This is a genomic window from Streptomyces sp. 6N223, from assembly GCF_052246635.1.
GTDB lineage: Bacteria > Actinomycetota > Actinomycetes > Streptomycetales > Streptomycetaceae > Streptomyces.
On the sequence record NZ_JBQQCA010000018.1, the window covers coordinates 1 to 54284 of the forward strand.

At 72.9% G+C, this 54284-nt stretch carries 57 protein-coding genes (1 of these 57 running past the window's edge); 25 read left to right on the forward strand and 32 right to left on the reverse strand.

Going from position 1 to position 54284, the window contains the following annotated elements:
• Positions 1-67 precede the first annotated feature (67 nt).
• Entirely contained in the window at positions 68-2047 is a 1980-nt protein-coding gene (locus ACTWQH_RS13660) for a sensor histidine kinase (protein WP_443286760.1), read from the reverse strand.
• 168 nt (positions 2048-2215) lie between these two features.
• Here ACTWQH_RS13660 and ACTWQH_RS13665 point away from each other — a divergent pair, with 168 nt between their 5' ends.
• Positions 2216-3076: a TetR/AcrR family transcriptional regulator gene (locus ACTWQH_RS13665; protein WP_443286761.1), complete on the forward strand. Its 861-nt coding sequence runs from the start codon at positions 2216-2218 to the stop codon at positions 3074-3076.
• Between the two features lie 180 nt (positions 3077-3256).
• Complete coding sequence (locus tag ACTWQH_RS13670) at positions 3257-4279, forward strand: glycoside hydrolase family 5 protein (RefSeq protein ID WP_443286762.1); 1023 nt, start codon at positions 3257-3259, stop codon at positions 4277-4279.
• Between the two features lie 91 nt (positions 4280-4370).
• Here the strand turns inward: ACTWQH_RS13670 and ACTWQH_RS13675 are convergent, their stop codons facing one another.
• On the reverse strand, positions 4371-5924 hold the full coding sequence (locus ACTWQH_RS13675; protein ID WP_443286763.1) for a sulfatase family protein: 1554 nt from the start codon (positions 5922-5924) through the stop codon (positions 4371-4373).
• 38 nt (positions 5925-5962) lie between these two features.
• Positions 5963-7006 (reverse strand): sulfotransferase family protein, encoded by a 1044-nt coding sequence (locus ACTWQH_RS13680; RefSeq protein WP_443286764.1) that lies wholly within the window; start codon positions 7004-7006, stop codon positions 5963-5965.
• A 359-nt stretch (positions 7007-7365) separates the two neighbouring features.
• Between ACTWQH_RS13680 and ACTWQH_RS13685 the strand changes: the two genes are divergently transcribed.
• Positions 7366-8256 carry a sigma-70 family RNA polymerase sigma factor gene (locus ACTWQH_RS13685; protein ID WP_443286765.1) on the forward strand — a complete coding sequence of 297 codons (891 nt, stop codon included), beginning with the start codon at positions 7366-7368 and terminating at the stop codon, positions 8254-8256.
• Between the two features lie 210 nt (positions 8257-8466).
• On the opposite strand, the gene ACTWQH_RS13690 is transcribed toward ACTWQH_RS13685, so the two are convergent.
• Complete coding sequence (locus tag ACTWQH_RS13690; protein WP_443286766.1) at positions 8467-9657, reverse strand: site-2 protease family protein; 1191 nt, start codon at positions 9655-9657, stop codon at positions 8467-8469.
• Between the two features lie 76 nt (positions 9658-9733).
• On the opposite strand from ACTWQH_RS13690, the gene polX reads away from it, so the two are divergent.
• Positions 9734-11455 (forward strand): DNA polymerase/3'-5' exonuclease PolX, encoded by a 1722-nt coding sequence (gene polX / locus ACTWQH_RS13695; protein ID WP_443286767.1) that lies wholly within the window; start codon positions 9734-9736, stop codon positions 11453-11455.
• Positions 11456-11509: 54 nt separating this feature from the next.
• Here polX and ACTWQH_RS13700 read toward each other — a convergent pair whose 3' ends face one another.
• From ACTWQH_RS13700 to ACTWQH_RS13720, 5 genes are all read right to left on the reverse strand, one after another.
• Positions 11510-12784, reverse strand: a complete 1275-nt coding sequence (locus ACTWQH_RS13700; protein WP_443286859.1) for an alpha/beta family hydrolase — start codon at positions 12782-12784, stop codon at positions 11510-11512.
• A gap of 84 nt (positions 12785-12868) precedes the next feature.
• Positions 12869-13327: a type II 3-dehydroquinate dehydratase gene (gene aroQ / locus ACTWQH_RS13705; protein ID WP_443286768.1), complete on the reverse strand. Its 459-nt coding sequence runs from the start codon at positions 13325-13327 to the stop codon at positions 12869-12871.
• 20 nt (positions 13328-13347) lie between these two features.
• Positions 13348-14481: a sialidase family protein gene (locus ACTWQH_RS13710; protein ID WP_443286769.1), complete on the reverse strand. Its 1134-nt coding sequence runs from the start codon at positions 14479-14481 to the stop codon at positions 13348-13350.
• Positions 14482-14559: 78 nt separating this feature from the next.
• Positions 14560-15180 carry a hypothetical protein gene (locus ACTWQH_RS13715; RefSeq protein WP_443286770.1) on the reverse strand — a complete coding sequence of 207 codons (621 nt, stop codon included), beginning with the start codon at positions 15178-15180 and terminating at the stop codon, positions 14560-14562.
• Positions 15181-15313: 133 nt separating this feature from the next.
• Positions 15314-15661: a hypothetical protein gene (locus ACTWQH_RS13720; protein WP_443286864.1), complete on the reverse strand. Its 348-nt coding sequence runs from the start codon at positions 15659-15661 to the stop codon at positions 15314-15316.
• Here ACTWQH_RS13720 and ACTWQH_RS13725 point away from each other — a divergent pair.
• On the forward strand, positions 15555-15935 hold the full coding sequence (locus ACTWQH_RS13725; protein WP_443286771.1) for a class I SAM-dependent methyltransferase: 381 nt from the start codon (positions 15555-15557) through the stop codon (positions 15933-15935). The genes ACTWQH_RS13720 and ACTWQH_RS13725 overlap by 107 nt on opposite strands.
• Positions 15936-15989: 54 nt before the next feature.
• On the opposite strand, the gene ACTWQH_RS13730 is transcribed toward ACTWQH_RS13725, so the two are convergent.
• Positions 15990-16271 (reverse strand): winged helix-turn-helix transcriptional regulator, encoded by a 282-nt coding sequence (locus tag ACTWQH_RS13730; protein ID WP_443286860.1) that lies wholly within the window; start codon positions 16269-16271, stop codon positions 15990-15992.
• A 188-nt stretch (positions 16272-16459) separates the two neighbouring features.
• Between ACTWQH_RS13730 and ACTWQH_RS13735 the strand changes: the two genes are divergently transcribed.
• Positions 16460-17365: an NAD(P)-dependent oxidoreductase gene (locus tag ACTWQH_RS13735; protein WP_443286772.1), complete on the forward strand. Its 906-nt coding sequence runs from the start codon at positions 16460-16462 to the stop codon at positions 17363-17365.
• Here ACTWQH_RS13735 and ACTWQH_RS13740 read toward each other — a convergent pair.
• The 3 genes from ACTWQH_RS13740 to ACTWQH_RS13750 form a co-directional block, all read right to left on the reverse strand.
• Complete coding sequence (locus ACTWQH_RS13740; protein WP_443286773.1) at positions 17362-18390, reverse strand: hypothetical protein; 1029 nt, start codon at positions 18388-18390, stop codon at positions 17362-17364. The genes ACTWQH_RS13735 and ACTWQH_RS13740 overlap by 4 nt on opposite strands.
• Positions 18391-18414: 24 nt before the next feature.
• Positions 18415-18699: a hypothetical protein gene (locus tag ACTWQH_RS13745; RefSeq protein ID WP_443286774.1), complete on the reverse strand. Its 285-nt coding sequence runs from the start codon at positions 18697-18699 to the stop codon at positions 18415-18417.
• 709 nt (positions 18700-19408) lie between these two features.
• Positions 19409-20350: an endonuclease/exonuclease/phosphatase family protein gene (locus ACTWQH_RS13750; protein ID WP_443286775.1), complete on the reverse strand. Its 942-nt coding sequence runs from the start codon at positions 20348-20350 to the stop codon at positions 19409-19411.
• A gap of 215 nt (positions 20351-20565) precedes the next feature.
• Here ACTWQH_RS13750 and ACTWQH_RS13755 point away from each other — a divergent pair, with 215 nt between their 5' ends.
• The 3 genes from ACTWQH_RS13755 to ACTWQH_RS13765 are packed head-to-tail and all read left to right on the forward strand — an operon-like array spanning position 20566 to position 23209.
• Entirely contained in the window at positions 20566-21852 is a 1287-nt protein-coding gene (locus tag ACTWQH_RS13755) for a hypothetical protein (RefSeq protein ID WP_443286776.1), read from the forward strand.
• A 33-nt stretch (positions 21853-21885) separates the two neighbouring features.
• Positions 21886-22389 (forward strand): RNA polymerase sigma factor, encoded by a 504-nt coding sequence (locus ACTWQH_RS13760; protein WP_443286777.1) that lies wholly within the window; start codon positions 21886-21888, stop codon positions 22387-22389.
• Positions 22373-23209 (forward strand): DUF4232 domain-containing protein, encoded by an 837-nt coding sequence (locus tag ACTWQH_RS13765; RefSeq protein WP_443286778.1) that lies wholly within the window; start codon positions 22373-22375, stop codon positions 23207-23209. Before ACTWQH_RS13760 ends, ACTWQH_RS13765 begins: the two co-directional genes overlap by 17 nt.
• A gap of 37 nt (positions 23210-23246) precedes the next feature.
• Here the strand turns inward: ACTWQH_RS13765 and ACTWQH_RS13770 are convergent, their stop codons facing one another.
• Positions 23247-23885: a nucleoside/nucleotide kinase family protein gene (locus ACTWQH_RS13770; RefSeq protein WP_443286779.1), complete on the reverse strand. Its 639-nt coding sequence runs from the start codon at positions 23883-23885 to the stop codon at positions 23247-23249.
• A gap of 152 nt (positions 23886-24037) precedes the next feature.
• Here ACTWQH_RS13770 and ACTWQH_RS13775 point away from each other — a divergent pair, with 152 nt between their 5' ends.
• The 3 genes from ACTWQH_RS13775 (at position 24038) to ACTWQH_RS13785 (ending at position 26098) form a co-directional block, all read left to right on the forward strand.
• A complete protein-coding gene (locus tag ACTWQH_RS13775; RefSeq protein WP_443286780.1) occupies positions 24038-24457 on the forward strand; it encodes a TIGR03668 family PPOX class F420-dependent oxidoreductase in 420 nt (139 codons plus the stop codon).
• Between the two features lie 74 nt (positions 24458-24531).
• Entirely contained in the window at positions 24532-25167 is a 636-nt protein-coding gene (locus tag ACTWQH_RS13780) for a GNAT family N-acetyltransferase (RefSeq protein WP_443286781.1), read from the forward strand.
• 121 nt (positions 25168-25288) lie between these two features.
• Entirely contained in the window at positions 25289-26098 is an 810-nt protein-coding gene (locus ACTWQH_RS13785) for an FHA domain-containing protein (RefSeq protein ID WP_443286782.1), read from the forward strand.
• 42 nt (positions 26099-26140) lie between these two features.
• Here ACTWQH_RS13785 and arsM read toward each other — a convergent pair whose 3' ends face one another.
• Both arsM and ACTWQH_RS13795 read right to left on the reverse strand, forming a co-directional pair.
• On the reverse strand, positions 26141-26935 hold the full coding sequence (gene arsM, locus ACTWQH_RS13790) for an arsenite methyltransferase (RefSeq protein WP_443286783.1): 795 nt from the start codon (positions 26933-26935) through the stop codon (positions 26141-26143).
• 170 nt (positions 26936-27105) lie between these two features.
• A complete protein-coding gene (locus ACTWQH_RS13795; RefSeq protein ID WP_443286784.1) occupies positions 27106-27798 on the reverse strand; it encodes a UdgX family uracil-DNA binding protein in 693 nt (230 codons plus the stop codon).
• A gap of 207 nt (positions 27799-28005) precedes the next feature.
• Between ACTWQH_RS13795 and ACTWQH_RS13800 the strand changes: the two genes are divergently transcribed.
• Genes ACTWQH_RS13800 through rhaS form a run of 4 tightly spaced genes read left to right on the forward strand, consistent with a single transcriptional unit; the run spans position 28006 to position 33394 of the window.
• On the forward strand, positions 28006-29541 hold the full coding sequence (locus tag ACTWQH_RS13800) for a sugar ABC transporter ATP-binding protein (protein WP_443286785.1): 1536 nt from the start codon (positions 28006-28008) through the stop codon (positions 29539-29541).
• Between the two features lie 7 nt (positions 29542-29548).
• Positions 29549-31240, forward strand: a complete 1692-nt coding sequence (locus ACTWQH_RS13805) for an ABC transporter permease subunit (protein ID WP_443286786.1) — start codon at positions 29549-29551, stop codon at positions 31238-31240.
• Positions 31230-32315, forward strand: a complete 1086-nt coding sequence (locus tag ACTWQH_RS13810) for an ABC transporter permease (RefSeq protein WP_443286787.1) — start codon at positions 31230-31232, stop codon at positions 32313-32315. The genes ACTWQH_RS13805 and ACTWQH_RS13810 overlap by 11 nt, the downstream gene beginning before the upstream one ends.
• On the forward strand, positions 32312-33394 hold the full coding sequence (rhaS, locus tag ACTWQH_RS13815) for a rhamnose ABC transporter substrate-binding protein (protein ID WP_443286788.1): 1083 nt from the start codon (positions 32312-32314) through the stop codon (positions 33392-33394). Before ACTWQH_RS13810 ends, rhaS begins: the two co-directional genes overlap by 4 nt.
• Before the next feature lie 8 nt (positions 33395-33402).
• Here rhaS and ACTWQH_RS13820 read toward each other — a convergent pair whose 3' ends face one another.
• Together ACTWQH_RS13820 and ACTWQH_RS13825 are read right to left on the reverse strand one after the other, a co-directional pair.
• Positions 33403-34215 carry an SAM-dependent methyltransferase gene (locus ACTWQH_RS13820; RefSeq protein ID WP_443286789.1) on the reverse strand — a complete coding sequence of 271 codons (813 nt, stop codon included), beginning with the start codon at positions 34213-34215 and terminating at the stop codon, positions 33403-33405.
• A 254-nt stretch (positions 34216-34469) separates the two neighbouring features.
• Positions 34470-35258, reverse strand: coding sequence for an SDR family NAD(P)-dependent oxidoreductase (locus tag ACTWQH_RS13825; RefSeq protein ID WP_443286790.1), 789 nt, complete (start codon positions 35256-35258; stop codon positions 34470-34472).
• A 154-nt stretch (positions 35259-35412) separates the two neighbouring features.
• Here ACTWQH_RS13825 and ACTWQH_RS13830 point away from each other — a divergent pair, with 154 nt between their 5' ends.
• From ACTWQH_RS13830 to ACTWQH_RS13845, 4 genes are all read left to right on the forward strand, one after another.
• Positions 35413-35991: a TetR/AcrR family transcriptional regulator gene (locus tag ACTWQH_RS13830; protein WP_443286791.1), complete on the forward strand. Its 579-nt coding sequence runs from the start codon at positions 35413-35415 to the stop codon at positions 35989-35991.
• Between the two features lie 118 nt (positions 35992-36109).
• Positions 36110-37228 (forward strand): hypothetical protein, encoded by a 1119-nt coding sequence (locus tag ACTWQH_RS13835; RefSeq protein ID WP_443286792.1) that lies wholly within the window; start codon positions 36110-36112, stop codon positions 37226-37228.
• Positions 37229-37399: 171 nt separating this feature from the next.
• Positions 37400-38737 carry an ABC transporter substrate-binding protein gene (locus ACTWQH_RS13840; protein ID WP_443286793.1) on the forward strand — a complete coding sequence of 446 codons (1338 nt, stop codon included), beginning with the start codon at positions 37400-37402 and terminating at the stop codon, positions 38735-38737.
• 61 nt (positions 38738-38798) lie between these two features.
• A complete protein-coding gene (locus ACTWQH_RS13845) occupies positions 38799-39596 on the forward strand; it encodes a thioesterase II family protein (RefSeq protein WP_443286794.1) in 798 nt (265 codons plus the stop codon).
• A 52-nt stretch (positions 39597-39648) separates the two neighbouring features.
• Here ACTWQH_RS13845 and ACTWQH_RS13850 read toward each other — a convergent pair whose 3' ends face one another.
• From ACTWQH_RS13850 to ACTWQH_RS13870, 5 genes are all read right to left on the reverse strand, one after another.
• Entirely contained in the window at positions 39649-41526 is a 1878-nt protein-coding gene (locus ACTWQH_RS13850; RefSeq protein WP_443286795.1) for an exo-alpha-sialidase, read from the reverse strand.
• A 158-nt stretch (positions 41527-41684) separates the two neighbouring features.
• On the reverse strand, positions 41685-42944 hold the full coding sequence (locus ACTWQH_RS13855; protein ID WP_443286796.1) for an acetamidase/formamidase family protein: 1260 nt from the start codon (positions 42942-42944) through the stop codon (positions 41685-41687).
• Between the two features lie 253 nt (positions 42945-43197).
• Positions 43198-43533 (reverse strand): YnfA family protein, encoded by a 336-nt coding sequence (locus tag ACTWQH_RS13860; protein ID WP_443286797.1) that lies wholly within the window; start codon positions 43531-43533, stop codon positions 43198-43200.
• Between the two features lie 57 nt (positions 43534-43590).
• A complete protein-coding gene (locus ACTWQH_RS13865) occupies positions 43591-44262 on the reverse strand; it encodes a hypothetical protein (protein ID WP_443286798.1) in 672 nt (223 codons plus the stop codon).
• Positions 44259-44879, reverse strand: coding sequence for an RNA polymerase sigma factor (locus ACTWQH_RS13870; RefSeq protein WP_443286799.1), 621 nt, complete (start codon positions 44877-44879; stop codon positions 44259-44261). Before ACTWQH_RS13870 ends, ACTWQH_RS13865 begins: the two co-directional genes overlap by 4 nt.
• A 178-nt stretch (positions 44880-45057) precedes the next feature.
• Between ACTWQH_RS13870 and ACTWQH_RS13875 the strand changes: the two genes are divergently transcribed.
• Complete coding sequence (locus tag ACTWQH_RS13875) at positions 45058-45426, forward strand: hypothetical protein (RefSeq protein ID WP_443286800.1); 369 nt, start codon at positions 45058-45060, stop codon at positions 45424-45426.
• On the opposite strand, the gene ACTWQH_RS13880 is transcribed toward ACTWQH_RS13875, so the two are convergent.
• Positions 45344-45841, reverse strand: coding sequence for a hypothetical protein (locus tag ACTWQH_RS13880; RefSeq protein WP_443286801.1), 498 nt, complete (start codon positions 45839-45841; stop codon positions 45344-45346). The two genes, ACTWQH_RS13875 and ACTWQH_RS13880, sit on opposite strands and share 83 nt — an antisense overlap.
• On the reverse strand, positions 45838-45993 hold the full coding sequence (locus ACTWQH_RS13885) for a hypothetical protein (RefSeq protein WP_443286802.1): 156 nt from the start codon (positions 45991-45993) through the stop codon (positions 45838-45840). Before ACTWQH_RS13885 ends, ACTWQH_RS13880 begins: the two co-directional genes overlap by 4 nt.
• A 210-nt stretch (positions 45994-46203) precedes the next feature.
• On the opposite strand from ACTWQH_RS13885, the gene ACTWQH_RS13890 reads away from it, so the two are divergent.
• From ACTWQH_RS13890 to ACTWQH_RS13905, 4 genes are all read left to right on the forward strand, one after another.
• Entirely contained in the window at positions 46204-47094 is an 891-nt protein-coding gene (locus tag ACTWQH_RS13890; RefSeq protein WP_443286803.1) for a helix-turn-helix domain-containing protein, read from the forward strand.
• A 10-nt stretch (positions 47095-47104) separates the two neighbouring features.
• A complete protein-coding gene (locus tag ACTWQH_RS13895) occupies positions 47105-47305 on the forward strand; it encodes a DUF397 domain-containing protein (protein ID WP_443286804.1) in 201 nt (66 codons plus the stop codon).
• 57 nt (positions 47306-47362) lie between these two features.
• Complete coding sequence (locus tag ACTWQH_RS13900) at positions 47363-47554, forward strand: DUF397 domain-containing protein (RefSeq protein WP_443286805.1); 192 nt, start codon at positions 47363-47365, stop codon at positions 47552-47554.
• Between the two features lie 147 nt (positions 47555-47701).
• Positions 47702-48214, forward strand: coding sequence for a hypothetical protein (locus tag ACTWQH_RS13905; protein WP_443286806.1), 513 nt, complete (start codon positions 47702-47704; stop codon positions 48212-48214).
• Between the two features lie 37 nt (positions 48215-48251).
• Here ACTWQH_RS13905 and ACTWQH_RS13910 read toward each other — a convergent pair whose 3' ends face one another.
• The 7 genes in view from ACTWQH_RS13910 to ACTWQH_RS13940 are tightly spaced (at most 55 nt apart) and all read right to left on the reverse strand, a layout consistent with a single transcriptional unit that may run on beyond the window.
• The gene (locus ACTWQH_RS13910; RefSeq protein ID WP_443286807.1) at positions 48252-48437 is read right to left on the reverse strand and encodes a hypothetical protein; all 186 of its coding nucleotides are present in this window, start codon (positions 48435-48437) and stop codon (positions 48252-48254) included.
• On the reverse strand, positions 48434-48823 hold the full coding sequence (locus ACTWQH_RS13915; RefSeq protein ID WP_443286808.1) for a hypothetical protein: 390 nt from the start codon (positions 48821-48823) through the stop codon (positions 48434-48436). The genes ACTWQH_RS13910 and ACTWQH_RS13915 overlap by 4 nt, the downstream gene beginning before the upstream one ends.
• Entirely contained in the window at positions 48820-49281 is a 462-nt protein-coding gene (locus tag ACTWQH_RS13920; RefSeq protein WP_443286809.1) for a prevent-host-death family protein, read from the reverse strand. Before ACTWQH_RS13920 ends, ACTWQH_RS13915 begins: the two co-directional genes overlap by 4 nt.
• Positions 49282-49336: 55 nt before the next feature.
• On the reverse strand, positions 49337-50461 hold the full coding sequence (locus tag ACTWQH_RS13925) for an enolase C-terminal domain-like protein (protein ID WP_443286810.1): 1125 nt from the start codon (positions 50459-50461) through the stop codon (positions 49337-49339).
• A 10-nt stretch (positions 50462-50471) separates the two neighbouring features.
• The gene (locus ACTWQH_RS13930; RefSeq protein ID WP_443286811.1) at positions 50472-52529 is read right to left on the reverse strand and encodes a dipeptide ABC transporter ATP-binding protein; all 2058 of its coding nucleotides are present in this window, start codon (positions 52527-52529) and stop codon (positions 50472-50474) included.
• Between the two features lie 15 nt (positions 52530-52544).
• Positions 52545-53468 carry an ABC transporter permease gene (locus ACTWQH_RS13935; protein WP_443286812.1) on the reverse strand — a complete coding sequence of 308 codons (924 nt, stop codon included), beginning with the start codon at positions 53466-53468 and terminating at the stop codon, positions 52545-52547.
• Positions 53465-54284: the 3' portion of an ABC transporter permease gene (locus ACTWQH_RS13940; protein ID WP_443286813.1), read on the reverse strand. Its footprint extends 146 nt past the window's final position; 820 of the gene's 966 nt are visible here — the last part of the coding sequence; its start codon lies off the right edge, out of view — the gene reads right to left on this strand; the stop codon is at positions 53465-53467. The genes ACTWQH_RS13935 and ACTWQH_RS13940 overlap by 4 nt, the downstream gene beginning before the upstream one ends.

Genomic DNA, 54284 nt, shown 5'->3' on the forward strand with positions numbered 1-54284 from the left:
GGTGGGGGAGAGGCCATCGCTCACGTCACCGATCGTGTGCACAGAGCAACGCTCCGCGCACGCCCAGCTACGCCCCCGGAGTGACCGCCGAGGACGCCGAGTGCGCCGCCGGCGCCTGCGGCGCCTGCGGCGCCGGCTGCGCGGCGCTCAGCAGCCGCGGGGGCAGCGCCACATACGCCGACACCCCGGCCCCGCGCCCGCCCGGCGTCTCCGGCGGGCTCTGCGTGTGCCGCACCTCCACCTGCGCCCCCAGCCGCGCCGCGATCGTGCCCACGACGAAGTGGCCCAGGAAGCGCGTCGGCGCCACCAGGAAGCTGTCCTCGCCCGCCAGCCTGGCGTTGGCGCGTTCCAGCTCCTCCTCCGTCATGCCGCTGCCCCGGTCCACGACTGCCAGGCAGTACTCGGCGCCGTCCCGCCACCCGTACACCTCCACCGGCCGCCCCGGCGGCGAGGCGGTCAGGGCGTTCTCGATCAGCTCCGCCAGCAGGTGGGACAGCTCGTACACCGCCCACCCGTGGATGTGGCACTCGTCGGCCTCCACCAGCGTCACCCGCCGGTAGTCCTCCACCTCCGAGACCGCCGAGCGCACCACCTCCGCGATCTGCGCCGTCCCGCTCCACACCCTCGGCGGGAGCTGCTGCCCGGTGAGGATCAGCAGCGAGTCGGCGTTGCGCCGCATCCGCGTGGCCAGGTGATCCAGCTCGAACAGCTCGCCCAGCGCGTCCGGGTCGATCTCCTTGCTCTCCAGCGCCGTGATCAGCCGGAGCTGCCGGCGCACCAGCCGCTGGTGGCGGTGGCCGAGGTTGGCCAGCGACTCGGTGCCGTTGCGCCGCAGCACGGTCTGCTGGGCCGCGAGGCTGACGGCCGTCCGCTCCACGGCGCGCAGCGCGGCGGTGAGCCTGGCGACCTCCTCCGCCTCGCCGCGCCGCCGTGGATGCGGGCGTTCGGGCGGCACGAGGCGTTCGGCCTCCTCCGGCTCGGCGTCCTGGATCGCGGCGACGGTCTCCGGCAGCCGCTCCCCGGCCACCGCCTCGGCCTGCCTCGCCAGCCGGTCCAGCGGCCGGGCGATGGACCGGGAGGCCAGCACCGCCAGGCACGCGGCGACGCCCAGGACCAGTACGCCGAGGACGAGGAAGCCGACGAGCTGGGTGGTGGCCGCGGCGCGCAGCTCGGCGGCGCGGTCGGCGACGTCCTCGCCGACGGTCTGCTGCACGCCGTGCAACTCGTCGGTGAGGTGGGTGCTTGCCGTCCACCACTCCTCGGCCGTCACCTCCAGGGCGGAGCCGTCGGGGTGCTCGTCCGCGTGCCGCTCGTACTCCTCGACCCGCGTGGCCGCGGGCGTGGCGAACGCCGCGTCGAGCAGGGTCCGCTGCTCGTCGGTGGCGATCTGCTCGTAGGAGCGCCGCGCCGCGTCGCGGGCCGCGCGGGTGGAGACGAAGCCGGCGTACTGGCCCGGCTCGAAGCTCCCCTCGACGAAGACGCCGTTCATCAGGCCGCGCTCCTCGGCCAGGGCCTCGGTGGCGGCCGACAGCGACTGGAGCGCGTCGAGCCCGTCGCTGAGCGCCTGGTCGCCGTGGGCGGGGTCCTCGGCGAGCTGCGCGTTGTTGAGCCTGCCGATGACGTCGGTGTAGAAGCCCAGGCCCTCGGCGGGGCCGATCGTGGTCTCGTCGATGCGGTTGCGGATCGTGGTCAGCTCGCCGAGGGAGGCCAGCGCCTCCTCGTACGCCGGGAGCGAGCCGCCGTCCACCCGGCGCAGCAGCTCGCTGCGGATGGCGTCCACCCGGCGGCGGGCGTCGGCGAGCTCGGGGCGGTAGCGGCCCGCGCCGACCAGCAGGCCGCTGGTCAGGCCGTGCTCGCGCTGCAGCTCGCGGACCAGGTCCTGGACGTCGAGCGCGGTCTGGATCTCCTCGCCGCTGCGCCGGGCGGCCGACCAGTCGGCGGCGCGGTCGGCGACGCCCGCGCCGGCGAGTATGAGCAGCAGACACGTGGGCACGGCGAGGACGATCGCGACCCGGCCGCGGATGGTGCTCCAGGGTGTCTGCTTCATGTCCGCCCCCAGGATGGGCAAGGGTGGAAGGGTCCTCCAGCACAACGTGAGCTGGTTACTTTGTGCCCGGGGGGCCGTGGCCGTGGGGTGAACACGAGGCGTTAAACCAGGAGAGATTTGACGAGCGGCGCGGATCGGGCACGGCGGGAAACCGCTAGTCTTCGCGCCATGAACAACCGCCCCGCTGCGCCAGGTTCACGCGGTCCGAACGATCCGAGCGATGCGGGCCAGCCGGGCGACGATCCGGCCGATCCGGCCGATCCGGCCGATCCAGGCGATGGAGGCGGCGGCGACGGGGAACGCGCGGGCGCGGCGGGCCGGCGGGAGCCGGCGTATCGCAGGCTGAGCGTCGAGGTGCGCCGGGACCAGCTCATCGGCACCGCGCAGCGGCTGTTCGCCCGCCACTCCCCCGAGGACGTCTCCCTCGACGACGTGGCCCGGGCCGCCGGCGTCTCGCGTCCGCTGGTCTACCGCTACTTCCCCGGCGGCAAGCAGCAGCTGTACGAGGCGGCGCTGCGCGGCGCCGCCGAGGACCTGGAGCTGTGCTTCGCCGAGCCGGCCGAGGGCCCGTTGACGCAGCGGCTGGGCAACGCCCTCGACCGCTACCTCGCCTTCGTCGAGGGCCACGGCGAGGGCTTCACCGCGTTGCTCAAGGGCGGCAGCGTGGTGGAGACCTCGCGCACCACGGCGATCGTCGACCACGTGCGGCGGGCGGCGGCCGGGCAGCTCATGCGGCACATGGGGGTGGCCGCGCCCGGGCGGATGCTGCGGATGGCGGTCCGCACCTGGATCACCACCGCCGAGGCGGCCTCGCTGATCTGGCTGGACGAGGGGAAGCGGCCGCCCGCGGGCGAGTTGCGGGACTGGCTGGTGGAGCAGTTCGTGGCGCAGCTCGTGGTGACGGCGGGGCACGACCGGCAGGCGGCCGAGGCGTTGCGCGCGGCGGTGGCGCAGGAGCCGCCCGGCGGGCGCGCCGACGCGCTGATTCACCGGGCGTTGAACGTGCTGGCGACCGCGCCCGACGTTTAGTTGTTTAGTGCGACGCGTGTCTTGACGGTGGCAGTCGTGGCCTGATGGGGTGCTGGTGAATGGGAGCGCTCCCACATTCGTTCTCCTCCGAACGCTCCTCTCCGAACGCCCCCACCTGTGTCCTGACACCCCCACCCACGGGGAGTCCTACGGGACGGACCTCCTTGAGGAGAAGGCCACATGAGAAGGAAAACCCGCTTCGGCGCCGTGCTGGCCGCCGCCCTCGCCGCCGTCGTCGGCGTGCTGCTGTCCGTTTCGGCCGCGAACGGACAGCCCGGCACCGGCGCAGGCGCCGCTCAGGCGACGGGTCTGACCATCCAGGACGGGCGGCTGGTCGAGAGCAACGGCAACGACTTCCTGATCCGCGGCGTCAGCCACGCCCACACCTGGTACCCCGACGAGACGCAGTCCTTCGCCGACATCAAGGCCACGGGCGCCAACACCGTCCGCGTCGTCCTCGGCAGCGGCCAGCGCTGGGGCCCCAACACCCCAGAGGACGTGACCAACGTCGTCACCACCTGCAAGGAGAACCGGCTGATCTGCGTGCTGGAGGTGCACGACACCACCGGCTACGGCGAGGAGGGCGCCGCCGCCTCCCTCGACCAGGCGGCCGACTACTGGATCAGCCTCCAGGACGTGCTGGCCGGCCAGGAGGACTACGTCATCATCAACATCGGCAACGAGCCCTACGGCAACACCGGTGCCTCGGGCTGGACGGCCGACACCACCGCCGCCATCACCAAGCTCCGCGACGCCGGGTTCCAGCACACCCTGATGGTGGACGCCCCCAACTGGGGCCAGGACTGGGAAAACATCATGCGCGACACCGCGCAGCAGGTCTACGAGTCCGACCCCACCGGCAACACGATCCTCTCGGTCCACATGTACGGCGTGTACCAGGACGCGCAGCTGATCAAGGACTACCTCAACGCCTACGTCGACGCCGGACTGCCCATCGTTGTCGGCGAGTTCGGCATCAACCACTCCGACGGCAACCCGGACGAAGACGCCATCATGGCCACCACCACCGAGCTCGGGCTCGGCTACATCGGCTGGTCCTGGAGCGGCAACAGCAGCGAGGTCGCCTACCTGGACATGGTGACCGGCTTCAACCCCGACCAGCTCACCGAGTGGGGCGAGCGCTTCTTCAACGGCGCCAACGGCATCGCGAGGACCTCCCAGGAGGCGACGATCTACCAGTAACCCAGCACCCTGGCAGACGTCGCGGCACGGGCCGCCCGGGCCTTCCCCCTCCCGCCCGGGCGGCCCTCGTCGCGTCCAGGCCTTCAGGCGCTCACGCCCCCGCGACGCGCGGCATCGGGACCGGCTCCTTGGCCAGCTCGGCCCAGGCGTACCGCAGCAGCAGCTCGGACTTGAGCGCCGCCGCGTCCGGGTCGTCCCACAGGTTGCGCCTCTCGCCCGGGTCTGCCTCCAGGTCGAACAGCTCCCCGTACTCGTGGCCCTGATAGACCGTCAGCTTGTAGCGGCGGTCGACGTAGGTACGCAGGTTGACCGTGGTCGGCTGGTGGTGGAACTCGCAGATGACGTGCTCGCGCGCCGCCTCGGCCTCGCCGGTCCACACCGGTCGCTGGCTGATCCCGGTCATGGCGCGCGGGACCGGCAGACCGGCGAGGTCGAGGAAGCTGGGCGCCAGGTCGACCAGCGACTGCAACGCCTCGCTGCGGCGCCCCGCCGGGACCCGCCCCGGGTACCGGACGATGAACGGCACCCGCAGCAGGTCCTCGTAGTGGAAGGGCCCCTTGGCCTGGAGCCCGTGCTGCCCGAAGAAGTGGCCGTGGTCGGTGGAGAACACCACGATCGTGTCCCGCTCAAGACCCAGCGCCCGCAGCCGGTCCAGGATGGCGCCGACGTACTTGTCGAGCAGGCTGACCATCCCGTAGTAGGTGGCCACCAGGCGCCGCCGCTCCGCCTCGGGCAGCAGGTGGGAGTGGAAGCCGTGGACGCCGCGCCCGCCCTCCCGCCAGGCGGAGAAGTCCGGCTCCGGCTGCTGCGTGAGGCCGAAGTGCGGCGGATTCCGGTCGTGTTCTCCGGGGGTGCCCTCCGGCACGGTGAGCTCGCCGGGGTCGTACATCGTGTCCCACGGCGGCGGCGCGAGATACGGGGGGTGGGGGTCGAAGAAGCTGGCCCAGCAGAAGAAGGGCTGCCCGCGCCGCTCGCACTCCTCCAGCAGCGCGCCGGTGCGCTCGGCGATCCAGGCGTTGTAGTGCAGCTCCTCCGGGATGGGCCAGCTGTGCCTGACGTCCTCGCCCAGGGTCCCGGTCGGCGGGCTGAAGTACCGCCGCCAGTCCTCGCACCCCTTCTCCTCCATCCACAGCGCGTAGTGCTGGCCGACGTGCGCCTCGCTGGTGTGGTTGCGCGCCAGCTCGACGTGGTCGAAGCCGTAGTAGGGGCCGTGGAAGTCGCGCCAGAACGCCAGGTCCTGGAGGACCGGGTACGCCTCCAGCGAGGGGTACTCCTCGGTGCCGCGCAGCGGCTGGAAGTGCGCCTTGCCTATCAGCGCGGTGCGGTACCCGGCCTCGCCCAGGTGCTGCCCCAGCGTCGGCCGGTCCTCCGAGAGCCGGGTGCCGAGCGTCCAGGCGCCGTGCTGGCTCGGGTAGGTGCCGGTGATGATCGAGGCGCGGGTGGGGGTGCAGGTCGGGTTGGGGCAGTAGGCCCGGGTGAAGAGCGTCCCCTCCCCGGCCAGCCGGTCGAGGTGGGGGGTGCGGATCTCCGGGTTGAGGGTGCCGAGGGTGTTCCAGTGCTGCTGATCGCTGGTGATGAGAAGGATGTTGGGCCGGGTGCTCGCGTCGGCGGGGGTGCTCGCCTCGGATTCTGTGGGGGACGCCATGCCGTCATCGTCCCCCCGGCGCCGCGGTCGTAGCCGCCTCAGTCACCCTCTATGTCACCTACTTCGTCACCTACTTCGTCACCCACTTCGTCACTCTCTTCGTACCCCCACGCCTCCGCGAACGCCCGCAGCCGGGGCGAGAGCCGGTCCGCCCCCTCGGGCGGACCGGGAGGCACTATCTGCCCCGACCTGATCTTGGAGCTGCGGTCGCCGAGGTTGGGCACGAAGGGGCCGTGGTCGTGCTCGCCGTAGTCGAGCATCTCCGGCTCCCACTCCTGGCCCAGGTAGGCGCAGATGTCCCGGGTGACCCGTTCGGGGTCCGCCGTCAGCTCCTCATACCGCACGGTGAGGCCGCCGAGCGTCTGCCGGGCCTCCTCCAGCGGCTGGAGGTACTTGAGGACGTTCGACTCCAGCTGCCGCCAGCTCGCGGTGTTGGAGCGGCGGTTGGCGAGCGAGGCGACGATGCCCGCGGGGTGGCGCAGCAGGACGATGAAGCGGGCCTTGGGCCAGGCGTACTGCAGGCGCTCCCAGGTCCACACGTTGCCGGGGGTCTTGTCGACGATGACCTCCTTGCCGCTTCGCTCCAGCTCCAGGCTGAGCACGCGGTCCCACAGCACGTGTTCGAGCTCCGCCTGGTCGAGGTCGATCTCGCGCATGGAGCGGTCGGAGAAGCCCGGGGTGAGGTTCACGTCGATGGCGCGCAGGTGCAGCTCGTGCGGGGCGCGTATCCGCGAGTGGCTGTTGAGCAGCATCCGCAGCAGGGTGGAGCCGGAGCGGACCGGGGCGAGCACGAACGCCGGGGACTCGACGAGGCGGGTGGCGGTGGGCACGGTGTAGGTCACGACCGTGGTCTTCTTCTCCGGCCGCCGGTCCTGCTGTGCCGGCTCCGCCGGCTCTGCTTCGGGCTTGGCGGGCTTGGCCGACTTGGTGGCCTTGGTCGGCTTGGCTGGTTTTGCCTGCTGTGTGTTCGTGGCTTGCTGGCGCTGAGGCTGCTGACCGACGAGGGCGGCTGGTCTCGGAGGGCGCAGTGCCTGGCCGAGCAGCCGTGCCCGGCGCCTGATCCCGGTGTTCACAATTCCCATGCGCTACTACTGCTTCCCTGATTGTTTCCCCCCACGCCTCCTTGTGTTTACCGCGCCACAGGGTAGGTCACGGCGTGCGCGGCAACAATGGGGCGTTCGCAGAGTGAGAGCATTCGCGAATGTCATTGTCAGGAACAAAGCGGTTGCATCCACCACCAACCCCCGGTGGCAGCGGGGGCGTCGGGCCTGTTGCCGGCGAGGACGCGCAGGGTCGGCCCAGCACTGCGGCCAGGCGACCTGGATGGATCCGGTCATGGCATGTCCACCCCACCTGCCCCGTGGCCAGTGCTCGCTGATGTCACATCGACGGCTCGTGATTCGTCACGCCTGTGACGGATCGAGACCGGGAGCTGTGACGGATGAGCGAGAACGAACACCGGAGCGCCGAGTTCCTCGCCGAGCGGTTCGAGGCCCATCGCGGGCATCTGCGGGCCGTGGCGTACCGCATACTCGGCTCGCACGCCGAGGCCGACGACGCCGTGCAGGAGGCGTGGCTGCGGCTCAGCCGCTCCGACACCAGCGGCGTGGCGAACCTCGGCGGCTGGCTGACGACGGTGGTCGGCCGGGTGTGCCTGGACATGCTGCGCTCCCGCAGGTCGCGCGCCGAGGAGCCCCTGGACGCGGGGGCCCCGGCGGCGGAGACGAGCGGCGTAGGCGGCGCGGGCGGCGCGAGCGGTGATCCCGAACAGCTCGCGCTGCTCGCCGACTCCGTCGGCCTCGCCCTGCTCGTCGTCCTGGACACCCTCACCCCCGCCGAACGCCTCGCCTTCGTCCTGCACGACCTCTTCGCCGTGCCCTACGAGGAGATCGCCTCGATCGTGGGCCGTACGCCGGCCACGGCCCGGCAACTCGCCAGCCGCGCCCGGCGGCGGGTCCAGGGCGCCCAGCCCCCGGAGGGGAGCCGGCGCCGCCAGCGGGAGGTCGTCGACGCCTTCCTCGCCGCCGCCCGCGACGGCGACTTCGCCGCGCTGGTCGCGGTCCTCGACCCGGACGTGGTGGCACTCGCCGGCGGCGGGGTGACCACGGGCGCGGCGGCGGTCGCCGCGGGCGCGATGGGCTTCGCACGTCAGGGCGGGGGCGGGCTCCCCGCCCTGATCGGCGGCGCCGTGGGCCTGGCGGTCCTCGGCGAGGGCGAGGGGGTCGAGCGGGTCCTGACCTTCGCGTTCGTGCGCGACCGGATCGCCGTGATCGACGTCGTGGTGGATCCGGAGCACCTGGCCCGCCTCGACGTCACGCTGGTCGACACCTGAGCGAGCCCGAGCCCCGAGCCCCGAGCCCCGGGCGCCGCGCGCGGCGGCGCGACGTCCACGTTCCCGGCCCGTTCGTCCCGCGCGGTCCCCGGCGTCCGCCACCAGCTCGTCGGCGCGGGCGGTGGCGGCCGGCCCAGCCCGCGGCCTCCGGCAGGACCCTCCGCCACCCCGAAGGCCACCGGGCCGGCGCCGCCACTCCACCCATCCACGCTATGGCGCCGTCGGCCCGGTCCCCCCACCCCGGCCGCCGTCCCCCTGCTCCCCCTGCTCCCCCCTGTGGGCCGACAGCCACCGCACCGTGCGGCTGACGTCCGAGGGCGAGACGATCCCCACCAGCCGCTCGCCCTCCACCACCAGCACCCGCTGATCCGCCCCCGGCTCCAGCCTCGGCAGCAGCTCCGCCAGCGCGTCCCCGGGCCTGGCCGTCCGCGCCTCGGCCAGCGGCAGCATGATCTCCCCGAGCGTCGTACGCCGGTGCGCCGGCGCCGCCACCCGCTCCGCCCGCTGCCGCGTCACCAGTCCCAGCGCCTTCTCGCCCTCCCCGGTCACCGGGAACGCCGAGTGCCGGAACCGGTCGGTGTAGTCCGGGTCGGAGAGGAAGCGGTCCACCGTCAGCCCGGACGGCACCGTCACCGGGTCCGGCGTCATCGTCTCCCGCACCGGCACCCCGCTCAGCAGCTCACGCAGCCGCGCCTGCCGTTCCTCCTCCGTCGCCGCGACCACCAGGAACCATCCGATCAGCGACAGCCACAGCGCCCCGAACGACGCCGCCCACACAAACCCCCACAGCCCGAGCCCCACCAGCACCCACCCGAAGACCCGTCCGGCCTTCGAGGCCCCGGCCGTGGCCCGCAGCCGGTCCCCGGTCCGCCACCACAGGTACGCCCGCAGCAGCCGCCCGCCGTCCAGCGGCGCCGCCGGGATGGCGTTGAACACCGCCAGCAGGATGTTGATCGCCGCCAGCCACGCCACCGACTCCGCCACCAGGTCGCTGCCCGCCGTCGCGACCAGCACCAGTGTCAGCAGCGTGAACGCCGCGCCCAGCGCGAGGCTCACCAGCGGCCCGACGCCGGAGATCCGCAGCTCCGCGCCCGGGTTCGGCGCCTCGGCCCGCATCCGCGTCGCGCCGCCCAGCAGCCACAGCACGATGTCGTCGACCGGCACCCCGTTGCGGCGGGCGACCACCGCGTGCGCCAGCTCGTGCGCGAGCAGCGAGGCGAAGAAGACCACCGCCGTGATCAGCCCGGCCAGGGCGTACGCCACCCACGCGCGGTCCGGGTGCGCCTCGGGCAGCCGCCCGGCCGCCAGGCCGAAGGCGATCAGACCGAAGATCACCAGCACGCTCCAGTGGACGCCGATCCGCACCCCGGCGATGCGCCCCAGCGTGAACGTCGCCTTCACACGCCGCCGAGTACCCTGGGCCGCCCGCCCGATTCCTCCCCATGCGGGGGCCCTGCCCGCTTCCTAGACTGGCGGTATGGCCAAGGCCAACGAGGAGGTCGAGGCGCTGCTCAACGAGTATGCCGACCTCATCGAGATCACCGGCGGAGACGCGTTCAAGGCGCGCGCCTACGAGAAGGCGGCCCGCGCCATCGGCGGCTACGGCCCGGACGTCTCCCAGCTCGACGCCAAGCAGCTGCGGGAGATCCCGGGCGTCGGCAAGTCCATCGCCGAGAAGGTCACCGAGTACCTGCACACCGGCCAGGTCCCCGCCATCGAGGAGACGCGCGCCGCGATCCCGGCCGGCGTGCGCGAGCTGCTGACCATCCCCACCCTCGGCCCCCGCAAGGCGATGACGCTCTACGAGCGGCTCGGCGTGGCCTCCGTCGACCAGCTCCTGTCCGCCGTGGACGCCGGACGGCTGCGCGACCTGAAGGGCTTCGGCCCGAAGACCGAGGAGAACATCCGCCACGGCGTCGAGCTGATGCAGCAGGCCGGGGACCGCATCCTGCTCAGCGCCGCGACCGAGATGGCGGAGGAGGTGGTGGCCGCCCTCGCCGAGGCCACCGGCATCGAGCGCTGCGCCTACGCCGGATCCACGCGCCGGATGCGCGAGACCATCGGCGACATCGACCTGCTGGTCGCGGCCGAGGACTCCGGCCCCGTGATGGACGCCTTCACCAGGCTCCCGCAGACGGCGGAGACCGTCGTCCACGGCGCGAAGAAGACCTCGATCCGGAGCACCAAGGGCCTCCAGCTCGACCTGCGGGTGCTGCCGCTGGACGCCTGGGGCGCGGGCCTGCAGTACTTCACCGGCTCACAGGCCCACAACATCCGCACCCGCACCATCGCGGTGCGGGCCGGGCTGAAGCTGTCCGAATACGGCCTGTTCGACGCCGAGAGCGGCAAGCGGCTCGCCGCCCACAGCGAGGAGGACATCTACGACCGGCTCGGCCTGCCGTGGATCCCGCCGACGCTGCGCGAGGACCGGGGCGAGGTCGCGGCCGCTCAGCGCGGCGAGCTGCCCCGGCTCGTCACGGAGGAGGACGTGCGCGGCGACCTGCACACCCACACCGACCTCACCGACGGGCTCGCCCCGCTGGAGGAGATGGTGGACACGGCGGCGAGGCGCGGCTACGCCTACTACGCGGTCACCGACCACGCCCCGAACCTGTACATGCAGCGCATGACCGAGGAGAAGATCCTCGCCCAGCGCGAGCAGGTCCGCGCCCTCGACGGCAAGCGCAGGCGGATGAGGCTGCTGCACGGCGTCGAGCTGAACATCGACCCGGACGGGAACGTCGACTGGCCCGCCGACTTCCTCGACGGCTTCGACGTGTGCGTGGCCTCCATCCACTCCCACTTCGGCCTCGACCGCGCCGCCCAGACCCGCCGCCTGATCCGCGCCTGCGAGAACCCGCACGTCAACATCATCGGGCACCCCACGACGCGGAAGATCGGGAGGCGGCAGAGCGTCGACGCCGACTACGACGAGGTGTACGCCGCGTGCGCCCGCACCGGCACCGCGCTGGAGGTCAACTCCCACCCCGACCGGCTCGACCTGAACGACGAGCACATCCTGCGCGCCCGCGACTTCGGCGTGCGCTTCTCGATCGACAGCGACGCGCACGCACCCACGCACCTGGCCCACCTCCGCTACGGCGTGGGCACGGCCCAGCGCGGCTGGCTCACCCCGGACGAGGTCATCAACACCTGGCCCCTCACCCGCCTGCGCCGCTTCCTGCGCAAGCGCCGCTGACGATGGCGGCGGCTCACCCCAGGGGCTTCGCCCCCGGGGCTGTCACCGGGGCTGTCACCGCGCCGCAGGCGCGGCCGCCAGATGCGTCAGGAACCAGTCCCTCGCCAGCTGCGCCACCTCCGACAGCGCCCCCGGCTCCTCGAACAGGTGCGTCGCGCCCGGCACGACCTCCAGCCGGCTCGGCCCACCCAAGACGGCCTGCGCTCCCCGGTTGAGGTCGATCACCAGCTCATCCCGCCCCCCGACAATGAGCAGCGTCGGCGCCGTCACCTGCGCCAGCCGCTCCCCGGCCAGGTCCGGCCGCCCGCCCCGCGAGACCACCGCGGACACCGCCACCCCCGGCTCGGCCGCCGCCCACAGCGCCGCCGCCGCGCCCGTGCTCGCGCCGAAGAAGCCCAGCGGCAGGTCGGTGACCCTCCCGGCCGCCCAGCGCGTCGCCTCGCCGAGCCGCCGCGCCAGGAGCTGCACGTTGAAGACGTTCCCCCGGTCGCGCTCCTCGTCGGCCGTCAGCAGGTCGAACAGCAGCGTCCCCAGGTTGGCGGCGTTCAGCGCGTCGGCGACGAAGCGGTTGCGCGGGCTGTGACGGCTGCTGCCGCTGCCGTGCGCGAAGATCACCAGGCCCGTCGCCTCGGCGGGCACGGTCAGCTCCCCGCTCAGCATCACCGCGCCGCCCTCGGCCGGGATGCCGACCTCCCCGCCCCTGGCCCGGTCCAGGCAGGCCACCACCTCCGCGTCCGTCGTCGGCGCGAAGTCCTCGTAGAACTGCCCCACCGCCATGAAGTCCCGTGGCGTCTCCGGGCACACCAGCTCGTCGGCGTCGTCCCCCACGCGCCGCGCCCAGTCGCGCGGCGCCACCGGCACGGCCAGCACGATCCGGGCCGCGCCCCGCGCCCGCGCGGATCGGCACGCCGCCCGCGCCGTCGCCGCCGTGGCGATGCCGTCGTCCACGATCACCGCCGTCCGCCCCCGCACCTCCACGCGACCGCGCCGCCCCCGGTACGCCTCGGCGCGGCGCGCCATCTCGGCCCGCTCCGCCTCCTCCACCTCGGCGATCTCACTCTCCGTGATCCTGGAGGAGCGCACCACCTCGTCGTTGATGACGCGGGCGCCGTCCTCGCTGATCGCGCCCATGGCCAGCTCCGGGTGGTAGGGCACGCCCAGCTTGCGCACGAGGCCCACGTCGAGCGGCGCGTCCAGCGCCCGCGCGACCTGGGTCGCGACCGGCACGCCTCCCCGCGACAGCCCGATCACCACCACGTCCTGTCCGCGCAGCCCCAGCAGATCCTGGGCGAGCCGCTGCCCGGCCGCCCGCCGGTCGGCGTAGGAGATCGTCACGGCTCTCACCCTCCTCCCTACGTTCGCCTCGGGTCCGCTTCTCCTTCCATCGAACCTCGTAACCCGCCGGGAGGCACGTCAGCGGGCAGCCAGCAGCGCGCAGACGCGCTCGACGGCGAAGGCGTACCCCTGGATGCCGCAGCCCGCGATGACCGCGTCGGCGACCGCCGAGACGTACGAGTGGTGCCGGAACGCCTCACGCCGGTGGACGTTGGAGATGTGCACCTCGACGATGGGCAACGCCTCGCACGTCGCGAGCGCGTCCAGCAGCGCCACGGAGGTGTGCGTGTAGGCGGCCGGGTTGATGACGATCCCGGCGTGGTGCTCGCGGGCCTCCTGCACCCAGTCGACGAGCTGGCCCTCGTGGTTGCTCTGCCGCAGGTCGATGGCCGCGCCGTGCCGCGCGGCGGTCTCGGCGCACAGCTTCTCGACGTCGGCGAGGGTGTCGGTGCCGTAGACCTCGGGCTGGCGGCGCCCCAGCAGGTTGAGGTTCGGCCCGTTGAGAATCAGCAGCGTGGGCGATGGCGTGGCGGTCACGCCCCACAGACTATGCGCGTTCACAGCTCGTCGGTCGGGACCCTGGCGAAGGTGATGGTGTCGTACGCCGACTCCGGGCCCGTCTCGTACAGCAGGCCGAGTGCGCTCTCATCGAGCTGCGCCAGGTCGGAGTAGGCGGCCGGGTCGTCCGAGAGCCGGGGCCCCTCCCGCCAGCTCACCCCCTCGTCCTCGCTGACGCGCAGCGTCATCGAGGACCGCCCGCTCGACGAGGCGGGCCCGGAGTACACCAGCAGCGGCGCCGCACCCTCGACCAGCAGCGTGCTGCCCTGCACCACCGGCCCGACGATGCCCGGCTCGGGCTCGTACGGAGCGAGCAGCTCGGCGCCGCCCGGCGCGAGGTAGGCGTCGGCGCGGGTCGCGGGATCGGTGCCGTGGTGGTCGCGGACGTTGCTGTAGATCCGGCCGTCGGGCAGCTCGGCGAAGGTGTTCTCGTTCAGCTCCAGCTCCTCGCCGCCGGGCTGCGCGACGTAGCCGACGCGCCAGGTGTTTCCGCCGTCGTCGCTGAGGAGCGAGTGCGCGCCGTGGCGCTCTTCTCCGTCCTGGAGGTAGGTGTGGTTGGCGGGGATCAGCAGCCGCCCGGCGTGCGCGCCGTGCCGCAGCGCCAGGCCGTGGCCGGGCCCGGTGGCGTACCAGTCCCAGCCTTCCGGCTTCACCTGTGCGGTGATCTCGCGCGGCGCCGACCAGCCGCGCCCCTCGTCGTCGCTGTGCTGGACGTAGACGCGGCGCGGGCTCTGCGAATCGCCGGGGTTGCCGCACGTCAGCAGCGTGATCCGGCCGGTCGCCGGGTCGACGACGGGCGCCGGGTTCCCGATGGTGTCCGCCCCAGCGTCCGCCACCACCGTCATGGGCTCCCAGGTGCACCCGCCGTCCAGCGACCGCCGGGCCACGACGTCGATGTCGCCGTAGTCGTCCAGCGAGTCCCGCCGTCCCTCCGCGAAGGCGACGACCACGCCGCCCTCCGCACGGACGACGGCGGGGATGCGGAAGGCGTGGTAGCCCTCGGTCCCGGAGACGAACGGCACGGACGCGGCGCACTCGGCGGCCGGGGCCGGAGCGGCCGCCACACCGCCGAGGCAGCCCAACGCCAGTGCCATGGCGGCGGCGACGCGCCGGCAGGTCGAGATGTCGATCACGCCCGCCAGTCTCTTCAGCAGCCCCGAACCTCGGCCCGCCGACACGTCGCCCCGTCCTCCGAAAGCGTGGAAAGGGTGTCAGAGCCCGTCGCTGACCATCGCCTCGACGATCTCCACGTGCCGGTCGGCGTTCGTCTGCGAGAACTCGCTCTCGTAGTTCAGTCCGTAGGGCCAGAAGTGCGCGGCGTCGCAGCTGATGACCGCGTCCGGCCCGTCGTACTCCTTGACGAGCGCGGTGGTCTCGGCGCCGGTGAAGGTGCTGGGGCAGCCGAGGGAGCCCCAGTTGCCGCTGGTGCCGATGCCGATGGTGTGTCCGATCTCGTGCAGTGCCGTGCGTTCCGTCATGTAGGCGGTGCTGCCGAATCGGATCGTCCCGTTGATGTTGCCGTCCGCCGTGGGGACGCCCGGGTCGTAGTAGACGGTGATGGTCTTGCTGAGATCGCTGAGGTTGTTGTAGCGGGCGACGGCGGCGTCCATGGCGGGGGTGATGAGGTCATACGCCTGCTGCTGTTCGGGCGTGGGGTTGGACTCCGTCACCAGCGTCCAGGTGATGCTCCCTTGGCGCGTCTCGACCGACGCGGGCGCTGGCTGCGGCGCTGGCTGCGGCGCCGCCTGGGCCAGACCCGGAGCGGTGAAGGCGAGGGCGGCCACGGCGGCGGCGGTTCCCACCCCCAAGCGCCTGAAGCGGGACAACGACATGCGTCCTCCTCGTTCTCCGTGCGTCCTGTGCGCACCACCACCCCACCGGCCGACTCGCGCCACAGGCTTTACGCCGAGCCGGTGTTTGACTTTGTGCGCATGCGTGCGCGTGCGTGCGCGTGCGCGCACCAGATCATTGCCCGGCCGGGCCGCTTCTCACAACAGGGCCGCGCTCCCGCTTGCGGGCCCAGCCGACCATGCCGCGCTTGGTGACGGTCAGCGGCGTCTCCAGCCGCCGCGCGGCAGCGGCGGCACGCTCGGCCGTCAGCCCCCGGCCCCGGAGGTAGAGCGCGAGGGCGTCGCGGTCGGGGAGGTGCACCACCGGCCGGTCCCAGCGTTCGATCTCGACGACGTCGAAGACGGTGCCGAGCTGCGTGGGCCCGTTCTCGGCGTCGAAGCTCAGCGGCCTGCCCCACTCCGGGAGGACGGACGCCAGCTCGGGGTCGTTGTGGCTTATTCTCGCGATCGACCGTTCCGCCAAGGCGATCTCTCAAGCCAAGGCCGCCTCGGCACAGGAGATCGCCTCGGGCCGCATGAGCGTCCGGCACGTCGCGGCAGAGCACTTCGCCCTGGAACCCGGCGAGGCGCCCTTCGACATCGTCTTCGCGGTACGCGTCGGCGCACTCGACGGCCGCCATCCAGAAGCGGGGCGACGCGCGCTGGACCGCATCGCGGCCGCATTGGCACCCGGCGGCCGACTGTTCATCGACGGTGGTGAGCCATTGAGAGAAATCCCGATGCCAACCCGGCACTGACGACATCGGATGCCCAGGCCTGCCCGGCGGGCTTGAAATCTCGTCTCGGCGAGCTCAGGGGATGGCCTCGATGCGCTCCATGTGCTCCTCGCCCCACTCGCCGAGCGGCGCCAGCGCGGTGTTGAGGGAGTGGCCGAACTCGGTCAGTGAGTACTCCACCTTCGGGGGGACCTGGTGGTAGACCTCGCGGTGGACCAGGCCGCTGTTCTCCATCTCCCGGAGTTGAAGGATCAGCATCCGCTCGCTGATGCCGGGCACCGACCGCCGCAACTCCCCGAAGCGCAGCGGGCCGTCGCCGAGCGAGAACAGGATCAGGCCCTTCCACTTGCCTCCCATGACCGCGATGGCGGCGTCGAGTCCGCACGTGTAGGTCCGCTTCTTCCTGTTCTTCAACGCCCCTCCTCCTAACAAGAGTGTTGGTACCCAACAAAATTGTAGGTACTTGATGGAATGTATGCGAACGCCCAGCATGGAGCGAGCACGAGCACGACCACCGACCGGCAGACCGCGAACTGGAGCGAAACATGGCTGGGGACAACCGCACGCCCGTGACCGTCATCGGGCTGGGCTCGATGGGCCGGGCGCTGGCCGAGGCGTTCATCGACGCCGGACACCCGACGACGGTGTGGAACCGTACGCCGGGGAAGGCCGCGCCGCTGGTGGCCAGGGGCGCGGTGCACGCCGGGGCGGTGGAGGACGCGGTCGCGGCGAGCCCACTGGTCGTCACCTGCCTGACCACCTTCGAGGACACACGCCAGGCGCTGGAGCCAGCCGCCGGGGCAGCCGGGACGCTGCGAGGGCGGGCCCTGATCACCCTGAACAGCGGCTCCCCGGCAGGCGCCCGCGAGACCGCCGCCTGGGCCGCCGCCCACGGCGCCCGCTTCCTCGCCGGTGCGGTGAAGAACGTGCCGTCGGCCGTGGGAGCGCCGGACACGCTCCTCTACTACAGCGGCGACAGGGCCGTCTTCGATGAGCACGAGCCGACCCTGCGGGTGCTGGGCGGTGACACCGTCCACCTCGGGGACGAGAGCGACCTCGCCGCGCTGTACGAGATGGCCGTGGGCGCGATGCTGCTGCCCGCGCTCGTCGGCTTCTTCCAGGGTGCGGCCGCCGTCCAGGCATGTGGACGGTCGGCGGACACCATGGTGCGGTTCGCAGGCAAGTGGCTCGACATGATCAAGTCGCTGCTGCCGATCTACGCCCGCGAGATCGACAGCGGCGACTACACCGATGCCGCCTCCTCCGTGAACCTCTTCCTCGCGGCAACGGCCCACGACGAGGACCTGACGAAGGAGACGAACGTCGACACGACGTGGCTCGGCCCCCTGCACGACCTGGTGAGGCGGGCGGCCGAGGCAGGCCACGGCGAGCACAGCATCGCGGCCCTCACCGAGGTGCTCAGAAACAGGAAGCCGGCGGGCCAGCGCTAGCCGGCCTCGGTCGCCGCCTTCAGGGCCTGGTACGCCTGGCCGTCCACCGCGGGCGGGTCGTTGATCCAGTTCGTGCGCGCGTCGAAGAACTCCAGCTCGACCACGCCGAGCGCCGCCAGCTCGTCCAGGACGCCCTGCACGCCCTCGATGCACGCCGCCCGGTGCTCATCCGTGCCCCGCGCGTCGGGCGTGCCGCCGAGGTCGCAGCCGAACTCGGCGATCAGGAAGGGCTTGGAGGCGTAGTCCTGCTGGGCCGTGGAGTTGTCCACCAGCCACTGGGTGCGGCTGAGCATCTTCTCCGCGAGCCGCTCGGGCGCCTCGTCCCTGCGGACGTACGGGTCGTGGCCGATGACGTCCACCACGTCGTTGCCGGGCCACAGGCTGGCGTAGAGCGGCCGCCAGTCCTCGAAACCGCCCAGCACCCACACCAGCTCGACGTTGTCCGCGCCGACGCGCTCCCGCGAGTCGGCCACCCGCTGCCACAGGCCCCGGAAGTCGGCGGTGGTGAAGCCGGAGTCCGGGGACTCGACCACCGTGGCCTCCGGCTCGATCTCGATCGACAGCCAGCAGTCGGGGCCGCAGTGGTTCTTCAGGTCCGTCATGACCTGGTCGATGGTGTCGTCGTACGCCCCCGAGGCGGTGTACGCCCAGTCCTCGCCCGCGGGGCGCGGCTTCCAGGAGATGTGCAGGGGCTGGCCGCGCTCCGCCACGGCGATCTCCTGGTCGGTCATCGGGAGGGCGTCCTCAGGCGCGTGGTAGTTGCGCCAGTGGCCCTCGAAGTCGCCGTATGCCGCCTCCGCCGCCTCCATGCGCGACAGCCAGCCGTCATCCTCCACGTTGTCGCCGGGGTGGTGGTTGCGCCAGTGGCCGAGCACCGGCGTCGAGGAGGCACCGGACCCGGTGCCCGGGGCGGCGGACGCCGTGGCCCCGCCCCCGATCACCGGGAGCAGGACGGCCACCAGGGCCACGAGGGCGGCGACGGCCGCGCTCTTCGTCCGTGTACGGGTCCGTTTACGGGTCTGCATGTGCTGTGCTCACTGCCTTTCAGGTCAGCGCGTCGATTCGGGCATCGGCACGGGAATCGGTTCGGGCCGCGGCCGCGTCGTGCGGCCGCCCCGGCGGGTCGGCTGTATGACCGGGCGGGTCAGGCGGCGTACGTGCGGCGAGGCCAGGACGGCGGTGAGCAGCACGGCGAGGCACAGCAACGCCGCCTGCTCGGGCCAGGAGCCCACCCAGTCGAGGCCGTAGCCCGCGTGCGCCAGCGCCCGCAGGGCCAGCGGGTGCAGCAGGTAGATGTACAGGCCGCCGGCGCCGAGGTACGTCACGCGCGGCATGAGGCGTACGAAGCTGAGCAGCACGGCCGCCCCGGCCAGCAGAACGGCCGCGGCGGCCCCGCGGCTCCCCCCGGCCCGCAGCTCGCGGGCGAACAGCCCCTCGCGCAGCCGCCAGCCCAGCAGGAAGAAGCGGAGGAACGCCAGGGTGCGGGAGAGTTCGAGGGGCCGCCGATGTCGGCGGGCACGCGTTGCTGAAGTAGCCGGCGAGCAGGGCGAACGCCGGGACCCGCAGGCCCCAGGTCGCGATGAATAACCAGCGCACGCCGTCCAGCGGGGTCAGCGCGGTCGCCATGTGCACGAAGATCATCAGCGAGGCCGCGACGAACCGGATGTTGTCCCAGTGCGGGGTGCGCGCGGAGTCCTTCGGCTTCGGCTTCGGTCCTCCACCGAACTCTTCCTCGACCTCCCGGATGACTCTCCGGGCTTCCCGCCAGCTCACGTCACATCCCCTCCCTGTTCTGGTCATCGCTTCGACGAAGCTAGGGAGGAACAGCACTCAAGATCATCACACTACAGATGTGACTTGCGGCTCCGTCCACCGGGTGACGAGGGTCCCCCCACGGTGCTACGTGCCCTCGCCGCGTCCATTCAGGCGGTGAACGACCCCGCCCGAACGCGTCGCCGCGGCGCGCTCCCGGGAGCGGAGCGGCCGCGGGTCGGCGACCTCGCGCCAGGCCGTGATCTGGCATGCGAGACGGGTCGACGGGTCCTAGACCAGGCGCACCAGCACCTGCACCGGGATGTGGTCCGACGGGTAACGCCCGTCCACCCGGAAGGGGTTGATCGCCGCCTTCAGCACCTCCACGCCCGGCTTCGCCAGCACCCAGTCGATGCGGGTGCCGCCCTCCCCCGGGTCCTTGTAGTTGGGGAAGGTGCCCCACGCCGGGGTCAGGCGCTGGGCCGCCGCGTCCCAGGTGTCCTTGAGGCCGCCGTCGGTCACCAGGATCCGGTAGGACTCCGAGGTCCCCGCCGCCGTGTTGAAGTCGCCCGTCACCACCACCGGCAGCGCCGCGTCGAAGCCGCCGACCCGCTCGCGGACCAGGGCCGCGCTGCGCTGCCGCGCGTTCTCCGACTGGTGGTCGAAGTGGGTGTTGAGGTGCACGAACTCCCGCCCGGTGCGGCGGTCGAGGAAGCGCACCCACGTCACCATGCGCACGACCGTGTTGCCCCACGACGCCGAACCGATCACGTTCGGGGTGTCCGACAGCCAGAAGTGGTCGAAGTCGAGCGGCTCGACGCGGCGCGCGTCGTAGTAGACCGACATGAACTCGCCGCGCCCGCCGCCCTCGCGGCCCAGCCCGATCCAGTCGTAGTGCGGCGGCAGGTCGGCGGCCACCTGCTTCACCTGGTGGTAGAGGGCCTCCTGGATGCCCAGCACGGTCGGCTTCTCGGTTTCGAGGAACGCCGCGAGCACCGGCCGCCGGTCGGTCCAGGAGTCGGCGGACCCCGGCGCGGCCTTGGCGTCATAGCGGATGTTGAACGACACCACATGCAGCCGGTCGCCGCGCGCCTCGCCGATCAGGGCCCCCTCCTGTTCCTCTTCCTTCGCTTCGGCCGCGCTCGCGGCGCTCGCCGCGCCCGCCAGCCCCGTCACACCGGCAACGCCGGCCGCACCAGCCACCGTCAGCACCTCACGTCTCGACACACCCATGATTCTCCTCCTCCTCGGTTCCTCCACGCAGTCGCCCCGATCGTGGTCGATCACGCCAGATCACGGATGACTCCTCCCGGAACAGAAAACGAAATGCGCGTTCGCGGGCGTCTGCGGGCATCCGCGGGCGTTGTTGCGGAGCCGTGACAACCGACCGGCCCGCCGCGGGGTCGACGGGGTGCACCGTCCGAGCAGAGGCAGAGAGCGAGCCCACCGTGAGCAGCCCCGCACCACAGCACAGCGCCCCGAGCCGCCGCAGCCTGCTGACCCTCGGCGCCGCCACCCTCCTGGGCGCCTCCGCCTGCTCCACCTCCCGCGCCGCGGACAACTGGCGCCCGCCCGGCGGCCCGGCCGACCCCGGCGAGCCCTCCGCCGACCCTTCGCCCGGCGCCGAGGAGCCGCCTCCGCCCAGCCTGGAGCACCCGCGCCTCATCGGCGACGGCTCGACCGCCGACACCGGCCCGCAGCCCTACCAGCCCGAGCCGCGCCGACTGGAACGCGGCGAGCCGCCCCCGCAGTTCGTCGTCGCCTCCTGGGACGGCGCCGCCTCCCTCGGCGACGGCCTCTTCCAGCGCTTCCTCACCCTCGCCGACGAACTCGACGCCTCCATGACCTTCCTCCTCTCCGGCCTCTACCTCCTCCCCGAGGCGAAGAAGGACCAGTACCTGCCGCCGCGCAACGCCCCCGGCGCCTCCGACATCGGCTACCTCACCGACGCCCACATACGCGAGACCCTCGGCCACCTGCGGACCGCGTGGCTGTCCGGCCACGAGATCGGCACCCACTTCAACGGCCACTTCTGCGGCGGCCCCGGCTCGGTCGAGCACTGGACGCCCGAGGACTGGCGCAGCGAGATCGACCAGGCGGCGGCGTTCGTCACCCAGTGGCGCACCAACACCGGCTTCGCCGCCGCCGACGTCGCGCCGCTGCCCTTCGACTACGCCCGCGAGCTGGTCGGCGGACGCACCCCCTGCCTGCTCGGCCAGGCCAACCTGCTGCCCACCGCCGCCGACCTCGGCTGGCGCTACGACGCCTCGTCCCCCGGCGGGCTCCAGCAGTGGCCGGCCCGCACCGCCGAGGGCCTCTGGGACTTCCCGCTCCAGTCGGTGCCCTTCCCCGGCCACGACTTCGAGGTCCTCACCATGGACTACAGCATGCTGGCCAACCAGTCCGGCACCACCGACGGCGACCCCGCGCAGCACGCGCGCTGGCGCGACGAGGCGTGCGGGGCGTTCCTCGCGGGCTTCGAGCGGGCGTACCACACCAACCGCGCCCCCCTCTTCCTCGGCAACCACTTCGAGCAGTGGAACGGCGGCATCTACATGGACGCCGTCGAGGAAGCCCTGACCGAGATGGCGGCGTACGAGGACGTGCGCTTCGTCTCCTTCCGTCAGCTGTGCGACTGGATCGAGGCGCAGGACGAGCGCGTCGTCGAGGGCCTTCAGACCCTGGGAGTCGGCCAGAACCCGGTGGGAGGATGGAGGAGCGTGGTAACGGTATGAGGCGCGTGAGGCTCGTAAATCGGAGGGGACCGGGTGAGCGGGGGCCGCGACGGGCGGGACAGGGAGGCGGAGGAGCTCTTCGAGGGCTTCTACCCCCGGCTGGCGGGCTGGTGCCGGGGGCTGGTCGACAGCGACGCGACGGCCCACGACATCGCCGCCGAGGCGTTCACCCGGCTGTGGTCCCGCTGGGGGAGCGTGGAACGCCCCGAGGCCTACCTGTTCGGCGTCGCCGCCAACCTGGTGAAGGACCACTGGCGCGGCCTGGACCGGGAACGCCGCGCCACGCGCCGCCTGGGCGCGACGGACGGGCGGGAGCATGCGCCCGCCGCCGACCAGGGGTTCGACCTGCGCAACCTCGTCGAGTCGCTGCCGGAGCGGCTGCGGGTGCCGGTGCTGCTCTACTACTACGCGGGCCTGCCCGTGAACGAGATAGCCACCGCGCTGCACCGGCGCCCCGGCACGATCAAGAGCGACCTCCATCAGGCCCGGGAACGGCTGCGGATCGCGTTGAGGGGACTGCATGAGATCACCAACTGACCCGCGCGACCCGCGTGACGAACCCGGAGAGATCCTCGAGGCGTTCGGCACGCCGCAGGCGCGGCTCGACCCGCCGCCGGGGGCGTTCGCCTCGCTGCGCCGCCGTGCCGCCGCGCGGCGGCGGCGCCGCGCCTTCGCGGCGGCGACCGGCGTCGCCGCCTGCCTGGCCGGGGTCACGACGGCCATCGCGTTCGTCGCCCCCGGCGACGGCGACGGCGGGGGCATGGCCACGACCACGGCGCCCCCGGTGGCCACCGACACCTCGTCCCCGACCGATCGCTCCGGCGAGCCGTCCCGGACGCCCGACGCCTCCTCTTCCACCTCCTCCTCCTCCTCCTCGTCCACCTCGGCGAGCCCGGACCCCGGTGGCGGCCCCGGCGAGACGCCCACCTGCGCCACCTCCCAGCTCGAACTCACCGCGGGGAGAACGGACTCGGGCGCCGGATCGATGTACGTGCCGCTGGAGTTCACCAACGCCGGCGAGGAGACCTGCGCGATGCTCGGCTACCCCGGCGTCTCCCTGGTCGCCGAGTCCGACGGCACCGAGCAGGTCGGCGCCCCCGCGACGCGCGGCACGGAACGCGGCGACCCCGTGGTCGTGAACCTCGCCCCCGGCGCGACGGCGACGGCCGACCTGCGGATCACGCGCGCGGAGAACTATCCGACGGCCACCTGCGATCCAGAGCCGACGCGGGGTCTGCGCGTGTATCCCCCGAACCAGCGGGCGTCGATCTTCCTTCCGTACGAGAACGCGACGGGCTGCGCGAGCGAGGAGGTCGAGCTCCTGGAGGTGACGGTGGTGTACGCCGACGAGCCGTAGGCCCCGGCCCTTCCTCCGAGGGGCTGGGCGGGGACGGTCAACCTCCGCCGCTGACCACCCGGTCGCAGCGGGCGCGCGAGCCCTTGACCAGCTCGGCGTTGGGCGCGTCGTTGCTGTCCACCCAGGCGCGGGCGGCGGCCGGGGTGCGGAATCCGCCGGCCGTGTGGCGGGCCATGAGGCGGGCGTCGCGCACCGCGTCCGGGGCGTCCACGTACCAGACCTGGGCCATCAGGTCACGCGCCTCGCGCCACCCGGGGAGGTCACAGGCGAGGTAGTTGCCCTCGGTGACGATCAGCCGGACCCCGGGCGGCACCCGGTGGCGGGCGGCGACCGGCTCGTCGAGCACGCGGTCGAAGTCGGGCACGAACACCTCGCGCCCGGCGTTCTCCTCGCGGAGCCGGCGCAGCAGCGCCTCGTAGCCCCACACGTCGAACGACGGCTCCGAGCCCTTGCGGGACCGCAGGCCCAGCCGGTCGAGCTGGGCGTTGGAGAGGTGGAAGCCGTCCAGCGGCACGTACGCCGCCGGCTCGCCGAGCGCGTCGCTCAACGCCCGCGCCAGTGTCGACTTCCCCGCCCCCGGCGGCCCGGCCAGCCCGAGGATCGCGCGCGCCCGCGCGTCCGTGGGCACGAGCGCCCGCGCGTCGGCGGCCAGCGAGGCGAGACCGTCGGCATCCATGGCCGCACCCTACGCGGACAGGCCCTGCGCGAGCCGGGGGCGTCAGGAACCCGGCCGGCTCGCGGCGAGGCGACAACCACGAACGCCGGGCACGGGTCAACACGCCCGCGCTGTCAGTTCTGGCCGGGTCGCCGGCCGGTACGGTGCCGCGCATGCAGCTCTCCGCGTCGGCCGCCCGCCACCGCTTCGCCCAGGCCCGCGTGCTCCGCCTCGCCACCACCGACCCGTCCGGGCACCCGCACCTCGTCCCGGCCGTCTTCGCCGTCCACGGCGACCTCGTCGTCACTGCCGTGGACGCCAAGCCCAAGCGCCACCACAACCTGCGGCGGCTGCGCAACGTCGCCGCCAACCCGGCGGTCAGCGCGCTCGTCGACCACTACGAGGACGACGACTGGACTCGCCTGTGGTGGGCACGGGCGGACGGCACCGCCCGCATCCTGACCGCCACCCCCGACCGCGCCACGCCCCTGAGCCGGCTCGTGGCGAAGTACCCCCAGTACCGCACGACCCCACCCGACGGCCCGGTCATCGAGATCACCGTCACCCACTGGTCCGGCTGGGCGGCGGCGTAGGGGTCCTGCCAAGGGGTTCTGCAAAGGGGCCCTGCAAAGGGCTCCTGCCGAGGGCTCCTGCTATGTTCCGCGCCATGCCCGCGAAGCCACCGCTGCCCACGACGCTGACCGGGCGGCACGTCCGCCTGGTGCCGCTCGCCATGAGTCACCTGGCGGACCTCTTCGCGGCGGGCGGGCGCGACGAGGAGGTCTGGCGGTGGCAGGGCGGCCCGGCTCCGCGGACGCCGCAGGAGCTGGGCGGCAAGCTCGCCGACCTGCTGAACGCCGCCGAACGCGGCCAGTACGTGCCCTTCGCGGTGATCCACCTCGGCAGCGACCGCGCCGTCGGCTGGACCACGTACATGGACGTGGACCTGCCCAACGAACGCCTGGAGATCGGCTGGACCTGGTACGGGCGCGCGTACTGGCGGACACCCGTCAACACCGAGGCGAAGCTGCTCCTGCTCAGCCACGCCTTCGAGGAGCTGGCGATGGGCCGGGTGCAGCTGAAGACCGACCACCTCAACCACCGCTCGCAGGCGGCCATCGCCCGTCTCGGCGCGCAGCGCGAGGGCGTGCTGCGCCGCCACCGCCGCCGCCCCGACGGCACGTGGCGCGACACCGTCTACTTCTCGATCCTCGCCGACGAGTGGCCGGCGGTGAAGGCGCGCCTCGCCGCCCGGCTGTCCGGCGGGCCACAGCCTCCCGGAACGCCTCGCGGGCACGCCTGACCGACCCCAGCTACCCCGCCCAACGCGCGGCGCGGGCCCGGTCCCTCGTCCTCCGGGACCAGTCCCGGGCGGGCTCGGCACGATGGCGGCAGCAGACCACGAGGGACCTGGAGGTCATCAGATGAGTCCCGACCTGACGTCCGCCGGCGGCCATCCGCTGCCGCCGGATCACGCGAGCCTGGCCTTCGGCGTTCCGCCCTCGCCCGCAGGCACCCTGTACGTCCGCGCCATGGGCGGCGGCTTCACGCTGCGCCCGCGCGAGGGGCGGGAGATGCTCTTCGGCCGCGACCGCGAGGACGTGCACGTCTGCGTCGGGGAGGGCGACTGGCGGGTCAGCCGCCGGCAGGGCGTGGTGACGCACCGCCGGCGGCGTTGGTGGCTGCGGAACACCGGGCGGCTGCCCGTCCGGCTGCCGGGCTCGCTGATGCTCTTCGCCAACAAGGACCCCGTTCCCCTCTCCCTCGGCTACACCCCCGTCTTCGTGCGCGGCTCCGGCCGCCGGGAGCACGTGCTGGAGATGTACGTGGCGGGGCCCGCGGCCCAGCCGCCCGGGCCGCGTCTCAACGACCCCACCCGGCCGCCGAAGGCGTGGCGGCTGAAGCCGGTGGAGCGGCTGGTGCTGATCGTGCTGGGCCAGCGGTACCTGCTGCACGAGGCGTCGCCGCAGCCGCTGGCCTGGCCGCGGGTGGCCGAACAGCTCAACGCCCTCCAGCCCGACGCCAACTGGACGGAGCGGAACGCCGCCCACGTGGTGGCGGGCGTCAGGCTGCGCCTGTCCCGGGCCGGAGTGCCCGGGCTGATCGGGGGCGAGGCCGGCGAGCCCGTCGGCAACGCCCTCAACCACAACCTCCTCACGGAGCTGGTGCGCTCGGCCACCCTGGTGCCGCCGGACCTCGCCGTGCTCGACGGCCAGCCGCCCGCCTCGGCGTAGGGGCGGGCCCCTTCCGGCCGCCGCGCGCCGCCCTCAACCGGCTCAACCGGCCCGGTGGGGCTTGGCGGCGCGCACGAGGGCGGAGTGCATGCCGTCGGCGACCTGGTGCGTGGGCGTGATCTCGATGCCGGTGAACCCGGCGTCCTCCAGGCCGCGCCGGTACTCGGCGAAGGACAGCGCGCCCGCGATGCAGCCGACGTAGTCGCCGCGCTCCGCGCGCTGCGCCGGCGTGAGGGCGTCGTCGGCGACGACGTCGGAGACGCCGACGCGGCCGCCCGGCCTCAGGACGCGGAACACCTCGGCGAAGACGGCCGGCTTGTCGACGGACAGGTTGATCACGCAGTTGGAGATCACGACGTCGATGGTGCCGGCGGGCAGCGGGACGGCCTCGATGGTGCCCTTCAGGAACTCCACGTTCTCCGCGCCCGCCTTCTCGGCGTTCGTCCGCGCCAGGGCCAGCATCTCCTCGGTCATGTCCAGGCCGTACGCCCGCCCGGTCGGGCCGACCCTGCGCGCGGACAGCAGCACGTCGATGCCGCCGCCGGAGCCCAGGTCCAGGACGCGCTCGCCCTCGCGGAGCTCCGCGACGGCCGTGGGGTTGCCGCAGCCGAGGGAGGCGGCGACGGCCTCGGCGGGCAGCGCGTCGCGCTCCTCGGCGGCGTACAGGGAGGAGCCGAAGGCCTCGTCGATCTCGACCGTCGTCGCCTGCGGGCCGCTGCCACAGCCGTCGCCGCAGCAGCCGCCCCCGCCGCCGCTGCCGCCCGAGGCGACGGCGCTGGCGGCGGCGGCGTACCGCTCGCGCACGGTCTCACGGAGCCCGGATGCGGTCTCGCTCATCTTTCTCGTTCCTCTCAGGCCTCTCGGGCCACTCGGGTCTGTATCGACGAATGTCGATGCAAGGCCCATCCTCCACCCCGGAATCGACGACTGTCAATATCGACGGTCGTCGAATCAGCGAAGAGGATCAGTGTCCCCGTGTCCGTCCGAAGGGCGGTGGCCCGTGCCGTTCAGTCCAGCGCCCGCGCGGCGACGCGCAGGTCGGAGACCAGGCCCGCGTAGGCGGCCTCGCGGTCCGCCTCGTCGGCCCGCAGGACGGCCGAGGGGTGGATCGTCGCCACCACGAGCGGGCCCTCGCCCCCGGGCGGCGGCTGCGGAACGCCGCGCTGCTTCGTCACGCGGAAGGACGGGCCGAGCAGCGTCTTGCCCGCCGTCGCGCCCAGCGCCACGACCACCTCGGGGTCGATCACCCGCAGTTCGGCGTCGAGCCACGGCTTGCAGGCGCTCATCTCCCGCAGGCTCGGCGGCTTGTGGATGCGGCGCTTGCCGCCGCCGGGCCGCTGGAACTTGAAGTGCTTGACGGCGTTGGTGATGTAGGTCTCCAGCGGGTCGATCCCTGCCTCGTCGATCGCGCGCATCAGCACCCGCCCGGCCGGGCCGACGAACGGCTGGCCGCGCCGGTCCTCCTGGTCGCCCGGCTCCTCGCCCACCAGCACCGCCCGGGCGTCGGCGTCCCCGGAGCCGAAGACGGTCTGCGTGGCCTCCCGGAACAGCGGGCAGCCGTGGCAGCCGCCGGCGGCGCTGCGCAGCTCCGGCAGACCGGCGCCCGCGGGGACGTAGGGCGCGGCGTCGTACGCCTCGGGGCCGGGGCCCGGGCCTGGCGTGCGGCCCGCGCCCTCGCTCGCACTCGGGTTTTCCGGCATGGGCGCCATGCCCCGCGAGTACCCGGGCGCGCGCTGGGTAATGGTGCCTCCTGGACTCGACGAGCCGACGTCACGACTCTTGACGTGATCACTGCCGGTTCCCTATTGTTTTGGGTCCTTGAATCGTTTCACGCACGAAGCGTTTCCCGATCGGCTCCCCCACGCTTCACGACTCGCCTCAGACGCCCCTGTCAGCGAGGAGCGCCCATGTCCGACGACGACGCCGCCGAGGACGCGGCCACCGTCCCCCCTGTCCTCACCCTGCACGAGGTCACCAAGGCCTTCGGGCCGGTGGTCGCGACGGCCGACGTAACGCTCGCGCTTCGCGCCGGCGAGGTGCACGCCCTCGTCGGCGAGAACGGCGCCGGCAAGTCCACCCTCGTGAAGATGCTGGCCGGCGTGCACCAGCCCGACGCCGGGCGTCTGGAGATCGACGGCCGCCCCGTCTGGCTGTCGGGCCCCGCCGACGCCCGCGATGCCGGCATCGCCGTCATCTACCAGGAGCCGACCCTCTTCCCCGACCTGTCGGTGGCCGAGAACATCTTCATGGGACGCCAGCCCACCGGGCGGCTGCGCCGCATCGACCGCACCGCGATGCACCAGGCGGCGGCCCGCCTCTTCGAGCGCCTCGGCGTGGACATCGACCCCCGCCGCCCGGCGCGCGGCCTGTCCATCGCCGACCAGCAGCTCGTGGAGATCGCCAAGGCCCTGTCCGTCCAGGCCCGGGTGCTGGTGATGGACGAGCCCACCGCCGCGCTCTCCGGCGTGGAGGTGACGCGGCTGTTCGCCGTCGTCCGGGCGCTGCGCGGGCAGGGCGCCGCGGTGCTGTTCATCTCCCACCGCTTCGACGAGGTCTTCGCGCTCTGCCAGCGCGTCACGGTGCTGCGCGACGGGCGGCTGGTCTCCACCGACCCCGCCGACCGCCTCGACGTGGAGACGCTGGTACGCCGCATGGTGGGCCGCGACGTCGCCGCCCTCTACCCGCGTGCGGAGGAGACGGCGGAGCCGCGCGGCGACGCCGTCCTCCAGGTGCGCGGCCTGACCCGCCACGGCTCCTTCGCCGACGTCGGATTCGCCGTCCACGCCGGGGAGATCGTCGCGCTCGCCGGCCTCGTCGGCGCCGGGCGCAGCGAGGTGGTGCGCGCGGTCTTCGGCATCGACCGCTACGACGCGGGCGAGGTACGCGTCGGCGGCCGGCCGCTGCCGCCCGGCTCGCCCCGCGCCGCGATGGCCGCGGGCCTGGCGCTGGTGCCGGAGGACCGCCGCCAGCAGGGCCTGGTGATGGACATGTCGGTCGAACGCAACGCCACCCTCACGCGGCTGCGCGCCCTGACCCGCCTCGGCCTGCTCTCCGGCCGCCGCGAACGCGACGCCGCCCAGGCGTGGGCCGGGCGCCTGCGCGTGCGCTACGGACGCCTCAGCGACGCCGTGGGCACGCTCTCCGGCGGCAATCAGCAGAAGATCGTCCTCGCCAAGTGGCTGGCCACCTCGCCGCGCGTGCTGATCGTGGACGAGCCCACGCGCGGCATCGACGTCGGCACGAAGGCCGAGGTGCACCGCATCATGTCCGACCTCGCGGCCGAGGGGATCGCGGTCCTGATGGTCTCCTCCGAACTCCCCGAGGTGCTGGGCATGGCCGACCGCGTGCTCGTGATGCACGAGGGCCGCATCGCGGCGGAGCTGCCCCGGCGGCAGGCCACCGAGGAAACGGTCATGCTCGCCGCCACGGGCCAGGAGAGGTGACCCGCCCATGACGGACCCCACACCACACCGCCGAACGCCGCCGCCGGACTCCACCGACGCGGCGGCTGCCCCCGACGAGGCCGCACGACATGCCCGCCCGCAGGGCGACCCGGGCTCCGCCCGGGCCGCCGAAGGCGGCGGGTCGGGGGAAAAGAGGGGGAGCGCGGAGGACGGGGCGGCCGCCTCGGCCAGGGACGGCTCGGGCCCCGAGCGCACGGCCCGACCCGGCCGCGCGCCGGAGGCGGCGCAGCGCCCTGTCGGCGCGGACGGCCCGCTCCCACCTGGCCGGGACGGCGCGGCCGGGCCGCATGACGAGGCGTCGGCCGACGGGGTGGCGGTGCGGCCCTCGGACGGGCCTTCGCCCGGCGGCACGGCGCCCGGTCTCGGCGTGTCCGCGCGAACGGGCTCCGCCCGCGCGGCCGACCGCGACAGCACGGGGGAGGGGCCCTCGGAGACGCCACCGCCCGACAGTGCGGCTGGCGCGCCCGCCACGCCCTCCGGGCGCGAGCCGCGAGGACGGCCCGCCCGCAGGGCATCCGGCGCCGCGCGCAGTGCGTCCCGCGCCGAGGCCCGGCCGCGCCGCCCCGGGGTCGCGGCGGCAGCCGGCGGCGTCGGGCCGATGGCCGGGGCCTCCCGGCGCGCCGCGCCGGGGCAGGAGGGCCACGGCGCGGGGGGCCACGGTGAGCCGCGCGCCGCGCGGGCGACGGCGTTCTCCCGCCTCTGGCGCGTCCGCGAGCTCGGCATCCTGCTGGCCCTCGCGCTCCTCGTGGCGGGCACCGCCGCCTCCAACTCGCGCTTTCTGTCCGCGCAGAGCATCCGCGACGTGCTGCTCGCCGCCGCCATCCTCGTCGTGCTCGCCGTGGGCCAGACCGTCGTCATCGTCACCCGCAACATCGACCTGTCCGTCGGATCCGTCCTCGGCCTGGCCGCGTTCGCCACCGGCAAGCTGTTCGTCGAGGCGCCCGACACCGCCCTCCCCCTCGCCCTGCTGGCGGGGATGGCGCTCGGCGCGGCCTGCGGCGTCGTCAACGGCGCGCTCATCGCCGCCGCCCGCGTGCCCGCGCTCGTCATCACCCTCGGCACGCTCTACATCTTCCGCGGCATCGACCACTCCTGGGCCTCCGGCGAGCAGATCAACGCCGCCGACATGCCCGGCGACTTCCTGCGGCTCGGCACCGCCCGCGTCCTCGGCATCGACTGGCTGCCGTGGCTGGCCGTCATCGCCGCCGCCGTGCTGCTCGTCGTCGGGTACTACCTCCACTCCCACCGCAGCGGGCGCGAGCTGTACGCCATCGGCTCCGAGCCCGCCGCCGCCCGCCTGTCCGGCATCCCGGTCGGGCGGCGCGTCTTCGTCGCCTTCGTCATCAGCGGCTCCCTCGCCGGCCTGGCCGGGGTGCTGTACGCCGCCCGCTTCGGCACCGTCGACGCGACCGTCGGCTCGGGCATGGAACTCCAGGTCGTGGCCGCCGCCGTCGTCGGCGGCGTCGCGATCTTCGGCGGCAGCGGCACCGTGTACGGCGCCGCGCTGGGGGCGTTGCTGCTGACCACCATCGACAGCTCGCTCGCCGTGCTGCGGGTCAACCCGTTCTGGCAGCAGGCCGTGGTCGGCGGCCTGATCCTCGCCGCCATCGGCCTGGACCGCGCCCTCGCGGCCCGGGTCGCCGTCCGCCTCAGGAGGAGGCAGCCGCGTGGCACATGACACCCTCTACGCCCACCCCGAGACGCTCGCCCCGCAGCGCGTGCGGTTCGCCGCCGCCGTGCTGCGCTGGGACGTGGCGGTGCTGCTGGCCCTCGCGCTCGTGGCGCTCGTCTCCTCCGCCCGCGTGGACGGCTTCGCCACCAGCGAGAACGTGCGCTTCCTGCTGCTGGACGCCGTCGCCATCGCCCTCATCGCGCTGCCCATGACGCTCATCATCGTCACCGGCGAGATCGACCTGTCCGTGGCCAGCACCCTCGGCCTGTGCAGCGCGGTCATGGGCCAGCTCTGGCTCGAAGGGCTGCCGCTGGAGCTGATCGTGCCGATGGCCGTCGCCCTCGGCGCCGTCCTCGGCGCGGTCAACGGCCTGTTCGTCACCGCCTTCGGCCTGCCCTCGCTCGCCGTGACCATCGGCACCCTGGCCGCGTACCGGGGGCTGGCGTTCGTCGTCCTCGGCGACGACGCCGTCGCCGACTTCCCCTTCGACTGGACCGACGCCGCCTCCTCCACGGTCGGCGGGGGCGCGCTGACCTGGCTGCCCTGGGCGATGGTCATCACCCTCGTGCTGGCGCTGGCGTCCGGGATCCTGCTGCACCGCACGCCGTTCGGGCGCTCGCTGTACGCCATCGGCGCGGGCGACGAGGCGGCGGCGTTCTCCGGCATCGCGGTGGCGCGCAGCAAGTTCTGGCTCTTCGTCGCCTCCGGGACCATCGCGGGCCTGGCGGGCGTGTACTGGACCCTGCGGTACGCCAGCGCCCGCGCCGACAACGGCGAGGGCCTGGAGCTCGCGGTGGTGGCGGCCGTGCTGCTCGGCGGCGTCTCCATCTTCGGCGGGCGCGGCACGCTGCCCGGCGTGCTCGCCGGCGTTCTGCTGCTGGCGTCGCTGCGCAACGCGCTGCAACTCGCCGACGTGCAGGCCCAGACCGTCGACATCGTGACCGGCTCGCTGCTGGTCGCCTCCGTGGTGGTGCCCAACGCCGTCACCATGACCCGCGCCCGCCTCCGCCAGCGGCGGGGGCGCCGCGCCCGGACCCGCACCCGGCCCCGGCCGGACCGGAAGAAGGAGTTCACGCCATGAAAGGTCCTGGCATCGTTCGCGGGGGCGTCCTCGCCGCCGCCCTGCTGTCCGTCCTGGCCACCGCCGCCTGCGGCGGCACGACCCGGGACGACAACGAGGACGGCGAGGGCGGCCCGGCGGCCGAGCCCACCGGCGAGGCCAACCCGGACGCCCCGATCGATGAGGGGCTGTCCGTCGCGTTCCTGCCCAAGCAGGTCAACAACCCCTACTTCACCGTCGCCGACGCGGGCGGCGAGGACGCGGTCAACGAGTTCGACGGCGAGTACAAGGAGGTCGGCCCCACGGAGGCCAGCGCCTCCTCGCAGGTCAGCTACATCAACACGCTCACCGGGCAGCAGACCGACGTCATCGTCACCTCCGCCAACGACCCCAACGCCGTGTGCGGCGCCCTCAACAACGCCCGCAACGCGGGCGTGGCCGTCGTCACCTTCGACTCCGACACCGACCCGGGCTGCCGCGACCTCTTCATCAACCAGGCCACGGCGCAGAGCATCGCCGAGAACCAGATCGAGCTGATCTCCGAACAGATCGGCGGCGAGGGCAAGATCGCGATCCTCTCCGCCACCCCCAACGCCACGAACCAGAACGCCTGGATCGACCTGATGCGGGAGGAGCTGGAGAAGCCCGAGTACGACGGCATCGAGCTGGTCGACGTCGTCTACGGCAACGACGAGGACCAGAAGTCGTTCCAGGAGACGCAGGGCCTGCTGCGCTCGTACCCGGACCTGGCGGGCATCGTCTCGCCGACGACGGTCGGCGTGGCCGCCGCCGCCCGCTACCTGTCCGGGTCCGAGTACAAGGGCGAGGTGGCGCTGACGGGCCTGGGCACGCCCAACCAGATGCGGGAGTTCGTCCACGACGGCACGGTCGAGGCGTTCGCCCTCTGGGACCCCGCCCAGCTCGGCTACCTGGCGGCGTACGCGGGCGCGGCGTTCGCCTCCGGCCAGATCACGGGCGTCGAGGGGCAGACCTTCACCGCCGGGGAGCTCGGCGAGTACACCATCGGCGCCGCGGGCGAGATCGTGCTCGGCCCGCCGACCGTCTTCGACGCCGGGAACATCGACGACTACGACTTCTGACGGCGCCTCTACGGCTTGCGGGCGACCCCGGCGTACGCGGACATCTCCGGGTCGGTGATCTCCGGCAGCCGCTGGGAGTCATCCGGCCGCCAGCGGGAGGTGACGACCAGGCCGGGGTCGACCAGCTCAAGCCCGTCGAAGAAGCGCAGGATCTCCTCACGGGTGCGGAGCTGCCCGCCGCTGGCGGCCCCGCGCTGCTCGTACGCCGCGGCGACGCGGGCCATGAGCTGCGGATTGAGGTCGGCGGTGGCGTGGGTGAGCATCAGGTAGCTGCCGGAGGGCAGGGCGTCCACCAGGCGCCGCACCATGTCGCCCGCGCCGCGCTCGTCGGAGATCAGGTGGAGGAGCGCGATCAGCGACAGCGCCACGGGCCGCGTCAGGTCGAGCGTGTCGGCCAGCTCGGGCGCGGCGAGGATGGCCTCGGGGTCGGTGGCGTCGACCTGCACGTAGGACAGGCGGCCCTCGGGCGTGCTGCGCAGCAGGGCGGAGGCGTAGACGAGGACGATGGGGTCGTTGTCGACATAGACGACGCGGCAGCGGGGGTCGACGTCCTGCGCGACCTGGTGGAGGTTGGGCTCGGTGGGGATGCCGGTGCCGATGTCGAGGAACTGGCGGACCCCCGCCTCGGCGACGAGGTACCGGGTGGCGCGGTGCATGAACGCCCGGTTGTGCTGGGCGCCCTGGTGGACGCTCGGCCAGATCCTGGCGATGGCGTCGCCGGCTTCCGCGTCGGCGAGGTAGTGGTTCTTGCCGCCCAGCCAGTAGTCGTAGACGCGGGCCGGGTGGGGCTTGCCGGAGTTGATCTTCGGTGTGTCGGACATGGCCCCTCTATCCAAACCCGCGGCCCCGGGCGCCCGCAACTACCCGCCGTGGCGGGCGTCTTGCGCGCGAACCGACGTGGTGCGTCCGGCTGGGATCCCGAAGCTCGAGGGGCGGGGTCACCGTATGCCGGTTTCCTTCCCAGGGCAGGCCGTGGGTGTCCCCGCGCGGACGTCCGCGCGGAGTGCCGGCGCGCAGCGGGGCGGCCTGGTCTCCCGGCCGCCCCGCCCCGCCGCTGGTTCGTGCGCTTCCCGCCTCACAACTCCTTGATGATGCCGCCGTCGACGATCAGCTCCGCGCCGGTGATGTTGTTCGGCGAGGCGGCGAAGACGATCAGCCGCGCCACCTCCTCCGGCGTGCTGATCCTGCCGGTGCTGGAGTCGAGGCCCTGGAGGGTCTGCTTTACGAAGTCCTCGTGGCTGGCTCCCTGCGCCTTCGCCATCCGCGCGAGGACGCCGTCCGGGTCGGTCCACACGCCGGTGCTGACCGGGCCCGGCGAGACGCTGTTGGCGCGCACGCCCTGCTCGCCGTACTGCTCGGCGATGATCTTGGTGAGGGCGTTGAGGGCCGCCTTGGAGACGGAGTAGTCCGCGGCCCCGGAGCTCATGAGCCGGGCGGCGATCGAGGAGACGTTGACCACGGTGCCCCGGCGTTCGACGAGGCTGGGCAGGGCGGCGCGGGTGACCCACAGCGCGCTGTAGAAGTGCAGGTCGAAGGTGTGCCGCCAGGCGTCGTCGGGCAGGTCGGTGAGGCTGGCGGTGCCCCGGAGGAAGTCGTCGGCGTCGCCGACGCCGACGTTGTTGACGAGCAGGTCGATGCCGCCGAGTTCGGCGGTCGCCCGCTCGATCAGGTGGCTGGCGCCCTCGGCCGTGGTGAGGTCCACGGCGACGTGCGTGGCCTTGGTCTCCTCTAGCTCCGGCGTGGTGCGGCGCGAGGCGGCGACGACGCTGACGCCCTCCTCCTGAAGCAGCCGTACGACGGCCAGACCGATGCCCTTGCTGCCGCCGGTGACGACGGCGGTCTTCCCGTTGAGCTGCAGGTCCATGGCTGGTCACTCCCCTGAGACAATAACGGACCGTTCGGTCCCGGACCGTTCGGTCCGAATCATGGTCACACGGGGGCGCCGCTGTCAAACGGTCGTGGCGGTTACCGTTGTTCTGCCGGCCGGAGGCGAGAACGAGCGAGGGAGGCGGTGCCCCGTGGCGAGAAGGCCGGACCCGGCCGCGCGTGATCGCATCCTGGAGGTCGCCTCGCGCCTGTTCGACGAGCACGGCGTGCGTGCCGTCGGGCTCCAGCAGATCATCGACGCGCGCGGCTGCGGCAAGAACCTGCTGTACCGGGAGTTCGGCAGCAAGGACGAGCTGGTCCTGGCGTATCTCGAACGCTTCGGCTGCGACTGGGACGCCATCCTCGCCGAGGCCGCCGAGGCCGCGCCGGACGACCCGGCCGCGCAGCTCGTCGCCATCGTCGACGGCGTCGCGGAGCGGGCCTCCGCCGAGGGCTTCAAGGGCTGCACGCTGACGAACGTCCACGCGGAGTTCCCCGAGGAAGGCCACCCGGTCAACCGCGCGATCGTCGCCCACTACACCCGCCGCCTGACCTCGCTGCGCGAGCTCGCGCGCCGCACGAACGCCCCCGACCCCGACGCGCTGGCCGACCGCCTCTCGCTGATCATCGACGGCCTCAACGCCAACGCGGGCGTCCTCGGCGCGGGCGGCTCCCTCAACGCGGCCACGACCTTCGCCCGCGATGCCGTGGCGAACGCCACGCGCGGATGAGGAATTATCGGGAATTCCCTGCTCACCACGGGTGCGGAGTCCGGGGGCGAAACCCCCGGTGTGGAGGGTTTCGGGGGCGTTCACGCGCCCGCAAAGCGCCGCGCCTAGCGTGGCTGGCGTGATCGAAACGACCGATAGGACGTCATTCGTGCCGTCGCGCCGCCGCATGCTGGGCGGAGTGCTCGCCGGTGCCGCCGGGGCGCTGCTCGTGGGGCGCGCCGCCGAGGCCCGGCCGGCCGGGGCGTTGCGCGTGCTGATCGCCACCAACGAACCCTGGGGGACCTACCACGTCAGGCCCCTGCTCGCCGAGGCCGCCCGGCGCGGCTGGCACCTCACCCAGCTCGTGCCCGACTACACGCGGATCGCCCCGGACGAGCAGGTGCCCGTCGCCACCCCGGACGACGCGCCGCCCGCCGACCTGCTCGTCGTCACCGGGGCGGGGGACTGGCCCGCCGACTGCGCCGCGCGGTTCCGGCGGCAGCCGCTGATGGCCTCCGCCCTCGCCTACCAGCAGCCCGCCGAGGCCCCGCGGGCACGCGAACTGCGCCCGCGCGCACGGCTGTTCACCGCCTCCTCGCCCGCCGAGGGCCGCGCCTTCGGGCGTTACTTCGGCACCCGGCGGCCCATCCGCGCCGTCGGCTCCCCGCAGACCGACAACCTGCCGCCGCGCCGCCCCGAACCGGGCCTGGTGCTCGTGCTCACCAGCGTCACCCACCCCGACGAGACCGGCGACGCCGCGCCGGGCACCGAGCTGCTGCTCGCCGGCGCCGAGCGGCTCGCCGCCGCGGGCAGGCGGATCCTCGTCGGCCTGCACCCGCGCGAGGACCGCAGCCTGTGGGAGCGGTACGAGATCAGCGACGTGCCGTCGGTGGAGGCCTCCGCCCGCGCCGAGGCCGCGATCGGCATCCCCGGCACCGTCTTCCCGCTCGTCGCCGCCGTCGGCACCCCGCTCGTCGGCTGCACCGACCCCGAACTGACCGTCCCCGGCTACCTGCTGGACGTCTGCTCCTCCACCATCGACGACCCGGCCGAGGCCGTGGCCGCCGTGGACTCCGCCGAGCTGCCCGACCCGGACGTCCTCGCCGACGCCGTCGGCCCGATCGGCGGCTCGGCCGCCCGCCTGCTGGACGCCTGGCGCGAACGCCACGGCGCGTACGGCGCCTCCGTGACGACGGAACACGCCGCCTACGCCGACTCGCCGATATCGATGACGAGCGAGGTGGGCAGCGCGATGTGACGCGCCCGGCCGGCCGATGGCTTCGGCCCAACTCCTCGCCGTTCCCCGCCCGTTAGGCGATCTTGACACCGCCAACGCGCGACGAGAGTCTGCCACAGCCCTGTGGAATCGGCTCCCTGACCGTTCCACTGCGCACACTCTCAGCGTCAACGCGGTCGCGAGGAGAACGCCATGGTCACAGCCCCCATACGCCGCGCAACTCGCGCGAGGCGCGCCAGATCAGCCGCCGTTGTCACGGCGCTGGCCGCCTCCGTCGGGTTGCTCGCCGGCTGCGGCGAGGGCAGCAGCGACACGGTCACCGGCGGCGGGCGGTCGGACGACGGAACCGTCACGATCACCATGGGCCTGTTCGGCCTCATGGGTTTCAAGGAGACCGGCCTGCTCGACCGCTACATGGCCGAGCACCCCGACGTGCGCATCGTGGCCGAGGTCGCCGGGGACGAGCAGACCTACTACGCCGGGCTCGAGCGGAACTTGGCGTCGGGCAGCGGCCTGAAGGACATCCAGGGCATCGAGATCGGCCGCGCGGCGGAGATCGTGGGCACCCAGTCGGAGATGTTCGCCGACTTCTCCGGCCTGGCGGGCACCAGCCACTTCCTGCCCTGGAAGCTGAACCAGATCACCACCCCGGACGGCGAGGTGCTGGGTCTGGGCACCGACATCGGGCCGATGGCGGTCTGCTACCGCAAGGACATGTTCGACCGGGCCGGGCTGCCCACCGACCGCGAGGAGGTCTCCCGGCTGTGGGAGGGCGACTGGGCCCAGTACGTCGAGGTGGGTGACCGGTTCATGGCCAACCACCCCGACGACGAGATCGCGTTCATGGACAGCTCCTCGGGCCTGTTCAACGCCGTGATCTACGGGCATCCCGAGCAGTTCTACGACTCCGAGGGAGAGCTGATCTACGCCGACAACCCGGTCGTCGCGGAGGCGTGGGACCTCGCCTCCGATGCCGCCACCGCCGGGATGACCGCGGAGCTGCGGCAGTTCTGGCCAGGCTGGGACCCGGGCCTGGCCAACAGCGCCTTCGCCACCACGGTCTGCCCCGCCTGGATGCTCGCCCACATCAGCGAGAAGGCCGGGGAGGCCAACGCCGGGCAGTGGGACGTGGCCCGCGCGCCGCAGGGCGCCAACTGGGGCGGCTCGTTCCTCGGCGTGATCGAGGACAGCCCGGTGAAGGAGGAGGCGATGGAGCTGGTGGCCTGGCTGACCGAGCCCGAGCAGCAGGCGTATCTCTTCCAGGAACTCGGCCTGTTCCCCTCGTCCCAGACCGCGGTCACCTCGCCGGAGGTGACCGGGGCGACCTCCGAGTACTTCAACGACGCGCCGATCGGGGAGATCTTCGGCCAGGCCGCGCTCGAGATCCCCGAGGAGCAGGTGCTCGGGCCGAAGGACGGCACCATCAAGGACCTCTTCGCGCAGGGCCTGCAGCAGATCGAGTCGCAGAGCAAGAGCCCTGACGAGGCGTGGGCCGACATCGAGGAGCACATCGAACGCACCGTCGGCTGAGCCGTGGGCCCGGGGGCCCGGGGGCCCGGGGGCACCGGTGGCGCGGTGAAAGGCTGACACCATGGCAGGCGTGAGAGCTGACGCGACAGACGTGACGGACGCGGCCGGGGACGGCGAGGACTGGATCAGGCGGTTCCACCCGGCGCCGCGGAGCAGGGTCCGGCTGGTGTGCCTGCCGCACGCCGGCGGGTCCGCCAGCTTCTACCACCCGTTCTCGGCGGCGCTGTCGCCGGAGGTGGAGGTCCTGGCGGTGCAGTACCCGGGCCGCCAGGACAGGCTGGGCGAGGAGCCGATATCCGACATCGGGCGGCTGGCCGACGCGGTGTGCCGCGCCGTGCTCCCCGAGACCGGCCGGCCCTTCGCGCTCTTCGGGCACAGCATGGGGGCGGTCCTCGCGTACGAGACGGCCCGCCGCCTGGCCGCACGCGGCGCACCGGCGCCGGCGGTGCTGTTCGTCTCCGGCCGCCGCGCGCCCTCCCGCCACCGCGAGGAGACGGTTCACCTCCGGGACGACGCCGGCGTGCTGGCGGAGCTGCGGAAGCTCGGCGGCAGCGACACCCGCCTCCTGGACGACCCGGAGATCGTCGCGATGGTGCTGCCCGCGGTGCGCGGCGACTACACCGCCATCGAGACCTACCGCCACCGGCCCGGCCCGCCGCTGGCCAGCCCTCTCGTCGCGCTGATGGGGGACGCCGACCCCCGGACGACGCCGGAGGACGTGCGGGCCTGGGAGGACCACACCGAGGGCGCCTTCGCCACCCACGTCTTCCCCGGCGGCCACTTCTTCCTCAACGACCAGCGGGACGGCGTCCTCGGCGTCATCACCAAGACGCTGCGCCGCCTGGGCCTTCAGGACTGAGGACCGAGGACTGAGGACCGAGGACTGAGGACTGAGGACTGACGGCACGGACTCACCACTGAGGCGCGGTCACCTCGTCCAGCGGCAGCGCGAGCACGGCGGCGTCCGCGGGGGGCGCGTTCCGCTCCCGCAGCGCCGTCAGCTCCGCGTCCGACAGCGCCCGGTCGTAGACGAGGACCTCGTCCAGCGATCCCGCCAGGTGCGTGCGGCTGTCCACGCCCTGCCCGACGTGCACGCCGAAGACCGAGTTCCGGCTGACGCTGCCCGGCACGTCCGCCGCCGACGCCGTCTCCTCGCCGTCCACGGTGAGCGTCAGCCGCCCGTCGGCCCGCGTCACCGACAGGTGGTGCCAGGCGCCGTCGTTGTACGGCACGGCCGTGGTCACCGAGCCGCTGGCCGCCGGGTCGCCGCCCTGTCTCGCGGTGATCAACGCCCGCAGCCGGTCGTTCTCCGGCTCGCCCCGCACCCACACCTGCGGCGCGGCGCCGCCCACACCCCCCATCCACAGGAACGGCCGGGTGCCCGTGGTGGCCGCGTACCGGAACCACAGGCTGACGGTGAAGTCCCCGTCGCCCAGCGGCAGGCTGTCGCGGTGGGGCAGCCGCACCGCGTCGTCGGTCCCGTCGAAGGCCACCGCGCCGCCGAACGCGCCGTCGGCCGTGGCCGCCGCCCCGCCCAGCGCCAGTGCGGGCGCCGCGCCGGGAGCCGCGTCGGGCGTGGTCGGGTCGGGGCCGCGCCGGGGGCCGAGGTCGTCCTCGGTGAAGCGCGCGAAGCGTATCTCCTCCCGCGCGTCCTCGGCGCCCGCCTCGTACAGCAGGCCCACCGCGCCGTCGCCGAGGCCGATCATGTCGGAGTACCCGGCCCAGTCGGTCGTCACCAGCATCCCGCGATCCACGCCCTCCCAGGTCGCGCCGTCGTCCCAGGAGGAGCGGACGACCATGGTGCGGCGCCGGTCCGGATCGGCGGGGGCGGCGAACAGCAGCCTGCCGTACCCGTCCTCGGCCTCGCCGCGCAGCCGCAGCAGCGAGCCCTGCACGGTCGGCGTGTACAGGTCGGGTATGGCGGTGAAGGGCGCGTCGAAGCTCTCGCCGCCGTCGCTGCTGGTGGCGACGGCGCGGTGGCCGAGGTCGGTGCCCTCGTTCTCCCGGGCGTTGACGTAGATCGAGCCGTCCTCCCGCTCCACCAGGGCCGCCTCCTGCGACGCCTGCCGGACGGTGCCGTCCTCCGCGACCGGCCAGGAGTCGACGGCGCCCAGCCGCCAGCTCTCGCCGCCGTCGTCGCTGTACGCCAGCCCCGCGTGGTGCGCCGACGCCGCGCCGCCCTCGAAGCTGCTGCCGTTGACGCTGAGGACGAGCCGCCCGGCGTGCTCGCCCCGCGTCAGCTCGATGCCGTGCGCCGGCCCGGTGGCGTACCAGGAGTTCCACTCCGGGGGGCGCAACTCGTCGGTCAGAGGGGCCGGGTCCGACCAGCTCTCCCCGCCGTCGTCGCTGACCTGGAGGAAGGGCCTGCGGTCGCAGGGGCGTACGCAGTTGGCGTCGTCGTCGCGGCCCTCGTTGAACGTGCTGGCCAGCAGGACGCGGCCGGTGTCGGTGTGCACGACCGGCGCCGGGTTCCCCCGCGTGTCGCCGCCGCCCGCCGCGACCACCTGTAACGGCCCCCAGCTCGCCCCGCCGTCGAAGGACCGCTTCAGCACGATGTCGATGTCGCCCGCGTCCCCGCAGTTGTCCCGCCGGCCCTCGGCGAAGGCCAGCAGCGTGCCGTCCGCGGCCTCGGCCAGGGCCGGGATGCGGAAGCAGGCGTAACCCTCCGTCGCCTCACGGAAGATGACCTGCTCCTCGATCTGGGCCGCCGCCGCGGCGCTGACCGGCGAGGGCAGTAACGCAAGCGGAACGACGAGCACAACGCCCCACACCCAGCGCGACCTCGACATAGGAGCCTCCCACCTGACACCCGGCACCCACCCGGCACCCGGACATCCGACGTCCGACGACCCGTCAGTATGGAGATTCCCGCCCCCGGCCGTTATCAAAACGTCATCAACATGAAACATGCGTTCGGGTGAACGGCGTTGGCCGAGGCGCCGTGGCGTCAGCCGTGGAAGTGCGCCTTCGCGATCACCCCGTGCACCCCGACCGTCCGGTCCACCACCTGCGAGATGTGGAAGTCCGCCGCCGCCGACAGATAGGCGTACGCCACCGCGCGGTCCATCCCCAGGTCCTCCTGGAGGAAGTCCAGCGCGTTCACCACGGCCCGCCGCATCGCGCTGTCCAGGTCGCTGACCTGCCCGTTCAGGCTGCCGTCCGGGTCCGAAAGCCCCACCGGCAGCCACGCGGCCTCCGTCTCCCCGAACGGATAGCGGAACGCCACCGACGGCGCGTCCCCCGACCCCGGCTTGCACACCGTCAGCCGGAACGTCGCCCGCAGCGAGCCCTCCACCGCCGTCAGCGCCACCTCCCCGTCCGCCATCGCGTAGTGCGGGTCTCCCGCGTAGAACAGCGCCCCCTCCGCGAACACCGGCAGGTACAGCGCCGAGCCCTCCCGCAGCAGCCTGATGTCGATGTTCCCGCCGCCGAGCGTTGGCGGAATCGAGTTCAGCTCGGGGGCGTTGAGCGCCCCGCCCCCGGCGGCGTACGCCACGCCCATCGTCCCCATGTGCGGCCCCAGCGGGAACGCCGCCTCGCCGCTCGCCCCCACCGGCAGCACGCCGCTCAGCTCCCCGCCCCGGCCGCGCCGCACCCGCGTGAAGACCGACACGTTCCCGTACGCCTCCGGGTCGCCGCCCGGCCGCCCGTCCGTCGCCACCGGCGGCATGACCTCGCCGATCGTGATCCCGTCCGGCGCCGAGCCGTCCGGCCGCCGGGCCAGCGCGCCCTTGCCGTGGCGGCTGGAGACCACGCCGTAGGGCACGCGCGGCAGCAGCGACAGCGGCTCCACCTTCAGCACGTCACCCGGCTCCGCCCCCTCGACGCCGATCGGCCCGGTGATGACGTGCGGCCCGTCGACGTCGAAGTCCCGCTCCACGCGGGCGTACTCGCGCGCGATGGCGACGGCGTCGTCCAGCACCTCCCGCCGCGCCACGCCGAGCTCGCCGAAGTACGCCACGGGGTCGCGGCCCTGGTCCTCCAGGATCCCCTCGTGCGAGACGCTGTCCACGGTCACCGTCTCCCCGGAGCGGATCCGCAGCACCGGCTCGCTGTCCCGCGCCGGGACGTACCCCCACCGCACCTGCTCCGGCAGGGAGGGCAGGTAGTGCTCCCCGTGGATCGGCCCGGCGCCCGGCTGGAGGATCTCCCTGGGGTACGCGGCCGACCCGGCCGCCGCGTTCGCCGCGGTCCCTGTCGCCCCCACTGCGCCCACCCCGCCAACCGCCCCGGCCGCCAGCAGAAAGCCTCGCCGGCCCACGCCCGCCACCAGCCTGTCCCGTGCCTCAGCGGCATCGTCGCGTCTCTCCATGCGCAGCAACCTAGGCGCTACCTCGCTAGATGTTGATGTCATCAACACAACCGACCCGCACATCTCACCTCCCCGAAACACGGGTGGCGGGGCGTTAATCCGTGGATCGCCCCGAACGGCCCTGACAGTAAACCGTCGTGCTCACGGCTCACTGACCGCGCGGCGCGTACATGATCAGCGCCATCCCAGCGAGGCAGACCAGCGCGCCGAGCACGTCGAAACGGTCGGGCCGGTAGCCGTCGGCGACCCTGCCCCAGGCGATCGACCCGGCGACGAAGATGCCGCCGTACGCCGCGAGGATGCGACCGAAGTTCTCGTCGCTCTGGAACGTGGCCACCACCCCGTACAGCCCGAGCGCGACGGCCCCGGCGCCGACCCACACCCACCCCCGGTGCTCGCGGATGCCCTGCCAGACCAGCCAGGCGCCGCCGATCTCCAGCAGCGCGGCGAGGACGAACAGGGCGACGGAGCGGGCGACGTGCATGGCAGCAGGCTACGCCGGGCCGGCGGTGGCTCCTCCGGCCCGGCGGTACCGGCGGGCTCAGCGCACCGGGACGCAGCCACCCTCGACGAAGGTGATCGCCGCGGCGGTCTCGACCTCCTGGAGGATCACGGTGTCGCCCTCGTGCAGGTGGTAGACGTAATCCTCCGGGTTCTCAAGGCCGCCCTCCTGGACGACCGACTCGCCGCCCTCTGCCTCAGGCTCCGAGCCGCCGCCGGGGACGGACAGCTCCGCCACCGCGGGGCCGATGACGGTGGCGCTGCCCGCCGGGCTGATGTGGGACATGGTGTCCTCCCCGTCCCCGTCCCCGACCCCGGGCGGCGTCGGCAGATCCGGCGGGGGCGGCTGCTCACCCTCCGGCAGCGGCTGGCACATGTAGCCCGCGGGCGGGTTGTAGATGGTCGCCACCCCGTTCTCCTCCATCAGGGCCGCGAAGTCCCGCACCTCCTCCTCGCCGCGCGGCCAGTCGGAGATGGTGACGTCGATGCCGCCGTTGCCGGTCCGCTCCACCGCGTACGCCGGGGACGCCCCGCCGCCCGGCAGCACGATGAAGGCGCCCGCCGCCGCGGCCGCGGTGACCAGGCCGACGCCGGCGCGGGCGGGGGTGAGCAGCCGGCGGCGTTCGGGGGCGTGCTGCCGGTCCTCGGCGGCGGCGAGCGCGGCCTCCTGCTTGAGCTCGGTGAGCAGCCGGTCTTCGAATGTCGTGGTCATGCCTTGCTCCCGGAGTAGGTCAGGTGGTGGGTGGCGTTGGGGTCGGACGCCTCGGCCCCGGTGGCGCCGGTGGCACCGGCCGCGCCGAGCGCCTTGCGGGCGCGGTGCAGGCGGACGCGCGCGGCGACCTTGCTGATGCCGAGCGCCGACGCCGCCTCCGCCACGCTGAGCTGATCGACGGCAATGAGCTCGATCACGGCGCGCTCCCCCTCGGGGAGGCGGGCCAGGGACGCGAGGAGCCGACGGCCCTCGTTCTCGGCGGTGAGCTTCTCCTCCAGCCGCGCTATGTCGTCGGACTCCAGCAGGCGCCGTCCGGCTATCCGGCTGTTGAGCACGGACTCGCGGGCGGCGCGGCGGCGCTCGGCGGAGGCGACGTTGCGTGCGATGCCGTACAGCCAGGCGGTCTCGCTGCCGCGCCGTGCCCGGTAGGTGTGGCGGGAGTCGATCACCGCGAGGAACACCTCGGCCGTGAGGTCGGCGACGGTGTGCGGATCGTCCACGCGGCGCGCGACGAACCGCGTCACCCCGTCCACATGGCGCCGGTAGAACTCCTCGAAGAGCTGCGGATCCCGGACCCCCGCGGCCGGTCCCCGGCGGCTCCGGGTGGGTTTCGTCACGTGATGCTCTCCCTGTCTCGTGTCCGCTGCTGCCTTACATCTGTACTTGGCAGGAGGTCGGGAGAGCGTTACGAGCGGCTGGTCACGCTCGTGGTGCGGCGGCGGCCGATCACCCGGGTCCATGAGGTCAGACGGATTCTTACTTCGATCCGATCTGACTTTGCGAGGTGCCGTGTCTGTGGCGTTCACCGGACGCGAGCATGAGTTGCGGATCCTGAACACATGGCTCGGCAAGGTCGTCGCCGGGACAGGCGGCGCTCCCGGGCAGGCGCTCGTGCTCAAGGGGCGGCGGCGGGTGGGGAAGACGCGGCTGGTGCAGGAGTTCTGCGCGCGGTCGGGGCGGCCGCGGTTCGTGGGATCGGTGAAGTGGCGGGACGACGCCCCCTTCGACGGGCGCGACCTGGCCGGACTGGCCGAGCAGGCCCGGTACGTGCCGGGGGCGGAGGAGGCGGCGCTGGTCGCGGTCAGCCGGTGCCCGGCGAGCGAGTCGGCCCGGGAAGGTCTCGCGGCCTGGTGGGGACCAGAGGAGTTGCTGAGGGCCTGGTGAGCAGTGGACGGTGGGAAAGCGCATAGCGCAGGCCATCGTCGGTCACGGTGAAGACGTAGAGCGATCCTTCGGACGCCGCCTGCTGGAGCCGCGCGTACTCGTGTACGTCGCTGGGCCATCGCCGCAGCGCGGCGGCGGGATCCCCGGGCACGTCGGCCGCGCGGAGCGCGGCACCGGTCACCCACGGCGCGCCGGGGTCGGGGTCTATCAGGTCGGCCAGCCGCATGCTCTGCCACCGCAGCCACAGCCGTGCAAGGCGGGGGCTGGGCGCGTCATACCCGGCCAGCAGCCACTCACGGGAACGGTCCAGGTCGGCGACCGTCACCTCGCACCAGCCGCCGTGCGAAGGCGGCGGCATGTCGGCCGGGCGCGCGGGCCGCCGCAACCCGGCGAAACGGAGTCGGCCGCGCGTCATTTAGTGGACCTCCTTCGCAGGACCTCCAGGAGCGCGAGGTGCTGGAGGATCAGCTCGTTCAGGTCCGCGTGGCGCTGCGCGAGGTCTCCGTCGCCGGGTTGCTCGTCGTCGGCGTCCGCCTGTCGCTCCGTCGGGGACGTCTGCTCACTCACCGCTTCCACCTCCCGTGCCGGGCACGGCCGCAACGCCGCGAGCGCTGCGCATCCGGAGAACCACGCTCGGCAATGTCCGTCATGATGAAGGCTGGCCGCGAGCGACGTCAAGCGAGCGATTGGCGATTTGCCAAAGCGGCGCCCCGCGAGGATGATTGCCTCGTCATACGCTCATGACGGCGACGCCACTTGGGAGATGAAGGAGCATCAATGGCCCTGGTCAGCAACAGCAGCCCCCTGAAGGCCCGTCGGAAACTCGGCGCGGAGCTGCGGATACTGCGCGACCGGGCGGGGCTCACCGTGGAGGAGGTCGGGACACACCTCAACTGCCACCTGTCCAAGGTCAGCAGGCTCGAACTGGCGAAGCGCGGCGTCACCCGGAAGGACTTCGAGGCTCTGATGGAGCTGTATGAGGTGGACGAGGAGAAGCGGGCGGAGTTGACCGAGCTGATGATCCGGGGCAAGCAGCGCATCCCGCCCTGGTGGCAGGAGTACGCCGACGTGGTGTCCGCCAACTACGCCGAATACATGGCCTACGAGGCCGAGGCCGCCAAGTGCGGCGAGTACCAGACGCTGCTGATCCCTGGCCTGCTCCAGTCCGCCGACTACGCCCGTGCGGTGATCGAACGAGGCATCGTCGCGCTCGGACCCGATCAGGTGGACACCCTTGTCGAGGTCCGGCTGCGCCGCCAGGAACGCCTGCGGGAGGAGACGCCGCTGGCCGTGGAAGCCCTGATCACCGAGGCCGCGCTGCGGCTGCGCGTCGGCGGGGCCGCGACGATGCGGGGACAGCTCCGCCACCTCAGGGAGCTGGCCGAGCTGGACAACGTCACGCTGCGGGTCATCCCCTACGAGGCGGGCGAACGCGGAGCCAGCACGGGAGCGTTCGCCCTCTTCAGCACGGAAGGGGACGGCGACCCGGACGTGGCGTTCACCGAGTCGGCCGAGGCCACCGGCGTGCTGCGAGACGAGCCCTTGGCCCTGCGCCGACTCACCCGGCTGTTCCGGAACTTGTCGCGCGCCGCGCTGCCGGAGGAAGATGGCGTTGAGCTGATCGAGCGCGTCGAGAAAGAGCTGGGGCGAGATGAGCAAGCGGGATGAGTCACGGCCGGTGGATCTCACCGGAGTCATATGGCGCAAGAGTTCCTACACCGCCAGCAACGGTCAGTGCGTCGAGTTCGCCACCCTCCCGGGAACGCTCGGCATCGCCGTGCGCGACTCCAAGCACACCGCCCACCCCGCCGCCCGCGCCTCGCGCGCGGCTTGGAGCGCATTTCTCGCTGCCCTGGCCGAGGACACCTTGCCGACCTGATCGAGGGCAACTGGCATGACAGCCGCGAACAACGCTGGAGGGACTGCCGCTGCGGAAATGGCCGACGCCCTCTGGCACAGGAGCACCTACAGCGGTAGCAACAACAACTGCGTCGAGCGGGGCAAGCTCACCACGGGGCGGCAGGCGGTTCGCGACACCAAGGATCGGCAGCGCCCGGCCCTCGTCTTCGAGACGGGCTGTTGGTCGTCGTTCGTCTCCGCACTCAAGGACGGGTACTTCCCCGTCTGAGCGTCGCCGAGCCCCGTCGCACTCCGATCCGTGGCGGGCTTCGCCTTGTCTGTGAGAACGCGCTCCGTCGTCGTCCAGAGCCCAGCGCGTCTATGATGAGCGACTCTGTCGAGACCCTTAGGAGAGCCGGTGACGACAATGCTTCCCGTGCTTGTCCTCACGGGGCCGCCTGGCGTCGGGAAGACCGCTCTGGCCGGGGAAATCTTCGACCAACTGGCCGCCCGGGAGATCCCGCATGCTGTCGTGGACCTGGACTGGCTGTGCGTTTCCTACCCGTTCCCCGAGGGAGACAATTTCAACGAGGAGGTGGCGCTGGCCAATCTACGCGACGTGTGGCGGAATTTCGTTGCCAAGAACGGCGCTCAGCGGCTCGTACTCGCGCGCGTGGTGGAGTCGCTCGACTACCTTGACCGGCTGCGTGAGGTCCTGCCCGACCCGCAGTTCGTGATCTGCCGGCTGACGGCCCGAACCCACACCCTCCGAGCCCGCCTGCGGGCACGCGAGTCCGGATCCTCGCAGAACGCGTTGATCAAACGCGCCGAGTACCTCGCCGCCTGGTTCGACGACAGCGGCATTGAAGATCTGGTCTTCGCCACTGATGACGTGTCGCTGCCTGACTTGGCCCGGTCCGTGCTGACCACGATCGGCTGGCTGGAGTGAAACGGAGTTTCCGCCTGTGCGGACGCTCGCGACCGCGTCAACGGCTGCCCGTTTTCCCTGCCCGTGTCATCAGCAGATAGTCCAGTTCTGCGAGGACGAGCGGCGAGACAACCTTGATCTGGGCTGCCTGGAAGGCCGCCACACCATGTGGTGACGGTCGTCCATGTGCAGGAACGTCGCGAGCATCACGGGCGGTGTCGGCGACGGCGATGGAGAGACTCAAGAGCTGAGTCCATCCCTGAGGTACTCCTCGTCCCTTGATGACAGGTCGGAGGGGCCGTCGTCGTCAAACGCCAACGCCTCCACATCACATGGCTCGGGCGGAATCACCAACGTGCCCGCAGCCCACTCCAACGCCAGGGCTTCGGGTGTACGCCCTTCGACGGCGGCGAGATCACGGATGATGTCGGCGACGGCACCGGTCACCGTGACACTGGCAGTGATCGGGGGACCGTGCTCCGGTGAAGGGGCGGTGGGCTGGTGGGCGTTGCCGGGAGCGGAGGCGCACAACTCGCCCCATCCCTTGGCGGCCTCGTTGGTGGCGAAGGGCAGCCGCCACTCCCCGGCGATCGGCGGCGGTGGCACATCGTCGCCTCGCTGGGGTGTCACGGAGCGGTCACCTCGCCGTGGTCCTCGTCGGGCAGCGGACGGGTGAGCTGAGCGGTCAGTTCGGGGTCGGCCCGGATGCGGGCGGTCGCCCGCCAGCTTGCGATGGCGGCGTGCAGGCCGCTGTGTACGTCGAGTTCGACGGCGTCACGCGTCGCGTCGATGAGGTCGTTCACGAACTGGCGGACCTTGTCTGTTGACAGGTGCCGGACCCACGGGAAGACGGATGGCAAGGCGTGCAGTACTGCTCTCTCTCCGTCCTCGCTCGCGATGAGCGCTGCCAGGAGCCGCGCGGTGACGTCGGCGGTTTCGTCCCGCTGCTCGTCGTGCCGCGCGGTCGTCAGGTAGAGGTCCTCTCCATCGCGGCGCACCACGTGGACGCGCTTGACCCGGTCCAGCGTCTCGGCTACCCGCCGTGAGTTCTTGGACAGCTCGGAGAAGGACACCGTGGGAGCGCTCATGTGATCCACGCTACTTCGGAACACATTCCGAAGTCAATGTGAGGCGGGCGAGCGTTCACCAATTCGTGAACGAGCCGTCCGGGCGCGTGAGGCGCGGCGGCTCGGGCCACCGCTCCGGGCGGGCGGCGTGGGCGGCGTCGAGGTCGATCGTCAGGCCCAGGCCGGGGGCGGTGGTGGGGAGGAGGCTGCCGTCGGACCAGGTGGGCTGGCCGGTGACGATGCCGGGGAGGAGGGTGTCGGGGCGGCGCGGCTGTTCCTGGAGGACGGGGGTGGGGGAGGCGAGGGCGAGGTGAAGGGCGGCGGCGGTGGAGACCGGGCCGAGGGGGTTGTGGAGGGCGAGGCGGATGTGGTGGGTCTCGCACCAGGCGGCGATCTTGCGGGACTCGGTGAGGCCGCCCGCGATGCAGACGTCGACGCGGGCGTGGTCGATGAGCTCTTCCTCGATGAGGGGGCGGAATTCCCACTTGGAGCTGAGCTGTTCCCCGGCCGCGAGGGGGACGGCGGTGTGGTGGCGCAGGTTGCGGTAGGACGTGAGGTTCTCGGAGCGGAGGGGGTCCTCGACGAAGAGGGGGCGGAGGGGTTCGAGTTCGCGGCACAGGCGGACGGCGTCCGGGGGGTCGAGGCGGGTGTGGACGTCGATGATCAGGTCGGTGTCGTCGCCGACGGCTTCGCGGGCGGCGGCGAAGGTGGTGACGGCCGAGCGGACCGCCTCGGTGGGGGAGAAGGGCGTGGCGGCGGGGAGGGCGAGGCGGAGGGTACGCCAGCCCGCGTCGCGCAGTTCGCGGCAGGTGGCGGCCACGTCCCTATCGGGTGGCACGTGGGTGTAGCAGGGCACGGTGTCGCGGACCCGGCCGCCGAGGAGGGTGTGGACCGGTACGCCGAGGGCCTTGCCCTTGATGTCCCACAGGGCGATGTCGATGGCGGCGATGGTGGAACAGAGTTCCCGGCCCGCCGGGAAGAATCCGCCGCGGAAGAGGAGCTGCCAGAGGTGCTCGGTGCGGAAGGGGTCTTGGCCGATGAGGAGCGGGGCGTAGTGGTCGAGCGCGGCGTAGATGGCGGCGGCGCGGCTGACGATGCCGGCCTCGCCCAGGCCCGTGATGCCCTCGTCGGTCTCGACGAGGAGGAGCAGGTGGGGGCGGTGGCCCTGGACGGGGAGGGGGCGGATGGCGGTGATCTTCATCGTGACGGGCCTAGCCGAGTTCTTCGGCGTAGTGGCAGGCCGACACCCGGCCCGGGGCCAGCTCGCGCAGCGGCGGCGGCTCGGTGCGGCAGCGGTCGCGTGCCAGCGGGCAGCGGGTGTGGAAGGGGCAGCCGGAGGGAGGGGACAGAGGGCTGGGGACCTCGCCGCGCACGGGGGTGCGCTGCCGCTTGTGCTCGGCCACGGGGTCGGGCTCGGGCACGGCGGAGAGCAGCGCGGCCGTGTAGGGGTGGAGCGGTCGCGTGCACAGGTCGTCGGCCGGTCCCTCCTCCACGACCTCGCCGAGGTACATCACGGCGATGCGGTCGCTCATGTGGCGAACGACCGCGATGTCGTGAGCGACGAAGAGGTAGGAGATGCCGAGCCGGGACTGGAGGTCGCGCAGGAGGTTGACGATCTGGGCCTGAAGGGACACGTCGAGCGCGGAGACCGGCTCGTCGAGGACGAGGAGGGAGGGCCGGACAGCCAACGCGCGGGCGAGCGCGATGCGTTGGCGCTGGCCGCCGGAGAAGTCGCGGGGGAGGCGGCTGGCCATGGCGGCGTCCAGGCCGACGAGATCGAGGAGTTCGGCGACCCGGCCCGGTATCTCCGCGGGCCGGGCGAGGCGGTGGATGCGCAGCGGCTCGGCGATGACCTGGCCGATGGTGTGGCGCGGGTTGAGGGAGGCGTAGGGGTCCTGGAAGACGAGCTGGGCGGTGCGGCGCAGGCGTCGCGGGTCCGCCCCCACGCCCTTGATGTGGATGGTGCCGCTGTCGGGTGGTTCGAGGCCCAGGATGACGCGGGTGAGCGTCGACTTGCCGCAGCCGGACTCGCCGACGAGGCCCAGCGTTTCTCCGGGGGCGAGGCGCAGGTTGACGCCGCGCAGGGCGTGGAGGGCCGGGCCCTTGCGGGCCAGCAGGCCGTGGCGGCCGACGGGGTAGCTCTTGTGGAGGGCGGTGAGGCGGAGGATGTCCGGGGTATCCGGGATGTCCTCTTTCTCGCCGGGCTTGGAGAGATCGACCGGGTGGTGGTGGGCATGGGCGAGGGAGTCGTCACCGGTGCGGGAGGGGAGGGGGTCGCCGTCGGCGGTGATCCAGCAGGAGGCGAGGTGGCCGGCCGAGTGGCGGGTCGGCGGCGGGTGCGGCTCGGTGCGGCAGCGGTCCTCGGCGAACGGGCAGCGGGGCGCGAAGGCGCAGCCGGGCAGGGGGTGGCGCAGGTCCGGGGGGCGGCCCTCGATGGTGTGGAGGGGCTGGGCGCCGTTGCCCTTCGGGGCGATGCGGGGCACGGAGCGCAGCAGGCTCCAGGTGTACGGGTGGTGGGGGTTGGCGTGGAGCTCGGCGACGGGCGCCTGTTCGACGATGCGGCCCGCGTACATGACCAACGCCCGCTCGCAGAGGCGGGATACGAGTCCCAGATTGTGGGTGATGACGAGGACGGCGGTGCCCAGCTCCTCGTTGAGGCGGGCGAAGACGTCGAGGATCTGCGCCTGGACGGTGACGTCCAGGGCGGTCGTCGGCTCGTCGGCGACGATGAGGGACGGGTCCCCGGCCAGCGCGATGGCGATCATGACGCGCTGGCGCATGCCGCCGGAGAACTGGTGCGGGTAGTCGCCCAGGCGGCGGGCGGGGTCCGGGACCTCGACGAGATCGAGGAGTTCGGCGGCGCGGCGGCGTGCGGAACGGGCGCTGTGGCCGCCGTGGGCGCGGACGGCCTCGGCGATCTGGTCGCCGATCGTCATCAGCGGGTTGAGGGAGGAGAGCGGGTCCTGGAAGACCATGCCGAGTTCGCCGCCCCGGTAGGCGCGCAGCTCGCGCTCGGACAGCTGAAGGACCTCGCGGTTCCGGTAGCGGATGGAGCCGGAGGTGATGCGGCCGGGGGAGCGGACCAGGCGGGCCAGGGAGCGGGCGGTGACGGACTTGCCGGAGCCGGACTCGCCGACGATGGCGAGGGTTTCGCCGGGGCGGACGGAGAAGTCGACGCCGCGCACGGCGCGTACCAGGCCCTCGCGGGTGGGGAACTCGACGGCCAGGTCCCGTACGTCCAGCAGTACGTCGAGCTGCGAGTCGGTCACGGCTCCTCTTTCCTTTCAGCCCCGGCGCAGGGCCGTGTTGAGTGCGTCGGCCAGCAGGTTGAGGCCGATGACGAGGCCGGTGAGCACGGCGATCGGCGCCAGCACGTACGTCTGCTGCTGCGCGAGGAATGGCAGCGCCTTCTCGATCATGCTGCCGAGCGACGGGTCGGGGGGCTGGATGCCGAAGCCGAGGATGCTCATGCCGCCCTCCAGGAAGACGGCTCCGGCCGCCGCCATCACGAAGTTGACGACGAGCGCGTCGAGGGCGTTGGGCAGGATGTGGCGGAAGAGGATGGCGGAGCGCGAGGCGCCGACGGCCCGGGCGCCCAGGACGTACTCCCGTTCCCGTTCGGTGAGGACGGCGGTGCGGGTGAGGCGGGCGGTGACCGGGATGCCGTTGATGACGATGACGATGAGGACGGTGGAGAAGCCGGCGCCGAGGAACGCGGCGAGCGCGGCGCCCAGGATCACCGTGGGAAACGCCATCTTCACGTCCAGGAGGCGCTGGATGAGGGTGTCGGCGGCCGGGTGGGTGGTGGCCAGCAGGCCGAGCGCGACGCCGATGGCCTTGCTCAGCGGCACGGCCAGCACGATGATGATCACGTCCAGCCGGATGCCGTACAGCAGGCGGGAGAACACGTCGCGGCCGAGCTCGTCGGTGCCGAACCAGTGGTCGGCGGAGGGGCCCTGGAGGGAGGCGCCGGACTCCTGGTAGAGCGGGTCGTCGGGGGCGATGAGGGGGGCGAGCAGGCCGGCGGCGATGATCAGGGAGACGATGACCAGGCCGATGGCCCCCGCGGGGGTGCGCAGCGCGCGCGTCCAGCGGCGGGTGCTCCTCTTCTCCTTGCCCGACGCCTCGCCGCTCGCCTCGCCGCTCGTCTCGCCGCCCGGCTCGTCGTCCGGCTCCTGCCGCTCCTTCCACACGCTCGTGTCGGTCATGTCGGCGCTCCCTCCAGGCGGACGCGCGGGTCGAGCGCCACGTGGATCAGGTCGGTGATCACCTGCACGGCGATGAAGACGACGACGAAGTAGACCACGAGGTCCTGGACGATGAGGTAGTCCTGGTCGTCGACGGCGTTGGCGAGCACCTGGCCCAGGCCGGGCCAGGCGAAGATCGCCTCGATGACGACGGCGCCGCCCAGCAGGTGGCCGATGCGCACGCCCAGCACGGTGACGACGGGCGGCAGCGCGGCGGGCAGCGCGTGGCGCCACAGCGCGCGCCGTGCCGACACGCCCTTGGCCAGCGCCGTCTGCACGTACTCCTCGTCGAGCTGGCGGCGTAGCTCGGTCTCCAGGAAGCGCCCCACCACCGCGCCCGAGTGCAGGCCGAGCGCGATGGCGGGCATGAGGAGGTACTGGATGCCGATCTCGGGGTCGGCGAGCAGCGGCTCGCGTCCGCCGGCGGGCAGCACGCGATAGGTGATGGCGAGGAGGAGGATGAGGAGGATGCCGACGACGTACTCGGGCATCCCGAAGATCACGGCGTTGACGACGCGGGTGAGCGCCAGGGAGGTGCGGCGGCGCGCGGTGGCGCCCGCGATGCCGAGAGCCAGGCCGGTGAGGATGGTGACCAGCAGGCTGCCGAGGGTGAGTTCGAGGGTGGGGCCGATGGTGTTGCCGAAGGTGTCGGAGATCGGGGCGCCGGAGATGTAGGACTCGCCGAGGTCGCCGGTGGCCAGGCCGCTGGCCCAGTTCCAGTACTGCACGGCGAGCGGGTCGTTCAGCCCCATGCGCTCCTCCAGCTCGGCCACCGCC

Coding starts and splice junctions, on each gene's coding strand:
- ACTWQH_RS13745 (WP_443286774.1), bottom strand. CDS start 18,699: ATGCCGCGCGTGACGTACCTCGGCGCCGGCGGCCTGTACATCTACCTG.
- polX (WP_443286767.1), top strand. CDS start 9,734: ATGGCCAAGGCCAACGAGGAGGTCGAGGCGCTGCTCAACGAGTATGCC.
- ACTWQH_RS13805 (WP_443286786.1), top strand. CDS start 29,549: ATGACGGACCCCACACCACACCGCCGAACGCCGCCGCCGGACTCCACC.
- ACTWQH_RS13715 (WP_443286770.1), bottom strand. CDS start 15,180: ATGTCGTTGTCCCGCTTCAGGCGCTTGGGGGTGGGAACCGCCGCCGCC.
- ACTWQH_RS13775 (WP_443286780.1), top strand. CDS start 24,038: ATGCAGCTCTCCGCGTCGGCCGCCCGCCACCGCTTCGCCCAGGCCCGC.
- ACTWQH_RS13730 (WP_443286860.1), bottom strand. CDS start 16,271: ATGGGAGGCAAGTGGAAGGGCCTGATCCTGTTCTCGCTCGGCGACGGC.
- ACTWQH_RS13820 (WP_443286789.1), bottom strand. CDS start 34,215: ATGTCCGACACACCGAAGATCAACTCCGGCAAGCCCCACCCGGCCCGC.
- ACTWQH_RS13765 (WP_443286778.1), top strand. CDS start 22,373: ATGAGATCACCAACTGACCCGCGCGACCCGCGTGACGAACCCGGAGAG.
- ACTWQH_RS13890 (WP_443286803.1), top strand. CDS start 46,204: ATGGCCCTGGTCAGCAACAGCAGCCCCCTGAAGGCCCGTCGGAAACTC.
- ACTWQH_RS13665 (WP_443286761.1), top strand. CDS start 2,216: ATGAACAACCGCCCCGCTGCGCCAGGTTCACGCGGTCCGAACGATCCG.
- ACTWQH_RS13740 (WP_443286773.1), bottom strand. CDS start 18,390: ATGCAGACCCGTAAACGGACCCGTACACGGACGAAGAGCGCGGCCGTC.
- ACTWQH_RS13750 (WP_443286775.1), bottom strand. CDS start 20,350: ATGGGTGTGTCGAGACGTGAGGTGCTGACGGTGGCTGGTGCGGCCGGC.
- ACTWQH_RS13900 (WP_443286805.1), top strand. CDS start 47,363: ATGGCCGACGCCCTCTGGCACAGGAGCACCTACAGCGGTAGCAACAAC.
- ACTWQH_RS13865 (WP_443286798.1), bottom strand. CDS start 44,262: ATGACCACGACATTCGAAGACCGGCTGCTCACCGAGCTCAAGCAGGAG.
- ACTWQH_RS13920 (WP_443286809.1), bottom strand. CDS start 49,281: ATGAGCGCTCCCACGGTGTCCTTCTCCGAGCTGTCCAAGAACTCACGG.
- ACTWQH_RS13675 (WP_443286763.1), bottom strand. CDS start 5,924: ATGGCGTCCCCCACAGAATCCGAGGCGAGCACCCCCGCCGACGCGAGC.
- ACTWQH_RS13925 (WP_443286810.1), bottom strand. CDS start 50,461: ATGAAGATCACCGCCATCCGCCCCCTCCCCGTCCAGGGCCACCGCCCC.
- ACTWQH_RS13825 (WP_443286790.1), bottom strand. CDS start 35,258: ATGGACCTGCAGCTCAACGGGAAGACCGCCGTCGTCACCGGCGGCAGC.
- rhaS (WP_443286788.1), top strand. CDS start 32,312: ATGAAAGGTCCTGGCATCGTTCGCGGGGGCGTCCTCGCCGCCGCCCTG.
- ACTWQH_RS13785 (WP_443286782.1), top strand. CDS start 25,289: ATGAGTCCCGACCTGACGTCCGCCGGCGGCCATCCGCTGCCGCCGGAT.
- ACTWQH_RS13780 (WP_443286781.1), top strand. CDS start 24,532: ATGCCCGCGAAGCCACCGCTGCCCACGACGCTGACCGGGCGGCACGTC.
- ACTWQH_RS13860 (WP_443286797.1), bottom strand. CDS start 43,533: ATGCACGTCGCCCGCTCCGTCGCCCTGTTCGTCCTCGCCGCGCTGCTG.
- ACTWQH_RS13660 (WP_443286760.1), bottom strand. CDS start 2,047: ATGAAGCAGACACCCTGGAGCACCATCCGCGGCCGGGTCGCGATCGTC.
- arsM (WP_443286783.1), bottom strand. CDS start 26,935: ATGAGCGAGACCGCATCCGGGCTCCGTGAGACCGTGCGCGAGCGGTAC.
- ACTWQH_RS13685 (WP_443286765.1), top strand. CDS start 7,366: ATGAGCGAGAACGAACACCGGAGCGCCGAGTTCCTCGCCGAGCGGTTC.
- ACTWQH_RS13840 (WP_443286793.1), top strand. CDS start 37,400: ATGGTCACAGCCCCCATACGCCGCGCAACTCGCGCGAGGCGCGCCAGA.
- ACTWQH_RS13680 (WP_443286764.1), bottom strand. CDS start 7,006: ATGGGAATTGTGAACACCGGGATCAGGCGCCGGGCACGGCTGCTCGGC.
- ACTWQH_RS13770 (WP_443286779.1), bottom strand. CDS start 23,885: ATGGATGCCGACGGTCTCGCCTCGCTGGCCGCCGACGCGCGGGCGCTC.
- ACTWQH_RS13850 (WP_443286795.1), bottom strand. CDS start 41,526: ATGTCGAGGTCGCGCTGGGTGTGGGGCGTTGTGCTCGTCGTTCCGCTT.
- ACTWQH_RS13880 (WP_443286801.1), bottom strand. CDS start 45,841: ATGACGCGCGGCCGACTCCGTTTCGCCGGGTTGCGGCGGCCCGCGCGC.
- ACTWQH_RS13800 (WP_443286785.1), top strand. CDS start 28,006: ATGTCCGACGACGACGCCGCCGAGGACGCGGCCACCGTCCCCCCTGTC.
- ACTWQH_RS13935 (WP_443286812.1), bottom strand. CDS start 53,468: ATGACCGACACGAGCGTGTGGAAGGAGCGGCAGGAGCCGGACGACGAG.
- ACTWQH_RS13670 (WP_443286762.1), top strand. CDS start 3,257: ATGAGAAGGAAAACCCGCTTCGGCGCCGTGCTGGCCGCCGCCCTCGCC.
- ACTWQH_RS13735 (WP_443286772.1), top strand. CDS start 16,460: ATGGCTGGGGACAACCGCACGCCCGTGACCGTCATCGGGCTGGGCTCG.
- ACTWQH_RS13795 (WP_443286784.1), bottom strand. CDS start 27,798: ATGCCGGAAAACCCGAGTGCGAGCGAGGGCGCGGGCCGCACGCCAGGC.
- ACTWQH_RS13845 (WP_443286794.1), top strand. CDS start 38,799: ATGGCAGGCGTGAGAGCTGACGCGACAGACGTGACGGACGCGGCCGGG.